This window comes from Brevibacterium ravenspurgense (assembly GCF_001584615.1).
GTDB lineage: Bacteria > Actinomycetota > Actinomycetes > Actinomycetales > Brevibacteriaceae > Brevibacterium > Brevibacterium ravenspurgense.
This window is the reverse complement of record NZ_LQQC01000011.1, coordinates 1-57,671: the sequence shown is the minus strand read 5'-3', so window position 1 is coordinate 57,671 and position 57,671 is coordinate 1. Positions and strand designations below refer to the sequence as shown.

Annotated in this window: 42 protein-coding genes and 4 tRNA genes (1 of these 46 running past the window's edge); 26 read left to right on the top strand and 20 right to left on the bottom strand. The window is 62.1% G+C overall.

Annotated elements, in window-relative coordinates; genetic code table 11:
- On the top strand, positions 1 to 279 hold the end of the coding sequence (gene serS / locus Bravens_RS08660; RefSeq protein ID WP_062022469.1) for a serine--tRNA ligase. 1,008 nt of this gene lie to the left of the window's left edge; the window shows 279 of its 1,287 coding nt (coding positions 1,009–1,287); its start codon lies off the left edge, out of view; the stop codon is at positions 277 to 279.
- Between the two features lie 37 nt (positions 280 to 316).
- Positions 317 to 1,150: an HAD family hydrolase gene (locus tag Bravens_RS08655; protein WP_062022466.1), complete on the top strand. Its 834-nt coding sequence runs from the start codon at positions 317 to 319 to the stop codon at positions 1,148 to 1,150.
- Here Bravens_RS08655 and Bravens_RS08650 read toward each other — a convergent pair.
- The 5 genes from Bravens_RS08650 to ilvA form a co-directional block, all read right to left on the bottom strand.
- Positions 1,133 to 2,014, bottom strand: coding sequence for an HAD family hydrolase (locus Bravens_RS08650; protein WP_062022464.1), 882 nt, complete (start codon positions 2,012 to 2,014; stop codon positions 1,133 to 1,135). The two genes, Bravens_RS08655 and Bravens_RS08650, sit on opposite strands and share 18 nt — an antisense overlap.
- A complete protein-coding gene (locus tag Bravens_RS08645; RefSeq protein ID WP_062022461.1) occupies positions 2,011 to 2,583 on the bottom strand; it encodes a hypothetical protein in 573 nt (190 codons plus the stop codon). Before Bravens_RS08645 ends, Bravens_RS08650 begins: the two co-directional genes overlap by 4 nt.
- A 10-nt stretch (positions 2,584 to 2,593) precedes the next feature.
- Positions 2,594 to 3,124: a proteasome activator gene (locus Bravens_RS08640; protein WP_062022458.1), complete on the bottom strand. Its 531-nt coding sequence runs from the start codon at positions 3,122 to 3,124 to the stop codon at positions 2,594 to 2,596.
- Positions 3,117 to 4,265, bottom strand: coding sequence for an NAD(P)H-quinone oxidoreductase (locus Bravens_RS08635; RefSeq protein WP_157452738.1), 1,149 nt, complete (start codon positions 4,263 to 4,265; stop codon positions 3,117 to 3,119). The genes Bravens_RS08640 and Bravens_RS08635 overlap by 8 nt, the downstream gene beginning before the upstream one ends.
- Before the next feature lie 190 nt (positions 4,266 to 4,455).
- Positions 4,456 to 5,715: a threonine ammonia-lyase IlvA gene (ilvA, locus tag Bravens_RS08630; RefSeq protein ID WP_167346407.1), complete on the bottom strand. Its 1,260-nt coding sequence runs from the start codon at positions 5,713 to 5,715 to the stop codon at positions 4,456 to 4,458.
- 144 nt (positions 5,716 to 5,859) lie between these two features.
- Here ilvA and Bravens_RS08625 point away from each other — a divergent pair, with 144 nt between their 5' ends.
- The 3 genes from Bravens_RS08625 (at position 5,860) to Bravens_RS08615 (ending at position 9,912) form a co-directional block, all read left to right on the top strand.
- Positions 5,860 to 8,106: a maltokinase N-terminal cap-like domain-containing protein gene (locus Bravens_RS08625; RefSeq protein ID WP_062022455.1), complete on the top strand. Its 2,247-nt coding sequence runs from the start codon at positions 5,860 to 5,862 to the stop codon at positions 8,104 to 8,106.
- 178 nt (positions 8,107 to 8,284) lie between these two features.
- On the top strand, positions 8,285 to 9,685 hold the full coding sequence (locus Bravens_RS08620; protein WP_157452737.1) for a hypothetical protein: 1,401 nt from the start codon (positions 8,285 to 8,287) through the stop codon (positions 9,683 to 9,685).
- Positions 9,686 to 9,825: 140 nt separating this feature from the next.
- Positions 9,826 to 9,912 (top strand) — tRNA-Ser (locus Bravens_RS08615).
- A 248-nt stretch (positions 9,913 to 10,160) separates the two neighbouring features.
- On the opposite strand, the gene Bravens_RS08610 is transcribed toward Bravens_RS08615, so the two are convergent.
- The 5 genes from Bravens_RS08610 to Bravens_RS08590 form a co-directional block, all read right to left on the bottom strand.
- A complete protein-coding gene (locus tag Bravens_RS08610; RefSeq protein ID WP_062022450.1) occupies positions 10,161 to 10,796 on the bottom strand; it encodes a TetR/AcrR family transcriptional regulator in 636 nt (211 codons plus the stop codon).
- Positions 10,786 to 12,480 (bottom strand): AMP-binding protein, encoded by a 1,695-nt coding sequence (locus Bravens_RS08605; RefSeq protein ID WP_062022446.1) that lies wholly within the window; start codon positions 12,478 to 12,480, stop codon positions 10,786 to 10,788. Before Bravens_RS08605 ends, Bravens_RS08610 begins: the two co-directional genes overlap by 11 nt.
- A gap of 46 nt (positions 12,481 to 12,526) precedes the next feature.
- On the bottom strand, positions 12,527 to 13,288 hold the full coding sequence (locus Bravens_RS08600) for an SDR family NAD(P)-dependent oxidoreductase (protein WP_062022444.1): 762 nt from the start codon (positions 13,286 to 13,288) through the stop codon (positions 12,527 to 12,529).
- 65 nt (positions 13,289 to 13,353) lie between these two features.
- Positions 13,354 to 14,499, bottom strand: coding sequence for an acyl-CoA dehydrogenase family protein (locus tag Bravens_RS08595; protein ID WP_062022441.1), 1,146 nt, complete (start codon positions 14,497 to 14,499; stop codon positions 13,354 to 13,356).
- 21 nt (positions 14,500 to 14,520) lie between these two features.
- Positions 14,521 to 15,351 (bottom strand): enoyl-CoA hydratase-related protein, encoded by an 831-nt coding sequence (locus Bravens_RS08590; protein ID WP_062022438.1) that lies wholly within the window; start codon positions 15,349 to 15,351, stop codon positions 14,521 to 14,523.
- A 580-nt stretch (positions 15,352 to 15,931) separates the two neighbouring features.
- On the opposite strand from Bravens_RS08590, the gene Bravens_RS08585 reads away from it, so the two are divergent.
- The 8 genes from Bravens_RS08585 (at position 15,932) to Bravens_RS08550 (ending at position 27,546) form a co-directional block, all read left to right on the top strand.
- Entirely contained in the window at positions 15,932 to 16,474 is a 543-nt protein-coding gene (locus Bravens_RS08585; protein ID WP_062022435.1) for a hypothetical protein, read from the top strand.
- Positions 16,475 to 16,571: 97 nt separating this feature from the next.
- Complete coding sequence (locus Bravens_RS08580; RefSeq protein WP_062022433.1) at positions 16,572 to 17,435, top strand: MBL fold metallo-hydrolase; 864 nt, start codon at positions 16,572 to 16,574, stop codon at positions 17,433 to 17,435.
- A 40-nt stretch (positions 17,436 to 17,475) separates the two neighbouring features.
- Positions 17,476 to 18,612 (top strand): C45 family autoproteolytic acyltransferase/hydrolase, encoded by a 1,137-nt coding sequence (locus tag Bravens_RS08575; protein ID WP_062022430.1) that lies wholly within the window; start codon positions 17,476 to 17,478, stop codon positions 18,610 to 18,612.
- A gap of 269 nt (positions 18,613 to 18,881) precedes the next feature.
- Positions 18,882 to 21,725 carry an MMPL family transporter gene (locus Bravens_RS08570; RefSeq protein WP_062022427.1) on the top strand — a complete coding sequence of 948 codons (2,844 nt, stop codon included), beginning with the start codon at positions 18,882 to 18,884 and terminating at the stop codon, positions 21,723 to 21,725.
- A complete protein-coding gene (locus Bravens_RS08565; RefSeq protein WP_062022424.1) occupies positions 21,718 to 24,189 on the top strand; it encodes a YhgE/Pip domain-containing protein in 2,472 nt (823 codons plus the stop codon). Before Bravens_RS08570 ends, Bravens_RS08565 begins: the two co-directional genes overlap by 8 nt.
- A gap of 788 nt (positions 24,190 to 24,977) precedes the next feature.
- Positions 24,978 to 25,709 (top strand): ATP-binding cassette domain-containing protein, encoded by a 732-nt coding sequence (locus Bravens_RS08560; protein WP_082791102.1) that lies wholly within the window; start codon positions 24,978 to 24,980, stop codon positions 25,707 to 25,709.
- Between the two features lie 59 nt (positions 25,710 to 25,768).
- Positions 25,769 to 26,968, top strand: a complete 1,200-nt coding sequence (locus Bravens_RS08555) for a hypothetical protein (RefSeq protein ID WP_157452735.1) — start codon at positions 25,769 to 25,771, stop codon at positions 26,966 to 26,968.
- Positions 26,965 to 27,546 carry a hypothetical protein gene (locus Bravens_RS08550; RefSeq protein WP_062022414.1) on the top strand — a complete coding sequence of 194 codons (582 nt, stop codon included), beginning with the start codon at positions 26,965 to 26,967 and terminating at the stop codon, positions 27,544 to 27,546. The genes Bravens_RS08555 and Bravens_RS08550 overlap by 4 nt, the downstream gene beginning before the upstream one ends.
- Here the strand turns inward: Bravens_RS08550 and Bravens_RS08545 are convergent.
- A complete protein-coding gene (locus tag Bravens_RS08545; protein WP_082791106.1) occupies positions 27,530 to 29,575 on the bottom strand; it encodes an FAD/NAD(P)-binding protein in 2,046 nt (681 codons plus the stop codon). The genes Bravens_RS08550 and Bravens_RS08545 overlap by 17 nt on opposite strands.
- Positions 29,568 to 31,568 carry an LCP family protein gene (locus Bravens_RS08540; RefSeq protein WP_062022409.1) on the bottom strand — a complete coding sequence of 667 codons (2,001 nt, stop codon included), beginning with the start codon at positions 31,566 to 31,568 and terminating at the stop codon, positions 29,568 to 29,570. The genes Bravens_RS08545 and Bravens_RS08540 overlap by 8 nt, the downstream gene beginning before the upstream one ends.
- A gap of 204 nt (positions 31,569 to 31,772) precedes the next feature.
- Here Bravens_RS08540 and Bravens_RS08535 point away from each other — a divergent pair.
- Both Bravens_RS08535 and Bravens_RS08530 read left to right on the top strand, forming a co-directional pair.
- A tRNA-Ser gene (locus Bravens_RS08535) sits at positions 31,773 to 31,864 on the top strand.
- A gap of 133 nt (positions 31,865 to 31,997) precedes the next feature.
- Positions 31,998 to 33,059, top strand: coding sequence for an alpha/beta hydrolase fold domain-containing protein (locus Bravens_RS08530; RefSeq protein ID WP_062022406.1), 1,062 nt, complete (start codon positions 31,998 to 32,000; stop codon positions 33,057 to 33,059).
- A 78-nt stretch (positions 33,060 to 33,137) separates the two neighbouring features.
- On the opposite strand, the gene Bravens_RS08525 is transcribed toward Bravens_RS08530, so the two are convergent.
- Together Bravens_RS08525 and Bravens_RS08520 are read right to left on the bottom strand one after the other, a co-directional pair.
- Positions 33,138 to 34,244, bottom strand: a complete 1,107-nt coding sequence (locus Bravens_RS08525; RefSeq protein ID WP_062022403.1) for a baeRF3 domain-containing protein — start codon at positions 34,242 to 34,244, stop codon at positions 33,138 to 33,140.
- A gap of 251 nt (positions 34,245 to 34,495) precedes the next feature.
- Entirely contained in the window at positions 34,496 to 36,328 is a 1,833-nt protein-coding gene (locus Bravens_RS08520; protein WP_062022400.1) for a phosphoenolpyruvate carboxykinase (GTP), read from the bottom strand.
- Between the two features lie 268 nt (positions 36,329 to 36,596).
- On the opposite strand from Bravens_RS08520, the gene Bravens_RS08515 reads away from it, so the two are divergent.
- A tRNA-Arg gene (locus Bravens_RS08515) sits at positions 36,597 to 36,669 on the top strand.
- Between the two features lie 406 nt (positions 36,670 to 37,075).
- On the opposite strand, the gene Bravens_RS08510 is transcribed toward Bravens_RS08515, so the two are convergent.
- The gene (locus Bravens_RS08510; protein ID WP_062022398.1) at positions 37,076 to 40,141 is read right to left on the bottom strand and encodes an ExeM/NucH family extracellular endonuclease; all 3,066 of its coding nucleotides are present in this window, start codon (positions 40,139 to 40,141) and stop codon (positions 37,076 to 37,078) included.
- A 146-nt stretch (positions 40,142 to 40,287) separates the two neighbouring features.
- On the opposite strand from Bravens_RS08510, the gene Bravens_RS08505 reads away from it, so the two are divergent.
- Entirely contained in the window at positions 40,288 to 40,896 is a 609-nt protein-coding gene (locus Bravens_RS08505) for a nicotinamidase (RefSeq protein WP_062022487.1), read from the top strand.
- A gap of 123 nt (positions 40,897 to 41,019) precedes the next feature.
- Positions 41,020 to 43,056 carry an acetoacetate--CoA ligase gene (locus Bravens_RS08500; RefSeq protein ID WP_062022395.1) on the top strand — a complete coding sequence of 679 codons (2,037 nt, stop codon included), beginning with the start codon at positions 41,020 to 41,022 and terminating at the stop codon, positions 43,054 to 43,056.
- Positions 43,057 to 43,191: 135 nt separating this feature from the next.
- On the opposite strand, the gene Bravens_RS08495 is transcribed toward Bravens_RS08500, so the two are convergent.
- Positions 43,192 to 44,640 carry a hypothetical protein gene (locus tag Bravens_RS08495; RefSeq protein ID WP_157452734.1) on the bottom strand — a complete coding sequence of 483 codons (1,449 nt, stop codon included), beginning with the start codon at positions 44,638 to 44,640 and terminating at the stop codon, positions 43,192 to 43,194.
- Positions 44,641 to 44,838: 198 nt separating this feature from the next.
- On the opposite strand from Bravens_RS08495, the gene Bravens_RS08490 reads away from it, so the two are divergent.
- From Bravens_RS08490 to Bravens_RS08480, 3 genes are all read left to right on the top strand, one after another.
- The gene (locus tag Bravens_RS08490) at positions 44,839 to 46,326 is read left to right on the top strand and encodes a malate:quinone oxidoreductase (RefSeq protein ID WP_062022390.1); all 1,488 of its coding nucleotides are present in this window, start codon (positions 44,839 to 44,841) and stop codon (positions 46,324 to 46,326) included.
- Positions 46,327 to 46,663: 337 nt separating this feature from the next.
- Positions 46,664 to 47,836 carry a PrsW family intramembrane metalloprotease gene (locus tag Bravens_RS08485; protein WP_061941107.1) on the top strand — a complete coding sequence of 391 codons (1,173 nt, stop codon included), beginning with the start codon at positions 46,664 to 46,666 and terminating at the stop codon, positions 47,834 to 47,836.
- Positions 47,836 to 49,020, top strand: coding sequence for a MarP family serine protease (locus Bravens_RS08480; RefSeq protein ID WP_062022387.1), 1,185 nt, complete (start codon positions 47,836 to 47,838; stop codon positions 49,018 to 49,020). The genes Bravens_RS08485 and Bravens_RS08480 overlap by 1 nt, the downstream gene beginning before the upstream one ends.
- Before the next feature lie 22 nt (positions 49,021 to 49,042).
- On the opposite strand, the gene Bravens_RS08475 is transcribed toward Bravens_RS08480, so the two are convergent.
- From Bravens_RS08475 to upp, 3 genes are all read right to left on the bottom strand, one after another.
- A complete protein-coding gene (locus tag Bravens_RS08475; RefSeq protein WP_062022384.1) occupies positions 49,043 to 49,966 on the bottom strand; it encodes an endonuclease/exonuclease/phosphatase family protein in 924 nt (307 codons plus the stop codon).
- A gap of 124 nt (positions 49,967 to 50,090) precedes the next feature.
- Positions 50,091 to 50,858 (bottom strand): winged helix-turn-helix domain-containing protein, encoded by a 768-nt coding sequence (locus Bravens_RS08470; RefSeq protein WP_062022381.1) that lies wholly within the window; start codon positions 50,856 to 50,858, stop codon positions 50,091 to 50,093.
- 328 nt (positions 50,859 to 51,186) lie between these two features.
- Entirely contained in the window at positions 51,187 to 51,822 is a 636-nt protein-coding gene (gene upp / locus Bravens_RS08465; protein WP_062022379.1) for a uracil phosphoribosyltransferase, read from the bottom strand.
- Between the two features lie 200 nt (positions 51,823 to 52,022).
- On the opposite strand from upp, the gene Bravens_RS08460 reads away from it, so the two are divergent.
- From Bravens_RS08460 to tgt, 5 genes are all read left to right on the top strand, one after another.
- The gene (locus Bravens_RS08460; RefSeq protein ID WP_082791099.1) at positions 52,023 to 52,502 is read left to right on the top strand and encodes a nucleoside deaminase; all 480 of its coding nucleotides are present in this window, start codon (positions 52,023 to 52,025) and stop codon (positions 52,500 to 52,502) included.
- Positions 52,503 to 52,558: 56 nt separating this feature from the next.
- A tRNA-Ser gene (locus tag Bravens_RS08455) sits at positions 52,559 to 52,649 on the top strand.
- 205 nt (positions 52,650 to 52,854) lie between these two features.
- Positions 52,855 to 53,928, top strand: a complete 1,074-nt coding sequence (gene hisC / locus Bravens_RS08450; RefSeq protein WP_062022376.1) for a histidinol-phosphate transaminase — start codon at positions 52,855 to 52,857, stop codon at positions 53,926 to 53,928.
- Positions 53,929 to 53,938: 10 nt separating this feature from the next.
- Entirely contained in the window at positions 53,939 to 55,351 is a 1,413-nt protein-coding gene (locus Bravens_RS08445) for an FAD-binding oxidoreductase (RefSeq protein ID WP_062022373.1), read from the top strand.
- A 3-nt stretch (positions 55,352 to 55,354) separates the two neighbouring features.
- Positions 55,355 to 56,731: a tRNA guanosine(34) transglycosylase Tgt gene (gene tgt, locus Bravens_RS08440; protein WP_082791098.1), complete on the top strand. Its 1,377-nt coding sequence runs from the start codon at positions 55,355 to 55,357 to the stop codon at positions 56,729 to 56,731.
- Here tgt and Bravens_RS10465 read toward each other — a convergent pair.
- Positions 56,728 to 57,622 (bottom strand): IS5 family transposase gene (locus tag Bravens_RS10465; protein ID WP_157452733.1). Its coding sequence is split into 2 segments (ribosomal slippage): positions 56,728 to 57,270 and positions 57,272 to 57,622, totalling 894 coding nucleotides; the frame shifts between segments, so codons are not numbered across the junction. The genes tgt and Bravens_RS10465 overlap by 4 nt on opposite strands.
- Positions 57,623 to 57,671 lie beyond the last annotated feature (49 nt).

Genomic DNA, 57,671 nt, shown 5'->3' with positions numbered 1-57,671 from the left:
ACGGAAGCCTGGGTGCCCACCCAGAACACCTACCGCGAACTGACCTCCACCTCGAACTGCACCACATTCCAGTCCCGCCGGCTGAACATCCGCACCCGCGGTGAAGACGGCAAGACCGAAGCGGTCGCCACCCTCAACGGAACCGTGGCGAACACCCGCTGGATCGTGGCGATTCTGGAAAACCACCAGCAGGCAGACGGGTCGGTCAACGTTCCCGCCGCACTGCAGCCCTACCTGGGCGGCATCAAGGCGTGGGGGCCGGAAGGGCCGCGGCACTGACACACCGACCACAGCCGGATGACTCACAGGAGAGATCGTGACCGAGTACATCGTCGCCCTTGACCTCGATGGAACAGTAGTCGACTACGAGAACCGACTGTCGGATTACACCCGAGCAGTCATCCGTGCGGTGGCCAGGCGCGGTCACCACGTGGTCATCGCCACCGGCCGCACCGTCGACGGGGCACTCGATGTCGCCAACCGGCTGGGCCTCACCCACGGCTACGTGGTCGCCTCAAACGGGGCGGTCATTGTGGAACTCGATGCTGAATCCGACCGAGGATGGGACGTCTACCACGTCGAATGCTTCGACCCCGGCCCGGCGCTTGAGCGGATGTCCTCGGTGCTTCCCGAAGCCCTCTACATGGTCGAAGACACCGACCTGGTGCGCTGGTCCTCCGGGCAGTTCCCCGACGGCGACCTTGCAGTAGGCAGCGACCTGCGTGTGACAAGCTTCGAGGACCTCAAAACAAAAACGGCTACGCGAATCGTCATGCGCGAAATGACGATCGACAATGCCGCATTCGAAAAGTCTGTCCAGAACATCGGCCTGCACGGGGTCACCTATTCGGTCGGCTGGTCGAACTGGTTGGACATTCAGCCCGACGGGGTTTCCAAGGCCAGCGCCATTCAGCGCGTGGGCGTGAACCTCGGCGTTGAACAGAAGCACACGATCGGTGCCGGCGACGGTTCAAACGACGTCGAAATGCTTCAGTGGGTCGACACCGCGATTGTCATGGGTCAGTCGAAAGAGAAGCTGGGCGCCTACGCCGACATCATCGCCGCCCCGGTTGAAGAAGACGGTCTGGCCGAACAGCTGGTGAACTTCTTCGACCTGACGAAGGACGAAATCTCAGCCGAGTTCCGCTGAGCGGGCGCGGGCAATCGCCTCGAGAACAGGGGCGATGCCGCCGTCAGCCAGCGACGGGGCGCGGAATGCTGCGGCCTGCAGTGCCTGCTGGTGGCCGTCGGCTATTGCAAAGCCCGCACCGGCCCACGTGAGCATTTCGATGTCATTGGGCATGTCTCCGAACGCCGCGACTTCGGGGGAGCCGATTCCACGATCAGCGGCAAAGACTTCGAGAGTGTGCGCTTTTGTGATGCCGGGGGCCGCCAGTTCAATCAGACCCGATGACGGGTTGGAATGCGTGGGGTGGAAAATCCCGCTGGTCAGCGGGCTGACAGCGTTCAGAAGAGCCTCGGAATCATAGGAACCGGGAATCCGCACAAGAACTTTGAGCACCGTGCCGAGCGTGCTTTCTTCGCCATAGGCGATTTCGGGAGCCTCTAGGCGAGCCCGCACAGCAGCTGATTCGGACAGTTCGGTTGCTGAATCATGGACGAAGCCCGGCGACGTGAACGACCCGTCCGGAGTTTCATAGGCCAGCACTGCCTGCGGAAGAACAGAGTGCAGGCGTTCGCGGAAATCAACCAACTGGCCGGGATCAATGCCGTAGGCAGCCGCCAGCTGTCCACTCTGCATGTCGAGTACAGCAGATCCGTTGGCGCAGATGGCCCACTGAAGCTGCGGCAGCTGCGCCGCTACCGGGTCCATCCAGCGCAGGGGTCTGCCGGTGACGGGAACAACGTGTGCGCCTGTTTCGCGAACCGCATCGATGGCCTCAAGGACGCGGGTGGTGATGGGCGTACCGGTTTCCAACAGAGTGCCGTCGACATCCGTGGCGATCAGACGGATACCGGCCAAAGCGCGTTCGTCTGGCAGGTGCATGCTCATGGTGTTTCCCTTCCCGCGGTGCCCCGTACCCCTGTGCGTGTCTGGGCTTCGGCGATCAGAGCTTCGGCGTCATCGACGAACCGAGCAGCCGATGCGGCAGCGGCATCCGCTGGTCCGGCTGCGGGCTCTGGTGCTTGTGGCCCACTCTGGCCAGCGTTATCTGCTTGCCGTACAGCGACGCGTACATGAGCCGCCGCCTGCGCTGCTTCGGATACTTTTCCCGCTGCGCGGCTGAGCAGTTCGGGAAGGTCACCCACCTGCTGGCGAACATCGGCGGGGAGAACAAGCCCTTCCAGCGGCCACCTGCTGTGGGCGTATTCGGCAATGTGGGCGGCACGCTGGTCGAGTTCAGACAGTCGGTGGGTCAGTTCGACCACCGCCGTGACCGCCGGGACGCTGACGGATTCCTTCTGGGCCTGCACGGCGGTTGCGTACAGCCTGTCGACCGCGCGGCCGAAACGGTCGCGGTGCTGACGCCACAGGCCTGTTCCCAGGCGGGCATCCAGTGAATCGGCCCGCTGGTCGCCACCGTCTGACGGGCGTGACCGCAGCCAAGAAAACAGTCCCACTGCTGTCCTATTACAGGTAGTTGCCCGGCCCCGCCGGTGTGTGTCCGGGCTTCCTGACAGCCTGAGCCGCGGGGGCGGGCTGCTGACCCTCGCCGCTCATGGCCTGGCGGGCCATGATGGCGGTTTGGATGCTCTGCACCAGACCGTCAATCCACCCCGAAGCGTGCGAAATGGCGATGAGCAGTTCGCCGCGCGACGGTGTGACCGGCAGAGCGGCAGCCCCGCGATCGTATTCTTCGAGCAGTTCGTCGCTGAGAACCTCTGCGAGGTCTTCGCGTACGCCCTTGTGGATGCGGCTGAGTCTCTTGCGTCCGGCGGCATCGAGATCGTCAGTGCCGCGCAGGTCTTCCAACAGCCGGTTCAGCGTGTTGCCGATGCGCAGAACCCGGGACGGGTCGGTGACATCCGGGCTTTCCTCATCACCTTCCGCGCTGTTTTCTTCGCCGCTTTCAGTGATGGAATCCGTATCTGCATCAGCAGTCGGCTGCTGTTCTTCTTCGGATTCGATGAGGGTTTCAGCTGTGTTGTTCGCGTCAGTCATGTGCACCTACCTTGAGGATTACCTTGCCGATGGCTTCGCCGTCTTCCAAAAGACGGTGGGCTTCGGCGACGTCGTCAATGGGAAGTTCCCGGTACACCACCGGGGCGATGCGGCCGCTTGCCACGTGCGGCCAGAAGTCCTGCAGAAGGCCCGCAACGACGGCTGCTTTCTGTTCTTCCGAACGGGCGCGCAGGGTCGTGGCGATGACCGTCTGCCTGCGCACCATGAGCCGGCCCAAGTTGAGTTCGGCCTTCGCACCGCCCTGCAGGCTGATGACCACCAGCCGGCCGTCGCGCGTGAGTGCTTCCGTGTTCTTTTCGAGGTAGGCCGCACCCATGATGTCGAGGATGACGTCAGCGCCAGGCCTGCGGCTGTCGTCGCGTGGAAGCCCGAAGAAATTGGGGGAGTCGGGCTGCTGGGCATCCCCCGTAATCTGCTTGATGCGGTCAACGAAGTCTTCTTCGCGGTAGTTGATGACGGCATCTGCACCCAGTTTGCGGCAGAACTCGGCTTTGCGCTGGCTGCCGACCGTGACGGCTGTTTTTGCTCCGTGGGCTTTGGCCATTTGGATGGCCGCGGTGCCAATACCGGAACCACCGCCGTGGATGAGCACCCATTCGCCAGGCTGCAGGCGCGCTGTGGTGAACAGGTTGGAGTACACGGTGGCCATGACTTCCGGCAGCGCTGCTGCTTCAGCGAACGTCATGGGGCGATCGGCACCGCTGTTTGGGTCGGTGACAGTGGGGATGGGCATCAGCTGGCCGACGGGAACGGGCACGTATTCGGCGTAGCCTCCGCCGGTGAGCAGAGCCGCCACGCGATCGCCTGCCTGCACTCCCGCCGCGCTGTGTGCCGCGCCATCTGCCGCGGCGCTGGTTCCCGCAGGCTCAGCACTTTCTGCCTGGTTGACGGAGACAACGGTGCCGGCGACTTCCAGGCCGGGGATCTGCGTGGCACCCGCGGGAGGACGGTAGTTTCCTTCGCGCTGCACGATGTCGGCCCGATTGACCCCGGCCGCGGCCACTCGCACAAGAGCGTGCCCGGGCGGACATTCCGGAACGTCGACGGCCTTTACCCACAGGGCATCGCGCCCACCGGGCTCTGGGATTGTCACCGCGCGCATCGTCGTCACTTCAGCCATGTGGCAAGCCTATCTGTCGGCACTGACACAAGCTTGAGTCCGGCACCCCGGAGGTGACGAGTCCGGCACCTCGGCGGAACAGTGTCCGGCACCTCGTCCGCGTGGGGCGGCCAGCAAACCGGAAACACAGCAAGCCCCGGTCCGGCAGCAGACCAGACCGGGGCGTTGCCGCAATCAGACGAGTGCGAACTCAGACGAACATGTGGAACAGAGGCGAGTCCTCGCCGACCTTTTCGATTTCGAGAGGCGATTCGTCCATCCGCTGCAGCAGACCGGGCAGATCAGCCGCATTGCCCAGCGTGATGCCGACAAAAGCGGGACCGGTTTCGCGCCCGGAGCGCTTCATGTACTCAAACAGGGCGACATCGTCATCCGGGCCCAGCACCTCGTCGAGGAACCGGCGAAGAGCCCCCGGCTCCTGCGGGAAGTTCACAATGAAGTAGTGCTTGAGCCCCTCCCACACGAGCGAGCGCTCAAGGATTTCCGAGTAGCGGGAAATATCGTTGTTGCCGCCGGTGAGAACACACACGACAGACGAACCCGCGGGAACTTCGAGCGGGGCGAAAGACCCTTCCGGACCGACAGAGGCCGAGGCGATGGCACCGGCGGGCTCGGCGATGATGCCGTCCACCTGGTACAAATCGAGCATTTCCTTCGCGATCCGGCCCTCCGGAACCGGGTGCAGCTCAAGGTCCATGCCGGAGATCATCTGGTACGTGACATCACCGGCGCGGCGCACCGCGGCACCGTCAGCAAAGGAGTCGATTTCGGGAAGTTCGACCGGCTTTCCGGCGGAACATGCGGCGATCATGGAAGCAGCGCCCGCCGGCTCCATGCCGATGACCTTGGTGTTGGGCATGGCTTCGCGTGCGTATTCGGCAATGCCTGCCAGAACTCCGCCGCCGCCGATCGGCACGACGATGTAATCGGGGTCGTAGCCCAGCTGATCGCGGATCTCAACACCGATCGTGCCCTGCCCGGCAATTGTGCGCGGGTGGTCAAACGCCGACACCATGAGAGCGCCGGTCCGTTCGGCGTAGCGCTTGGCCAGTGCCGAAGAGTCGTCGTAGGTGGAACCTTCAATTTGGACGGTCACGCGCTCGCCGCCGAAATGGCGGATGCGCTGGATCTTCTGCTGCGGGGTGGTGCGCGGAACGATGATCCGCCCGTCAATGCCCAGATCGTTGCACGCCTGGGCGAAGCCCTGCGCGTGGTTGCCAGCCGATGCGGCGACAACACCGCGGGCCCGTTCTTCTGGGGTCAGCTGAAGCATGAAGTTGAACGCGCCGCGCACCTTGTAGGAGCGGACAGCCTGCAGGTCTTCGCGCTTGAGGTAGACGGTGGCTCCCGTCGCGGCCGACAGCCGCTCGGAAATGTGCAGGGGCGTCGAAACCACTTTCGGCTGAATTCGCGAGGCGGCCTCACGGATTTCAGCAGCTGTTGGGGGCACCTGGGGTTTCTTGCCGTCTATTAACACGTTTTCATTCTCGACCTTTAGCTGACGGGACGGCAACTTCCCGCGTCATATCACTGAAATATGGGGGTTGGCCGATACAGTGGGAGGGTCAGTCCATCCTGGTGAGGAGAACATACAGTGGCGATCAGCAGCGAGCTTGAGCACCTGCTTTCGGAATGGCTGCCCCGGCAGTCGTGGTTTCCGAGGCAGCAGGGGGTTCTCGGCCGCGTGCTCGCATCCTCCCCGGATGTCACCCCGATGTCTTCGGTCGAGGTGTTCCACCTGGACCTGCCCAGCGGCGGTCAGGTGTACGGCTATGAATCGGTCATCGCCGTCGGCAGCACCACACCGGGTGGTGCGGAGCAGGTGTTCCGCCTCAACATCCCTCTGACGTACAGGACCGAAGAAGAGCTCAGCCTGCGCTCGCACCTCATCGGCCGCATTGACGATCTGACGCTGGGCCGGGTCTGGGTGTACGACGCCGCGGCGGACCCCGCCTATGTCCTCACGATGGTCGGGGCGATTGCCGCCGGCCGCAGCTTCCCCGGCAACCAGGTCAACGCACACCGCGTGAGCCCCCAGGCTGTTGATGTCGACGATCTGAGCTCATCGGTCGCTGTGGCCGATGCTCTCAGTTCGGCCCAGGTTACGGTTTCGGACCGCGCTAACGTCACGAACGTCGTCATTGACCGCGGCCTGAGCCGTTCAGTGCTCACGGTCTTCCGCGTGCTCAACGCGGCCACTGCCGCCGCGCTGCACATGCCGGTGGCGCTCACAAAGGCCGATTCTGCCGCTGTTCCGCACGTTGCCGGCTGGATGTCCGGTCGCTGGTTTGACGGCTACGGCCTGGAGACGTGCGAACTTCCCACCCTCATGCTGACCGGCGGTGAAGCTGAAGCTGACACCGCGTGGGCGCAGGCCGTCTGGTCGGCACTCGAAGTCGATTCCGGTTCGACCGCCAGCTTCGTCGACACCGCAGGGGCGATCGGTTCGCGCATCGGCGAACTGCACGGCGACCTCGCCGGCATCTTCGGCATTGTGGAATCCGCTGATGCCACAAGCGCGTGGATCAAGAAGTGGCAGGAGCGCATTGACTGGGCGTTTGAACGTTCACCGCTGACGCTCGAACCGCTGCGCGGCGACCTCAAACGGCACCGCGAATGGCTTGCCGGCCTCGAATCCGTGGGCGGTCTGCAGCGTATTCACGGCGACCTTACCCTGGGCAATGTCATCATGGCTCCCACCGCTGGCCCCCGGGTGCGCAACTTCGCAGAGGGCAGCGACGGACAGACCGCCGAACCGAAGCCCCCGGCCTTCGATCTGGTCGCGCTGCTGCGCTCCCTGGACTACGCCGCTGGCTACGCGCGGCTCAAGCGCACGGGAGCTCTCGAAGCTGACGAGGCGCCGCTCATCTCCGGTCTGTCACCTGACCAGCTGCGTGAAGTCACGGACTCGCCTGAGTTCGAATGGTCGAACCGGGCGCAGAACTCGCTTCTGACCGGATACTCCCGCGGTGTGGAAGGCGCTGTCACCCTGGACGACCCGATTCTGCGCGCAGTGCTCATCGACCGACTGCTGGTCGAAGTGGTCACGGAGCTGCGCAACCGACCGGCATGGCTCACCGTGCCGCTTGCCGCACTGACACTGGCGCTGCGCGGACGTCCGCCGAAGGCCACTCCGCGCGGTACGGCAGCACACCGCAGCGGTCCGATCGAACCGACGAAGGTCACAAAGACCCCGCGCGCTGAGGCTCCGGAAGAAAAACAGGCTTCGGAAGAAGCACAGGCCCCGGTTGGCAAGAAGGCTGCCAAGAAGCACGAAGGCGGAAGGGCTTTCGGTCTAGACGGCACTGCCGCTCCCGTGAAGAAGACGCAGCCTGCCGCAGATGTCGCTGGCCGCGCGGATGTTGCGGACGCCGGATCTGAGGGTGACGCTGCACAGGCATCGGCCTGGGCAGTTCCCGGTGACAAGGTCAGCGCTGAAGACTTTGCACAGCGGGCCGAACTGCAGATCCCACAGCCGGACGAACCGAAGAAGAAGCCCAAGAAGGCCAAGAAGGCCACAAAAGCCCAGGAGAAGGCTGAGGAAAAAGCTGCCGACAAGGCTGAGCCGCAGGCTCAGCCCGAGCCCAGCGAGCCTGACAGCAAGTCGGACGCGCAGGCCGATGTACTGGCCGACAGCCCCTCGGAACAGAAGGCGGATAAGCCGAGCGGCACCTCGTCAGATTCTGCAGAAGCCGAACCCCAGCCCGCACCCGCGGGCGGAGGCCTGGGCGGGCTGGTCATCGGCGACTACACCCTCCACGAAGAAGACGGCGACTACGGCGACGAAACCGAAGAAGAAGAACAGCCGCCCGCACAGCCGAAATCAGCGCGCAACAACTGACAGTGCCGCGCGGTCCTCACGCAGGTGTGGCCCAAAAGCAGTGCGGTGAACGGAAGCGCTCAAAGGCGCTTCGATAGACTTGGGTGTTGGCGGGGTTTGCTCCCGCTTGACTCAGCGCACGCAGCCAAGGAAGCAGACACCGGTGCCGGAAACCCACGACACAAGCGATAGTCCCCGCATGGAAAGTGCTGAACCGACCCACAGGGGATCGCGCAAGCCGATCCTTACGATCATCGCAGTCGCCGCGGCACTGCTCATAGCCGCCGTCGGTATTCGCGCGTGTGAAGACGACGCCGCACCATCCCAGGAACAGCAGACCGAAGCTGATTTCCTCAAACCCGAACAGACAGCACGGGTCGTCAAAGCCCTGCAGGATGAAGGCGCGGACGTCTACCAGCTGATCATCACCAAAAAACATGCCACCGCGCAGGTCTTCGAAGAAGACGGCAAACTCACCAGTCTGATGTTCAGCGAAACCGGCGAACCCGAAAAGAAGCCGGGAGGCAGCGCCCCGGCCGACGCCGCACGTGTTCCCGCTGCTGATATCAGCGCTGACGCCTTTACGGCCGCCGCCGACAAGACCCTGAACGTCATCGACCAGGCAGATCGAATCCGAGCGCTGTCGATCGAACAGGACTACGGACACTTCAACGGCCGCGACGCCGGACCGTCAGCCACGCTGCGAGTGGCAACCTCCGGCAAAGGATTCGGTGAAGGCTCGGGAACCGTCGTGTGGAGCCTCGATGCTGAGCGCATCCTCGGTGTGCCCAGTGCTGACGGGGCCGAGCCGAAAATCGCCCAGACAGACGAAGCCGAAAAGCTGCTGAACACCATGCCGGCCGTCCAAGCAATGGCCGAAGAATCCGGAACTCAGCTGGTCACAGCGCTCGAATACTACGAAGTGAAAGAAGTCTTCAGCGTTGAGTTCGCCGGGAACGAAACGAGCGCTGTTGTGCTCACTCAGGACGACCAGATGGTCCAACTGGACTTCGCCACGGGCGCACCCACGGCAAGCAGCTACACCCACTCGGGGCTCAAACCGCTCGGCGACTGGAAGAAGTTGGCAGATATCGAGCCCAGCAGTCGGCTGATGGAAGCCGTGGAAGACCTCGAAATTCCAACCGCCTCCGCTGGGGCTCCGAAGGGTGCGGGAGCTGCGCTGTTCAATGCCGACAAGCGAACACCAGCACCGGAAGCTGAACCGAGCAGCGAAGCCGAGGGGACCGAGGAGGCGAGTAGTACCTCGGAAGCGGCAGAGGAAGCGGCTGACGAGGGAGCCAGCGAGGCAGCCGGGCAGCCGGATGGTGACGAATCGGAAGGTGCGGGAGCCGAACAGACTCCCGGCGCCTCGGAATCCGCAGACCCCAGTGAGGAGCCGACAGAGCAGCAGACCGCAGATCCCGTCGACATGACCGAACTGCCCCTGCTCCTGGTGCGCCACGTTGAGGAACACGGCGATGTTGTGTTCGTCGATTCGAAAGCCGGCAATGCTGAGCGGCCCAGCAAATGGGCGCTGACCGACGGCAAGCCTCTGGACGAGGACCTGCAGAAGGCATACTGGACTCGCGTCAGCCAGTAGGGTTGTCAGCGGCGCGTGACTGTTGGTTGTTGGAGCTGAAGCTTGGCAAGCGGCGGCTGGCGGTTAACAGTTGGCGAGGGGCGGCACCTCGCGAGCGTTTCACCTTCGTGTGGCACAATGGTGTGGCGCTGTGCGCATCAGGTGAGTTGACAGAGCGGCCGAATGTGACGGTCTTGAAAACCGTTGAGTCCTCACGGGCTCCGTGGGTTCAAATCCCACACTCACCGCCGGACACCCCGGCAGTTCCTAGAACTGCCGGGGTTTTCTGTTGGGGTAGGCGGTGCCGGGTGTGGCGCACGGAAACACCCGTTAGCCGGATTCTGCGGCTTAGCCGCAAGGAAACACCCGTTAGCCGGGATCTGCGCTTTAGCCGCCACTGCTAAGGGGAGTTTTTGTTGCTAAAGCGTGGCTGGACCTAGGGGAGAGGCGCCGAGGTGCCGGGCGGGGTCCGGCTGGTGACGAGAGACTCGGAAGCTCACCCTTTGTCGGATGCCTCGGTGTTGCTCAATACAACGGTGCGAATCTGCTGAGAGATATACGCATCAAGATCGACTCCGATTCGCTGGAAGTACCAATGCTTGAGCGCCCACATGTGTGCGATCACCATGAGGTCGTGACCAAGCGTCTGGGCATCCACATTGCGAAGTTTCCCGGCGTCGATGGCAGCAGCGGCGACATCCACGAGAGGCTGCAGAGTTTCGAGCTCCTGAGCCTGAATCGACTGCAGCCCCTCCTTCGACAGCGATTTAGATACTTGATAGGTGAGAACGACCGCATGTCGCTGTTCGTCAACGATGCGACAGAACTCGGAAAACGCGGCAATCACCTTGTCCACATGGTCCGTCGCCTCGGCGATGGCAGCAGGAATTCGCAGACGGAACTCCTCGAGGACGCGGGTGATCGCGGCAAGCACGATCTGCTCCTTGTCTGAAAAATATTTGTACAACAGCCCAACACTGACTCCGGCAGACTTCGCGATCGCCTGCATGGACACCGAGTGGGTGCCCTTCTTCTGCATCAGGCGAACGGCAGCTTCGACGATCTGCCGCTCACGGAATTCTGCGCGAGCGCCTTTGACGATCGCATTGATGTCCTCGGAATCAGCTGTCATTCTTGGTGGCGACTTCCTCTCTGAGCTTGAACTTCTGAATCTTACCGCTGGGTGTGCGGGGCAGCTCGTCGAGAATCTCCAATGCCTCCGGCCAGTAGTTCTTTGCGACTCCCTTATCTGCAAAGTGCTGGCGAAGATCATCCATTGAGAGAGTGTGACCGTCCACCAAATTGACAACGGCGCAGGCAATCTCCTGCAGCCGCGGATGCGGCATCGCGACTACGGCGGCCTGCGCCACTGCCGGATGTTCGTATAGGACATTTTCAATGTAGGCAACCGGGATATTCTCGCCACCTCGGATGATGATGTCTTTCGACCGTCCGGCGATCCGAATGAAGCCCTCGTCGTCCATTTCAGCGAGGTCGCCAGTGTCGAGCCATTCGCCGTCGAAGCTCTCCGCGGTCTTCTTGGGCTCATCGAGATATCCGACAAACAGGAAAGGTCCGGTGACTTGGACTCGTCCTTCCTCTCCGGGGCCGACTGGCTCTCCAAGGGGATCGACAATGCGGACTTTCATAGCGCCTAGAGCGCGTCCGTCTGTGCCTGTGATTTTTTCTTCGGAATCTCCGGGAGCGGTCATCGTCACCAGGCCGCACTCTGTTTGCCCCCAGCCGCCGAAAACGCTGAGGCTCGGCAGCAGAGTGCGCGCTTCTTCCACCATTACGCGTGGAATCGGAGCGCCCATACAGCAGAAATGCTTGAGGGAGGAAAGGTCGTATTCTGTCGACTTCGCAGCTTCGAGCAGATCGTGGAGGAACGGTGTCGCGCTTGAGGTGTGCTGAATTCCATGCTCAGCGACTAGCCGGACGAATTCTTCGCCGTTCCACGTGTCCTGGAAAATACCCGAACCGCCGACAAGCAGGGGGAGGCACACGCCGTACATGTATCCGGTGAGGTGACCGAAAGTCGAGGCCATGTGGACGACCGAACCCTGCTTCAAACCCAAATGGTCGGGCCACGGGAGAGCCGCGGCAAGGACATTGTTGTGCGTGTGCATGACGCCTTTGGGATTGCCCGTCGTCCCTGACGTGAAGAGGATAAGACCAACATCACTGGGGTCGGGTCGACGTTCATTCCAATCGAAGACTTCGTCCGTTGAGCCGGTTGGCGGTCGCGTATTCGATGGCACCTCTTGGACTCCGCGATCGAGGAAGTCTGTCCATTTCTCAAATCCGTTCCTGGTGTCGAACTGCGTTTCCCCAGGTGTGTCCAGCACGATTGTGTGCTTCAGGTCCGGCAGGTTTGGCCGCAGGCGATCGACCATGTTCGCGTAGTCAAATTTCCGAAACAGGTTTGGGATGAATAGGACGGACACTTTGGCTTTTTTGGCCATGTATCCAATCTCCCGATCCCGGTAGATCGGTATAAGTCCATTGGTGATAGCGCCGACTTTGATAGCGGCGAGGTGGATGACCAGCCATTCGTACCAGTTCGGCAGTTGGATGCCTATGACGTCGCCAGTCTCCACTCCGAGATCTACGAGCGCCCGTGCGCACTTTTCGACGTCCTCGCTGAGCTCGGCGTACGTATGTGCGCCATAGGGATCTTGGGCGGCAATCGCCTGTGGCTGCTTTTCCTTCCAGCGCTCGAGATGGTCGAGCAGGGTCTGATTTTTCCAGACGCCCGTGGCAAGGTACTTCTCGATGATGCTGTCGGTGAGGGTGGTATCAAACAGGGTGGACATTGCAGAGCTCCTTTGCTCTTGTGCCGTACCTATGGGGTTTTGATGCTTAGGCCATGGTCAGTCCGCCGGAGACGGACAGTGTCTGGCCGGTGATGTAGGCAGAATCGGGTCGGGCGAAGAAAGCGACTGCATTTGCCAGGTCCTCAGGTTGGGCAAGTCGGCGCATGGGGATTGACTTCTCCAACGCGGCGCGCAGCTTCGGGTTGTCTTCAGAGATCGCGGCGAACAAAGGAGTGTCAGCAGGGCCGGGGCAGACGCAGTTTGCAGTAATTCCGTATCGTGCCGTTTCGCGAGCAAAAGTTTTGGTGAATGAGATGACGCCGCCCTTCGCAGCTGAGTACACGGCTTCTCCGCTTGATCCGACGCGACCAGCATCTGAGCCTATGTTTATCACTGCGCCTGACTCGGATTCGATCATGTGGGCCGCGGCCGACTGGGTGCAGTTGAGAGTCCCGAGCAGATTGATCGCGATTACCCGCTGCCAGGTATCAGCCGCGGAGTTCATAAAAGGTTCAACCTTGTCCCAGCCGGCATTGTTGACGAGGACGTCGATTTTGCCGAAGCGTGTGATCACTTGGTCGACCATGGCGTCCACCGCACCGCGATCGGTGACATCGACTGCCACCCCGATCGAGTTGTTTCCAAGTGAACTGGCTGTCTCAGCGGCTTTCTCAGCGTCAAGATCGGCCACGATGACAGTGGCGCCATCGGCGGCCAGGCGATTCGCGATGCCCTTGCCAATCCCGGAGGCAGCTCCGGTGACGATGGTGATGCGGTTGTTCAGTGGTGGGGCAGCCGGGGTAGACATGCTGTCGTCCTTTCTGTCGCAGAATGTACTAAGTCGTTTGTGGTTTATTGCGGAACCAAGAGGGATTAGGGGGCAAACTCGCGGCCGGCAGAGCTGCGGGCGATGATGAGCTTCATAATCTGAGCTGTGCCATCGCCGATCTGCATGCCGAGCAGGTCCCGCAGTCGCTTCTCGATGTCGAGTTCCTTTTTGTAGCCGTTCTGGCCATGGAGGAGCAGGCATTGGTGGACGGCGTGGTACGTCTCGAGAGGTGCCCACCATTTGCACATGGCAGCTTGCGAAGTATGAGGCAGCCCCTCGTCGCCGAGTCGAAGGGTTTCAAGGCAGAGCAGTCGTGCCGCTGTGATCTTTGTTTCCGCCTCTGCGAGGGGGAATGACACTCCCTGGAATTTTGAAAGGGGCTGGTCGAAAGCCTGGCGATTCTTTACATATGCCCATGTATCGTCAACGGCGCGCGAAGCAGTCCCGATGCACTGCAGGCCGATCAGGGCACGAGAGAAATCGAACCCCTGCATGACCTGTGTGAATGCTTGGTCTTGCTCACCGAGCAGATGGTCGGCTGGGACGCGGACATTGGAGAACTCAACGATTCCGCGAGCCACAGCGTCTTGGCCCATATCGCTGATGTGGTGTTTCGTCACTCCATGCGCATTGAGGTCGACCAGGAAAGCGGAAATCCCTCTGCCCCTCCCGGCAGCAGGGTCTGTACGAGCGAAGATCACCGTCGCAGTTGAAGTCAGCGCAAGTGACATCGATTTCGTGCCGTTGATGATCCAGTCGTCGCCATCCCGCCGCGCTGTAGATGAGGGGTTGCCGGCGTCAGAGCCGGCCGAAGGCTCGGAGAGTCCGATCGCAACGGTTGCTTCTCCGGAGGTAATCAGGCCACAGTAGTGGGAAGCCACGTCAGAATTCGCATTGCGCGCAATGACTTGGCCGACGAGGGAGCCGACAACCTGGATGTAGGCGACGGTTAGGTCGCCCCGCGCGATAGCCTCGGTTACGAGTCCAGTGGTCACTTTTGTAAGGTCGGCTCCGCCAAGACGGAGAGGAAGCTCGGGCGCGATGAGACCAGCGCGGCCCATCTCGCGGGTAATATCAGCGCCGATTCGCCCGGCCGCTTCGCGTTCGCGGGACTCACTGACGAGTCGCTCTTCGAAGGCGGACGCTTTTTCCACTAGACAATCGGCGTCAAAGGCCTGAACCATGTCCATTTCCCTCCCTCTGCAAATCCGTCAGTAGGCGCCGTCGAAGCGACTGAAGTCTGGGGTGCGCTTTTCCGCGAATGCAGCGGCGCCCTCGTGAGACTCCGGTGAGTGGGCGTAGAGGTCGAGCGCGCTCATTGCAAGGTTTGTAAAGCCTGTCTGCATCTCGGTATCAGCGTTGAACGACTGCTTGAGGAAGCGCAGTGCAGTCGGTGCTTTCAAACCAAGATCGCGTGCGCGTTCCTTGGCTCGGGGTAGGAGCTCGCCTGCTTCAACGACTTCGTTGACCAGTCCCCAGGACTCAGCTTTCTTCGCATCGACGAGTTCGCAGAAGTACCACATTTCGCGGGCGCGCTTCTCGCCGATAACTCGAGCGAGGAAAGCTGAGCCATATCCGGCGTCGAAGGAACCGACTTTGGGGCCGGCCTGTCCAAAGCGAGCGTGGGGCGCGGCGATTGTGATGTCGCAGAGCGTAGAGAGGACGTTGCCTCCGCCGACCGCAACCCCATTGACCGCCGAGATGACGGGTTTAGGGACGGAGCGCATGACTTTGTGGAGCTCGGAAATGCGAAACATGCCGTAGCGGCTTGGGCCGTAGTCTCCGGTCTGTGCTTTCTGCTTGACATCGCCTCCGGCGCAAAACGCCTTCTCTCCCGCCCCGGTCAAGATGATCGACCGAACTCGGTTGTCACCCCACGCAAGGGTGAAGGCTTCGATCAGTTCGTCAACGGTAATTGAGCGGAACGAGTTGAAGGACTCGGGCCGGTTGATTGTGATGACCGCGTACGTTTCCTCAACTTCGTACAGGATGTCTTCGAATTCAGAGGGAGCGGACTGTGGCGTTGAGTTGACGGCAGACATCTTGCCTCCTTCGTGAGTGAATATCGATTCATTAATAGTGAACATTAGTTCACGCTGCGGGTCAAGGGGTCGATCGAGGACAGGGCATCACAGGCCTGTCGCCCACACCCGTCAGCCGGATTCTGCGGCTTAGCAGCCAGGAAACACCCGTTAGCCGGATTTTGCGCCTTAGCAACCACTGCTAAGGGGAGTTTTTGTTGCTAAAGCGTGGCTGGGTGTAGGAAGAGGCACCGAGGTGCCTGGGTGGGAGCTCACGAGGTGGAGTGCGCTGCCGAGGTGCCAGGCAGGGTCCGGCTGGTGGGGGCCTAGTCGGGCTGTTTTTAGGACCTCTATAGGACAGGGACGACAAGCACGAGGTGCCTGCCCGGTTTTTCCTGTTTCGGACGGTCGGGAAACGGCCAAGGAACAGTGAGATTCCTTTGACTCGCAGTCTGTTGAACGACGGCGGCTGCTGTGGAAACGTGAATGACAGCCCCGAAGATTCGCTTCTTCGACTTCCCCGGCACCGGCCTGCAGACCGCTGCAGACGACGCGAGCAGGGGCTGAAAAATGAAGCAATCCACAACAGGAGCGAAAGTCCGTGAAGACGCTTACCCGTATTTCTACGACCACCGCAATCGCCGCCGGAATCGCCGCCGTCGGAGTCCTGGCTTCAGGCCCTGCCATGGCAACTGAAGGCACTAAGCCGGCAGTCTCCGCCCAGGCGCAGGAAGCTGCACAGCAGCAGCTGAACCCCGCACAGATCGAAAACGTCAAGACGATCATCCAGGTCGGCAAGGACAACAACATTCCCCGCCAGGGAATCAAGATCGCGCTCATGACCGCTCAGCAGGAATCGACCCTGCTCAACCTCGACCACGGCGACCGTGACTCGCTGGGCCTGTTCCAGCAGCGTCCCTCTGCCGGATGGGGAAGCCCTGAACAGATCCAGGACCCCGTTTTCGCCGCCAAGTCGTTCTACGGAGTGAACCCAGAAGTGTCGCCCAACGGCCTGCTTCAGATTCAGGGCTGGGAAAACATGGCACCCGGTGACGCCGCACAGGCAGTTCAGGTTTCCGCGTTCCCCGACGCCTACGCGAAATGGGACGGCATGGCAGAAGACCTCCTCAACCAGTACTACTGATAAACCCAGCACAGCCGACTGATTCGGGCCGGTGGGCACACGCGCCGCAAGTGCGCTGGCCCACCGGCCCGATCTCGTCCTTGGCACAATGAGAGCCATGAGCGAGGCAGCTGAAATCATCGAAGGCACGTGGGCGATTCCGGTGCCCACCCCCTTCGGCGGGCACACCAATGCCTATCTGCTGGCAGAAGACACCGGCTTCAGCCTCATCGACACAGGGTGGGGGAGTCGCGAAGGCCTCGACGCTCTCATGGCGGGCATCGAGCAGGCCGGCTTCACCCCCGACGACCTCAACGGGGCGGCTGTCACGCACCACCACTACGGCCACGCGGGCCTTCTGCAGGCGCTCAACCAGCCGAACATCTGGTGCGGCATCCACGGCCACGAACTCAAAACACTCAAAGACATCCGCGACGGCAAAGCCCCCACCGCCGGCTTCGAAGTCGCCGTACCCCGTGTTCCCGCCGGCACGGTGCTCCTGGCTGATGGCGCTCGCCTCCCGCTGTCCGGCCGCACCGTGCGGGCCGTGTGGACTCCAGGCCACACCTTCGGACACACGGTGTTCGTCGAAGACCACCCCGCCGGCACCCTCCTGTACTCCGGTGACCACGTGCCGCCGGAAGAAATCTCGCCCGCAGGCCGCCTGGGCTTGGACGTCAGCTATCTGTCCCGCGCTGTCAATGCCTACACCGAATCCCTCACAAAACTGGAAAATCTGCCGGCCGACACCCTCGTTCTGCCGGGCGAAGGTCAACCATTCCGTGGTCTGCACCAGCGGATCCAGCAGATCAATCGGGCTCGCGCCGAACGCACGGCAGCGGTCGCACTTGAAGCAGAAGGTGCTCAACAAAACCAACCACCTGGATCCTTTGCGCGCTTCGCCGCACTCATGGACACTGCGGCCCACATGCACGCGGCGGGAATCCCGGTGAGCGGACTGCCGAGCTGGCACAGCCGATAGGCTTCGCATACAGCAGATTCTCCAGCAGCGAGGAGTCCACATGCCGGTTCCGCACGAAGTCCGCTCCGAATCGATCGTGGTCAGCGGCCCAACACCGCAGATGCGCGGAATGGCCCGCGCCACGCAGACCGCGCAGCGCATTCGCTCAGCGCACAGAAGCTACACACACCTATTCGAATCCCTCGGCATTGAGGACCGCGCGGTCAAGGCCGCAGCAAAAGACTCCCTTGCGGCTCTGCGCGACTGGGATCCCGAACAGCACCAGGAAATCACCGGCGTTGCCATGGGTGCGGGCCTTACTCCCGCTGATCTCATGGTCATCATCGCCCGCACGGAGATCCTGGCGCTTGCCGACCGTTCGGTCCTCCCCACCCAGCAGGAGGGACCGCGGGAGGCGGGCTCCACCTCGCCGGCTTCGGAATGCTCGACCATCACCTTCGCCGCGGACCCAGCGGATGCCGGTGCGCCGTGTGTGGGGGTGCAGACGTGGGACTGGTACCCGGAATTCGCGGACCTGTGGCACCTGCACTCGGTGTCCGCACTGCCGGGCGGCTACGGATACGCGGGCGTGGCCGAGTACGGCATGACCGGCAAGATTGGGGTCAATTCGGCTGGTCTGGGATGTTTCCTCAACATCCTGTTCGCTTCTGACGATGCGCCTGGTGGGGTTCCTGTTCACTCTGTTCTCGCGCGGGTCTTGGGGACTGCAGGAAATGTCGACGAGGCGGTGCAGCTGATTGAAGAGGCGCCGCTGACGTCGAGCTCAGTCATCACGCTGGTCGACCCTGAGAGAACAGCCATGGTCGAAATCAGCGCGGGCAAGACACGTGTGCTGGACGGACAGGGCTACGCGGTGCACACCAACCACTTCCTGGACGGCGACTTTGCACAGACAGGTCTTCTCAGCCCGCCGAATTCCAACACCTTTGAGCGGCTGGAGTTCCTGCAAGACGCCGTGGCTTCGGCCGGGGTACCGCAGCGTGCGGAAGACCTTGTGCCGATGCTGTGCTCCGACCCGGCGGTCGGCGGTGTTGCCAAACTGCCCAAGTCCGGCGGTGTTCTCGATTCGGCCACACTGGCCAGCATTCGCATTGACCCCGCACAGCGGCGGATCGCGGTCAGCCCAGGCATCCCGCAGTACGTGAAAATGCGCACAGTCGTCATGCGCGCCTCCTGACTCGGCTGCGCTTCACAGCGGCTGTTGGCTGGAATTCTTTCCGCCGGTGCGGTGTTATCTTAAGGCCTTGTCAGCGTGTTCTCGGGCGTCAGCCGACTTCACTGAGCCGTTTCGGCAGCTGCTCATTTGACGGGTGCAGACGAAGCGTTCGGGCCCACGCGCCATACTTGACTTAACGTTTTCTGGGCGTCGGTGGAACGCTCAGTTGTTAACATCGCTGAATACGTTTATTACTGGCCAGTAACTTCACGATTGTTCGGAGCTCCTGAATGTCGTCATTCCTATATGAACTCGGTGCGGCAGCCTACCGTCGGCGGAAGACAACCGTTGCCGTGTGGTTCGCAATACTCGCCCTGCTGGGCGGGTTCGTCGCGCTGTTCGCAGACGACTTCTCCGACGAATTTGAGCTTCCCGGCGCGCAGTCCCAGGAAGCTCTTGACAATTTGGAGCTCACATTCCCGCAGGTCAGCGGCGGCCGGGGCCAGCTGACGATCGTCGCTCCCGATGGTGCTGACCTCAATGACGAGGAATACAAGAAGCCCATCGAGGAAGCGGCTGACAAGCTCGAAGACTACGACCACGTTGACGGGGCGATGAGTCCCTACGACGACATGATCGACGGTTCCATCAGCGATAAGGGCAATGCCGCGCTTCTCAACGTGCAGTACGACGACGCAGAGGCCAATCTGCCCGACTCGGTCAAAACAGACCTTGAAAAAGCAGCTGAAGAGCTGCAAGCCGAACTGCCCGAAGACACCGAAGTCGTTGCCGGCGGTGAGATCTTCAAGGTCACCGGCATTGAGATCTCGTGGGTTGAGGGCATCGGCGTTGTCATCGCCTTCGTCGTGCTGTTTGTGACCTTCGGGTCTTTCATCGCAGCCGGAATCCCGCTGGTCACCGCAATTGTCGGTGTGGCCATCGGTCTGCTGCTTGTGGTGCTGACAACCGCTTTCGCCACTGTGAACTCCACCGCACCAATGCTTGCGCTCATGCTGGGCTTGGCCGTCGGCATTGACTACGCGCTGTTCATCATTTCGCGTGCCCGCCAGATCAGCCGCGACGACGGCCTCGACGCTCACGAATCCGCGGCGCGGGCCACCGCGACCGCTGGTTCCGCTGTTGTGTTCGCCGGTATGACGGTCATCATCGCGCTTGTCGGCCTGTCGATTGCAGGCATCCCCTTCCTGTCGGTCATGGGCTTCGGCGCAGCTGCAACCGTCGCGGTCGCCGTGCTTGTGGCTTTGACGCTCGTTCCGGCGATCATGGGATTCTTCGGCGAAAAGATGATGCCGAAGAAGAAAAAGAAGGCCGCATCGGCAGAAGCAGCCAAACCCGAAAAGCCCAAGAAAGAACGCCCCGCAACGCGCATCTTCCGCACGTGGGAGCACATTGTCACGAAGGTGCCCGCCCTTACCGTCATCATCGTGGTCGTGGGCCTGGGCCTGTTCGCCATCCCCGCGTCCAAACTCCAGCTGGCACTGCCGAACAACGGCGGCGAACCGGAAGGCACCCCGCCGCGGATTGCCTACGACCTCACCGAGGAGCACTTCGGCCCCGGTGCGAACGGCCCGCTGATCGTCACCGCGGACATCATCACCAGCGATGACCCGCTGCAGGACGTCGACGACATCAAGGCGGACCTCGAAAAGGTCGACGGCGTTAAGCAGATCGCCATGGCAACCCCGAACGAAAACGCCGACACCGCGATGATCCAGGTGATCCCGGAGTACGGTCCGGACGACCCGCGCACAGAAGAGGTCGTCGAAAAGATCCGCGACATGCACGACTACTTCAAGGACACGTACGGCTTTGACACCGCGGTCACCGGTTCGACCGCTGTCGCCATTGACGTGTCGAGCCAGCTGGGCAAGGCTCTGGTGCCGTTCGGCATCTTCGTTGTGGGCCTGTCGATCGTTCTGCTCATGATGGTCTTCCGCTCCGTGGCGGTTCCGATCAAGGCGGCCCTGGGCTTCCTTCTTTCGGTCGTCACCGCCTTCGGCGTGGTGTCGCTCGTCTTCGTCCAGGGCCACGGTGCTGAAGCGATCGGCATCGAACAGGTCGGCCCGGTCATTTCGTTCCTGCCGATCATCCTCATGGGCATCCTGTTCGGCCTTGCTATGGACTACGAGGTGTTCCTCGTGTCCGGTATGCGCGAGGCCTACGCCCACGGGGCGCCTGCTCGCGACGCAATCGAGAAGGGCTTCCTGGCCTCAGCCGGAGTCGTCACGGCCGCGGCCCTCATCATGTTCGCCGTGTTCGCAGCCTTCGTGCCCGCCGGCGAACCGATCATCAAATCGATCGCTTTGGGCCTGGCGGTGGGCATCACCGTCGACGCCTTCCTCATCCGCATGACCCTCGGCCCGGCCGTCATGGCCATGTTGGGTGAAAAATCGTGGTGGCTGCCGAAGAAGCTCGATGCGATCCTGCCGCACTTCGACGTTGAGGGCGAAGGCCTCGCCCACCTGGTTGAGCAGCGCGACTGGCCGCAGAAGGACTCGCCGTACCTGCTTTACGGTGAGGGCATCGGCATCAACGGTCCACGCGATACGGGTCGCTCAGCTCGCGGTGATGTCGGCGATGCGGAAGGCAAGCTGGTCTCCGGAGTCGACGTTGCGCTCAAGCCCGGCGAGGTGTTTGCCGTCACCGGGCCAGGATCATCGGCACTTGTCACAGCTCTGTCGGGCCGCATGGCGGTCTCCGAGGGTGAACTCAAGATTCTCGACTGGGTCATGCCAGAACAGGGCGTGCACGCTCGGCGGGCGCTTCCGCTGATTGTCATGAGCCCGCGCGACGATTCGACAGCACCGTCGCACCGCTCGCTCTACCGCATGATCCAGAACCCGCCCAAGCTGGTCGTCGTCGACCACGCGGACCAGCCGCAGGACGCGCAGAGCGCGGCTTTGCTCAAGCGGCTCATCGACTCGGCACTCCAGCGCGGCTCTGCGGTTGTCCTCGGTCTTGTCACTGCGGACTCCGACTGGATGCTGCCGAAGAACTCCGAATACACACTTCTTGACCTCCATCGCAGCTCCGACCATTCGCCTTTGGCGGAAGCACATGCTGATGCGCACCAAGAGTCTGTCCACCTGACAGGGGAAACACACCATGTTTAAGTTTGAACGGGCCGCTGCCGGTCAGCGGGTGACATGGTGGACCATCATCGGTCTGCTTCTCATCCCACTGCTCGTAGCCGGCGGCTATGTGGTGACTGCCCACGGGGCAGAAGAGAAAGTCCACAGCATCCCGGGAGCCATCGTCAACAACGACGACGGCACCGAGATCGACGGCAAGACCGTGCCGTTGGGCCGTCAGCTGGCCGCAGCGCTCATCTCGCCGGATGACGAAGACCAGGACAACCTCGACTGGCAGCTGTCTGACGATGAGGACGCAGCCGAGGGGCTGCGCAACGGCAAGTACGCCACGGTTGTGACGATCCCGAAGAACTTCTCCGAGCGCGTCATGTCGATCTCCGAAGACGACGGCAAGAACGCCGAACACGCCACAATCGACATTCAGCAGTCCAAAGTGAAGCCCGTGCCGGACGTGATCATCGCCAAGGCGATCACGCAGGCAGCCACCCAGAGCTTCAACAAGGACTTCGCCAAGCAGTACCTTGACAACATCTACCTGGGCTTCAACGAAATCTCCGGGCAGATGAAGGAAGCCGCTGACGGCGCCGGGAAACTCGACGACGGCGCCGGCGAACTGGTAGACGGAACCACGCAGCTCGACAGCGGTGTGCAGGAGCTCAACAAGGGTGCGCGCACCCTGTCGACCAAGGGCAAAGAGCTGCGCAGAGGAGCTGACCAGCTGGCCAGCGGTGCAAGCGAACTTTCCTCCGGCCTCAACACCATGAAGGACCAGACGAAGTCACTTCCCTCGCAGACGAAGAAACTGTACGAGGGCGCTGACCAGCTGCATGGCGGCATCGTCGAGTACACCGGTGAGATCGACAAGGTCGTCACTGCACTCGACGACTTCGACGCTGACAAACTCAAAAAGGCAGTTGACGCTGCCGACGAGCTCGACACCTCCATGAACACCATCGCCACCGGTGTGGAAGACATGCAGAAGGACGTCGACAAGCAGCTCGCTGCAGCCAAGAAGCTTATGAACTCCGACGGCACCTCGAAGGCCACGAGCCTCGATGATCTCCAGGCCGTGGGTCTGATGTCGGCGAAGGAAGTCGCGCGAGTCCGTGCAGCACTGTGCCCTGAACCGGGCTCGAAGATCAGCCAGCAGAGCGCCCAAAAGTTCCAGAAGGACCTGCAGAAGGCACTTGCCGATGCGGGAGTCGACCCTGAAATCCAGAAGACGCTCACTGATCCAGAGTTCCAGAAGGCACTCGGCAGTGCGGTGTCGCAGACAGCCTGCAGTGCGGCCGAAAGGGCGTTCGCAGTGGGACTGTCCACCGCCTCGGTGGGTGTGCTCCAGAAGGTCAGCGACGGCCTGCACGCGAAGGGCGATTCCGGTCTCACCCTGCCGCAGGGGCTGCGGAAGCTGGCAGATGGAACGAGTGAACTCAACTCCGGCATCCATGACAACCTCGGTGACATCGAGAAGAACGTCAACGGCCTCAAGGAGGGGCAGCAGAAGGTTCTCAAGGCCGGCAAGCAGCTGCGTGACGGATCGAGCCAACTGGCCGGCGGAACCAAGAAGCTCCACAAGGGCACCGGCAAGCTGACCGCGGGAATCGGTCAGGCGGCTGACGGTTCGAACGAACTGGCCGCCGGCGTTTCGAAGTACCGCGCAGGCGTCGGCAAGTACACCGACGGGGTTGATCAGCTGGCCGCCGGCACCAAGAAGCTGTCGGACAACACCCCGCAGCTGGTCGACGGCACGAAGAAGCTCAAGGACGGAACAGGCGAGTTCTACGACAAGCTCGAAGAGGGCAAGGACGAAGTCCCGACCTACGACGAATCGCACCGTTCACAGCTGTCGGACGTCGTGGCAGCATCTGTTCCGGGTGAATCGGCGAAGTTGAGTTCCCTGGCCCAGAACAGCGTCATCGGCGTGCTGTTCGCGCTGCTGCTGTGGATTGGTTCGCTGCTGACCTACACGGTGCTGCGCGCAGTACCGGCCTCAGCCGTAACGTCGGGCAACCCATCGTGGAAGGTGGGGCTGAAATCGCTGGCACCGGGCTTGGCGATCGCGGTCATCCACGCCTTCGTCATGACGGTCCTGTTCCAGTTCATCTGGGGCCTGGGCGCCGGAGCTTTCGCAGGAATGTTCCTCCTGGCGCTGCTGGCAGGCATCACGTTCACGGTGATCAACTTTGCCCTCGTGGCACTGATGGGAGGGTTCGGCCGGATCTTGGCGGCGGCGATGATGGTCGGCGTTCTGTCGGTCAACCTCATCAGCACCGCGCCGACGGGACTTGTGTCGCTCATGAGCATGCTGCCGCTGGCCCCAGCGGTGAACGGCTTCACCGCTTTGGCTTCCGGCACGCCGGGTGCCGGTGCGGCGGTCGGCCAGCTGATTGTGTGGCTCGTTGTGGGCGCAGCTGCGGCCTTGGCGGCAATCGCCAGCAAACGCACCGTCAAGGTGCCGCGCAGGCCCGCATACCGGTACGTGTGATCAGCTGAAGGCAAAGGACGAGGCGGAAGCTCAGGTGAGCTTCCGCCTCGTCCTTGTGTTGCCTTCCGTGTAGACCAGAGCAGCTCTTGACGTTAACTGTTTTGCGTGTACGATCATGTGAAATTCAGCACTTCTGTCAAATCAGCCTACGCAGATCTCCAATGGAGGAGGCCGCGCGATAGAAGCGCACTGAGTAGAAAGGCTGGGCATGAAGGCATTGCGCCAGGTAGTTGTCTGTGTAGTTACAGTGGGAATTCTTCTGTTTGGTGTTACTCCAGAGGTTCTTGCCGCGAGTAAAACAACTTCAGCTGTGAAAGTTATTAAATTTAAAAACCTCGCGTATAGTCACAGTGGCCAAAAAGCTACTGCCAAAGGAAACTTCAGCGTTAGTCAGAGATCCGGCACAAGGTACAAATTCACCGGGACTGTGAAAAAAAGTGTCAAGGGCGGGAATCCAGCGTACTGGAGAGTTCAAACTCAAACTAGTTCGGGGACGTGCCTCAACGCGTCCGGGGAATATATGAGCACCTCGTGTCATAACGAATGGCACAATTACAAGCGGATTCGGGGTAAAGATTCGACAGCTTCGAGGGAAGTCAGCAGTACGGGCGACGTGCCGGCGCAGGCAAACTCGAGAAGTGTTACTGCTGGGTTGACTGTTTGTCTTAATAAACGCTTTCGAGTTGACCCCTGTCAGGTGGTTCGCTACGCGAAGAACAGGATTCAATATAGGGGTTGAAAACGACTGATTGCGTTTCGCCCTATTGAATTGTTAGGCATAATAAAATATGTGTAAAACACTTGACGTGCGTGGTCTCTTATTTCGCTATTCCACGCGTGGTGAAGAGATTGGTCCCTTCACGTTTTCAGCGGACTGCGGACAGATCTGGGCCGTGCTCGGAAACAACGGTGCGGGGAAGTCTACGCTTTTTTCCCTGCTTGCAGATTCGCGCAGGCCCGGTGGCGGTACCGTTCGCGTGTCCGGTTCCGTTGAGTACGTTGAACAGTCCATGGCCATACCGGGGCATGTCACCGTTCAGCAGACGATGGACTACCTCGCGTTGCTGAGGAAACTGCCTAAAGATGACCAAAGTGCGGCTATTAGTCGCGCGCTAGAAGCCGTGGACCTGGATGATCTTCGCAACCAGCAGGTGCGATCCCTTTCCGGTGGGCAGCAACGGCGACTCGTCGTTGGCCAAGCACTCATGACCCGGCCCGACCTGCTGCTTCTAGACGAACCGACGTCAGGCTTGGACATCGATCAGAGAGCAAAGGTGCGGGCTGCCGTAGCGCGTGTTTCTGCAGACAGAACTGTCATGATTTCTTCACACATCATCGAGGACATCGCCGGCCTCGCGACTCACGTTCTTCACGTCCGAAACGGGCAACAGCTTTTCGCTGGCTACACAGACGAGTATTTCCGGGCCGTAGAAGACACGTTTCCCATAGGAGCCACCCACAGCGATCCAACTGTGTGGACTACCGCTTTTCGAGCCTGGAACGGGGGAGGTGAGCCGTGAAAGTTGTTTTGCTGGCCTGGACTCCGGTTGTCGGGTTCTCCGCAATGCTCGTTGCGCAGTTGGCGAACATGACCATCGGTGCACAGAACTGGGTGGGGGAACCGCTGCTGAGTGCAGAGTGGGTTGCCACCGCGCTGTACCTGGTGGGTCCTTTGCTTGCGGCGGTCGCCGCTTTTGATGGGGCTCGGCTGTTCCCCATTGGCAGCGCAACCGTGTGGAATCAAACCGGAATCCGGCAGCGGTTAACTGTCCGACTGTGGGTTGCCGGAACGGCCTGTGCGTTCCTTCCGACCGCTGCTGTTGCTTGTTACACGGCTCTGCGTGCGCGCCCAACTTTTGTCGAGGCTCAAGTGTCTGCTGCGCTTGTGCTTTTCGGTAGTCTTGCTTCCGTTGCCATTCTGATTGGGATCGGACTGATTCTCGGGCGCACGCTGGGAAGACTATACGGTGTGCTCCTTGCTGCGGCCGTGGCATTTGCTCTACAGATGATTTCGGCTAATGAATCAGCATCCGTCATGCAATTCGGTGGAACAGTGGGCTCGATGCTCGGCTTGCGTCTGACCTGGTTGGCGGCAACGTCAGTTGCGGTAGGGTCGTTCACTGCGGTTCTGGTGCTTTACGCCGGCCTGTGCACGGGCGCCAATTCGCGCTATACCAGTTGGAGTCCGCTCAACGGGATTATCGTGACCGCAGTTGTCTTCCTCCTTTTGGGGGCAGTGCCGATGGCCGGAATTGGGCGGTACACGGCTGTGAAGAACCTGGACGACGAGTATGGATGCTCACCGCCGATGGCGTCCGCTGACTTTGCAGAAGGCACTCTCTGCATATACAACGAACACGACCGGCTGACGGACCGCATTGATGAAGTGTGGACCTCACTCGCCATCACTGCGATCGAATCGGGGTCGACTCTGTTCCCAGAGAATCTGCGCGAGCTTCCTCCGGCCTCCGATGTGGACAACTTCAACTTCGATACCAGCGGGAAAACGGCGTATTTCACGCTTGTTTCATCTGAAATGTCCAGAAACGGTGAAGCCTTGGATGAAGATTGGCTGATCAATGAAGTTGTGCAGGTGCCATGGTGCTCGGCTCTGTGGACTCATGCGGGGGCAGAGCCGAGATTTCACGACACAGCCGAAACAGCACGCTATGCTTTGACCAACCTTCTGCAGGCGAAGTCTGAATCGGACAAGAAGGAAGCAGCTCGCGCATACGATGTGGCGTGGAAGAAGCTCAGTGCTTGCGAAGGCGCTCGGTGATGAACGGGCTTTTGCTCTGGCTCAGAATTCATGTCCGGGGCGGACTGCTCGTTTTGCTGGTCCTGGCGGTTGTGGCCGAGCTGACTGTCGGCAGATATGCAGTGCAAATCGCGTGGGCTCCCCTCCAGACAGTGCACGTAGGGTTGTTCTTGCCCGTTCTCACGTGTGGGATTGCCGTACTGTTTCTGCACAGTGGGTTTTCCGATTTCGAATCCACGTACCGTCATGCATGGTGGCGGATGCGGTCGGCGTGGGCGGGCGTGGTTTTTGCGGTGGCGGCCCTTCCGGGGTTCTGGGCAGTTGATGCGCTCCCAACAGAGACCAGCATTCGAAACCGGTTGATCTGCTTGACGATTGCGACTGCGGGTTCGTTGGTCATAGTCCCCGCAATTGCAGCAATGCTGCCGTTCGTGGGAATTGCATTGTCTATGCTGGCCGCCGGGGCTGAAGAGGTCCGCTTGTGGAATCTGCTTGACCCATCTACCAGCTGGCTTCAGTGGACTCTGACGGTGGTCTTCGCCGCATGCGGGATCCTGGTTTACGGCTTCGCCTATCCAAAGCTCAAGCTGCGTCGATGATGGCCTGGGCGATCGTGTTGGCATCGATGAGGCTCTGGGCCTTTGCATTGGGGTTGGCGGCGATTGCCAAGCCCAGCTGCACGGCGGAGAGCTGAATGGAGAACGCGAAGCGGCGCGGATGAACCGTGCCGTCTGCGGTGACAGTGCGGTACGCGGGACCGTCAACGTCCAGCCCCGTCAGGGGCATGTCAACGCCCGCCGGGGTGGTGATGACGGCCGGCCGCACCTGGCCGCGGTCCAGCATTGAGTTCATGAGCTCGTCATCGGCAAAGCGGACGTTGTTGCCGGGGGTTGAGGCATCCACCAGGGCGGTTGCTCGGATCGGCCTGTCCACGGTGGGACTGGTGGCCACAAAATGGCCGCGCCCGGGACCACTGACGGTTTTGATCTGCACGTCGGGGCCGATGAAGTCGACAAGACCAGCCTCAGTCAGCGCAATGAGCTCGGCAAAGCGCTGCGGCGGCGGGCCGTCGCAGATGCCGGACACAAAGCCCTCAAACCACCCGCGAACTTCCGATGTGAAGCTCACCGGATCCAGCAGACCGTCGACTACGACAGTCTTCAGCAGGTTCCGCGCAGCCCACAGGGCGGCGAAAACAGCCTTGCCGGGAGATCCCTCAGGGCCGGCCTGTGCCGCAGTGAGGTCACGGCGAAGGAACTGCAGCATCCATTCGCGCAGATCAGTATCAGGGTCGGCGAATTCGACGTCTTCCATGGGGCGCAGCAGCCGGTGCAGATCAAGTGCAAAGCGGGGATCGGCAAGCACCCGCCGTTCGACAGAAATCCAGTTGGGGGAGGCCTGTGTCAGATGACCGGCAGGGGAAGCGCCAGCAGGCCGCTGACGGCTGTCAGGCGTGTGCTGGCTGCGATGCGGGCCGACGATTGGTGTAGCCGACGGTGCTGCTGCAGCGGACGCCGCTGCGGATGCGGCCTTGCCGCCTTTTTCACTGCGGCCCGCGCGCACGCCGATGTGTTCGGTGACGGCGTGGGTCAGCGCGTCGTGCATGTGAAGCGGATCGGCGCTGAAAGCCTCGGGGTGAACACGGTAGAGCGTGCGATACCAGGCTGAGCGGATGTCTGCGAGGATCAGCGGCCACAGGTGGTCGTTGAAGCTCAGCTTCTGGCCCTCAGCCGCTTGCGCTTGAACCAGAGCCTGAATGTTCTCCGGAGTGAAATAGCGCAGCTCCCATTCAGAAAGCGGGTGCGCCTCGGTAATCGGTTTGCACCGGTAGGGGAAGCCTCGGCGCGAAGACGGCACGAGGATCGGCTCGAGCCCGCTGGGATGGTACTTGAGGGTGCCGTCCTCGTTCTGTGTGAACGTGCCGCCGCGGCCGGTGGTAAGCAGATCCTGCAGGTCGAAATAGTTCAGGCCGAACCCCCGGAAGATCACCGGCTCGCCAGGCTTGAGGTGGTTGAGGGGCGTTTCGGCCGGCAGGCACGGCGGCAGGTACTCAACACCCGGTTCTCGGCTGAGCTCAGCGTAGGAGCGGCGCTCACCCGTCAGACGCGCCTCAATGTGGCCCAAGCACAGCACGGTGAAGTCAACCGCCAGACGGGTGCCGTCGGACAGGCGCAGAACCTGCTGGCCGTCCGTGCCGTCCGGTTCGGCGATGTCCGTGACGCGCGCCTGATGCTCTATGACGTCCGCGGTCTGTGACTCTTCCGCCCGCGCGACGATCCGCTGGTAGGAATCGCGCAGATACCGGCCGTACTCAACACGGCTGGGGAAATACGAGCCCGGATTGCGCGGATCAGACGACCACTCGGCCATCGACGGCCCCTGGTCTGGATTCGGCACACCGCACGATTCATCCGCAAACACCGTCTGCTCGGCAGCCGTTGTGTTCATCAACAGCGACGGACTCTGATCCGTCCGCCACACCCGACCCGCACCCGGCGGGAACGGATCGATCACATGAATGCGCAGCCCGGGCGGCACCTCGTCAGTCCCAGCAGACGACAGCGCAACCAGGCGCTCCAGAACAGTCAGGCCCCGCGGGCCCATGCCGATGATCGCAATATCAGCCATCGGCACCGGTCCCAGCGTTTGCACCTCCGCGCAGCTTGTCATTGTGCGGGTAGCCCGGCCAGGGATCGCCCGGCTTGTAACCGTGCGGGTAGCACTTGCCGTCATCGTCCTCCATGCCGATGCCGGGTTCTGTGGTCTCGGCTTCCTCCTGCGGTTCCTCTGATGGCGAGGCGGAGTCTTCGGGCGTGGATGCGTTGGACTTGCCGGGCTTCTTCTTGCCGTCGTCCGAGGTGGTGTTCTTCTTCACCCATTTGCGCAGGTCGTCATAGTCCGGGTGGAGGGTGTTGACGACATCGTTGGTGATCTGGGCAGATTTCACTTCGGTGCCGCGCATGACCATGGCGAGATCGGCGAATGCGCTGAGGTCCGACAGCGGAATGTCGGTGCGGATGTTGTCAGATGCACTCGCAGCCAGCTGGGGGTACTTGATCGCCATTTCCTGCGGGCTGAGCTGGTCAAGAGCGGCCTTGAGGAAACGCTGCTGACGGCACATGCGGTCGTAGTTGTCCGCCCCGTCACGGCTGCGGGTGTACCAGAGCGCTTTCTTGCCTTCGAGGCGCTGCGGGCCCGGGTCGATCCAGTCGAAGATCTGGTTTTTCCCACCGGTGTTCTGGTTGGTGCCGCCGCCCATCGGGATGGGGCGCTCAACATCGAGTTCAACTCCGCCCATCGTGGTGATGAGGTCGGTGAAGCCCTGCATGTTGACGGCAGTCCAGTAGTCGAGCTTCAGTCCCAGGGAGGCCTCGACCGCCTGGATGGTGGCGAACATGCCCGGTTCGAGGCCGTGGGGGTCGCCGACGGATTCCGGCGAGTTTTCAGCCCAGTCCCACACCGCGTTGATGAGGTCCTCCGTGGGATCGCCGGTGGGGCGGAAACCGTTGGGGAAGGTTTCGGCGAGCTTCGAGTCTTCGGGGAATTCAGGGAAGGCCAGGTTGCGCGGGACTGAAATCAGGGTTGTCTGCCCATTGCGCGTGTCGATGCTGGCGACAAGCATGGTGTCAGGGCGGACACCCTCACGGGTGTCGGAACTGTCCTGGCCGATGAGGAAGACGTTGATGCGCTCCTGGTCAGCCCAGAGGTCTTCGCGTTTGAGCACCTTGGCGCCGTTTTCGCCGAATACCTTCGACAGGGTGGTGGCGGTGACATTGGCGTATGCGGCTCCGACGCTCAGTGGAATGCCGACGATCGCAATGAGGCTGGCCACAAGCACCCAGCTGAGCACCTTCTGTGCCTTCGGCAGGCGGAAGCCGCGCTTGGACACCGCGAAGGACCGCAGAATCACAAGGACCCAGATGACGAGTCCTATAAGGAGGACAACCGATGCGAAGCGCAGGATCTTCGGGCTGGACACCACGCGGCTGGCAAAGGCCGTCGGACCGTAGATGAGTGCGGTGATGATGATGGCCGCAATGCCCAGCACGAAGCCGCACAGCAGAATCCATCCGGCGATCGATCTGCGGTTGCGGCGGAGGATTGCCAGACCCGGCAGCATTGTTCCCAGCGTCGTCCACGTGACGATCGACGGGAAGCCTTCACCGCTGCGTTCACCATGACGCGGCTGGGCGTCGTCGTTTTCGTCAAAGTCGCGGTGCGCGGTTCGAGGTGGGGCCGCGGTCGAGGAGGCTGCTGCTGGGGTTCCCGAGGCGGTGGGCGCGTCAGCCGGTGCGGTTTCTTCTGCTTGTGCTGCGCGCTGCTGCTCTTCGCGTTCACGCTGTTCGCGAAGTTCACGGCGTGACGGAAGGGGGTCGCTCAGATTGCGCGTGTTGTGGTGTTCAGAGGCCGGTGTGGGGCGGACAGTTTCCGGAGTAGCCGGTTCTTCGCTCTGGGATCCGGTGGGTTTGTCGCCGCGGAAGTTGGGGCGAGAGGATGCGCGAAGAACCCTGCGCGAAGGGAGATTGTCCCAGCGTCCATGCTGGGTGGTGCCCGCACCGTCCGGCTTGTCTGTGCCGCCAGCGGAGCCAGAGTCGCCTGGGGTGTCGTGAGAATCGGTCACCGTGTCGTCTCCTCTATTCATCAGCCGTGCCGCTCACAGAAGCGGCGCGGTGAGTATATGTTCCTCGGCTGAACAGCAAGTGTACCGAGCCGACCGCCCACACAGGTCACATGCGACGCTCAGGCGAGCTCCGCCTCGGCAGCGGTGCTTAAAGGAGGGGTGTTTTTGCTCCCGCGGCGCTTGGACTGTAACCTGTATCTGCCTGGAGTTGTGGCTGAGCGGTCGAAAGCGTCACCCTGCTAAGGTGAAGTCCTCGCGTTTGGGGACCGAGGGTTCAAATCCCTCCAACTCCGCCAAGCAGTGAAAGACCCCCGAGAACCTCGAGTTCTCGGGGGTCTTTTCCATTGTGGGCGGGGTCTTCGGACTCTGCTGTGTGCCGTTCCTCTTCGTTCTGTACGACCTCTATAGGACAGGTGAGACGATTGCCCCATGGCTGACGAACAGACCTTTGAGTCCATCCCCGCGCACATTCGCCGCGCCATGACGCCCGAACAGGCCGCCGTGGTCCGACACCAGCTTGCACGCACACCCCTTGGCTCTGACGGTGCCGGCGCTGACCCGGTCGAAGCAATGCGCGCCGACTACAACGACGAACGCGCATTCTGGAACGAAGGCGGCCCGCAGATGGTCCGCACCGACAACATGACGCTGCCCCTGGCCGGGGCCTCGGTCCCCGTGCGCATTCACCGTCCCGTGGATGCCGAAACCCTGCCGGCGATCATCTTCGTTCACGGCGGCGGGTTCAGCGTGGGCAACCTTGACACCCACGACCGGATTCAGCGCGTACTGGCGGCCGAATCCGGGGCGGCGGTCATTGCAGTGGACTACTCGCTGACCCCAGAAGCAGTGTTCCCGCAGGCGCTGCACGAAGTTGCAGGTGCCGCCGCCTATTTCGCAGCCCGCGGCGCCGAACACGGCATCGATCCCAAACGCCTTGCCTTCGCCGGGGACTCCGCCGGTGCGATCCTGTCGCTGACAGCCACTTTGCTTCTGCGCGATGAACCTGGCGTTGCGGTCGAAGCGGCAGGCCTCAGCGACGACCCGAGTGTCGGGGACCCCGCAGGGGACAGTGCTTTCGAATCGATTCGCTCACTCCTGCTGTACTACGGCACCTACGGGCTGAGGGACTCCGCCACCATGCGCCTGTACGGCGGCTGGTGGGACGGCCTGAGCCGAAACGATCTCGACGACATGCTCGAAGCCCACTACCGCGGCGCCCAGCACGAAGCCAGCCCCTACGTTGACCCGCTGACGGCCGACTACTCGAAACCCGTGCCGCCCATGTTCATCGTCGGGGCCGAACTCGACCCCCTGGCCGATGACTCGCGAGCCCTGGACAAGGTGCTGGGAACATTCGGCCGCGAAAGGGAGCTCCACTTAGAGGAAGGTGCACTGCACTCCTTCCTCCACTACGGCAGGATGATGGAAGCTACGCGCGATGTGCTGACGTGGGGAGCCGAATATGCGGCCGCCCGCTTCGACGATGTCTGATCGGCCCCTCCCCAAAACACGAGGTGGAGCTGCAGAAATCTGCAGCTCCACCTCGTGCGTTAGGGCCAGGTGAGCAGGTCAGTAGCGGAAAGTGGCAACAGCTTCCGACGATTCCGGGAACTCGGCAACCGTGCGGACCGTGCCCTTGTTGGCAACAGTTGCGAGGATCGCCTGGCTTGCCGGCCCGTAGGCGTTCGTCGCGGCCAAACGCTGAATGTCGCGCGGGGTGAACAGCGTGTCGACCCGACCTTCGGCGGCGGCCTGCACAATCTCACCCAGGTCGTACGAGCCCTTGCCCGACGCAATGAGCGAACGAGCGTGCTCGACAACCGTGGCCTCGTCAGCCTGCATCTTGTCGTTGAGCACCTCCCAGGCCTTCGAACGAAGTTGCTCCGGCTTCGTCTGCTCTGGGTTGCCCGCGATGACCACGTCCTGGATGTTCGGATAGGGGCACAGACTCTTGAACGGGCTCAAGTACTCCTGCACTGAAGCCAGAACCAGCGGCTGTGAACGGGCAGTGCCCAGTTCAGCCGCAACACCTTCGCCCACACGGCGAAGGAAGTTCTCCCGCAGGTGATCCTCAGTGTCACCGCCGCCGCCAGTACCGTAGAAGCCCGTGCGCTCGCCGCCGGCGGACCGGTACTGGAGGTTATGCTCCGGAAGCTCTGTGACGGTGGCATCGAAGTTCTCTGGGATTGCGCCCAGAGGCAGCTGTTCGATGTGATTGCGGCTGGCATCGAACAGGCGGACCGAGTTCTTGGCCAACGCCAGAACGTAGACGCGGCCGTCCTGTTCGAGCATCGGCGCGAGCGGAACCACATTGAAGTGGTCATCAACCGTGCGCAGAGCCGGAACCTCAAGCGGAATGCGGAACACGCGGTAGAAGCCGTCGGCAGCGAAAACCGCCAGGCCGCGGCTCATGTGCAACCAGAAATCAGGATCATCGAGGGCCTTCTGGACGGGTTCAACAATCGCTGCAGCTTCGCTCGCGCTGAGACCCGCACTTTCAAGGTCCGCCTTCGCGCCGCTGAGCTGATCGCGCATGAGGCCGGCCGCAACCTTGTCCTGGCCGCCGGAGACCTTCGTGGGAATGTAGATGGAGACTTTGCTGCCCGCAGCCTGATCGCCGTTGATCAGAGCGTTGAAGTCGAGCTGGTCGATGGTGCCTTGAGGGTTGTCAGTCATTGAAGATTCCTCTCCGCAGTTGGGTGACACCGAAGTGTCATCTCTTCCCACCACGGTAGCGGCCGGTGCGCAGAGTGAAAAGGGGAATTTCACTACGAGGAAAGGGGCGGTCCACCAGAAGAAACAGAACGAGCGCCCGACCTCGGTTCTGGCTCGTGAACCTGAGGCCGGACGCTCGCCGGTCTGTTAAGTCAGCCGATGCTTCCTATGCGGCTGGCATTAGGTGCGGGTGGCGCTGGGCGCGGCTTGGGTCAGGCGAGACCCAGGCGCTGGCGCAGCTTGTCGACTTCGCCGCGCAGCTCAGCCGGGACGTGGTCGCCCAGCTCGGTGTACCACTCTTCGATCGACTTGAGCTCTTCAGCCCACTCTTCGGGCTTAATGGCCAGGGCCTTCTGCAGCTGTTCCGGAGTGACATCGAGTCCGTCAACGTCAAGGGCGCCTTCGGCGGGAGCCTTGCCCAGCGGGGTGTCAACAGCTTCGGCGGTGCCGGCAACACGTTCGAACACCCACTTGAGAACACGCGAGTTCTCAGAGAAACCGGGCCACAGGAACGAATTGTCGTCGTCACGGCGGAACCAGTTGACGTAGAAGATCTTCGGCAGCTTGGCGCCTTCGGTCTTGCCGATGTTCAGCCAGTGCTGGAAGTAGTCACCGACGTTGTAGCCGATGAACGGACGCATGGCCATGGGGTCGCGGCGGACAACGCCGACCTTGCCTTCAGCGGCGGCGGTCTGTTCGGAGGACAGGACCGAGCCCATGAACACACCGTGCTGCCAGTCGTGCGTTTCGGTCACCAGCGGCATCGTGGTCTTGCGACGACCGCCGAACAGGATTGCCGAAATCGGGACGCCGTTGGGGTCCTGCCATTCCGGAGCTGCGGTGGGCACGTTGGCAATCGGGGTGCAGAAGCGCGAGTTCGGGTGGGCTGCCGGGGTCGAGGACTCCGGAGTCCAGTCGTTGCCCTTCCAGTCGGTCAGGTGGGCCGGGGCTTCGTCGGTCTTGCCTTCCCACCACACGGTGTTGTCATCGGTGAGGGCAACGTTGGTGAAGATGTTGCCGCCAGCGTCGATTGCTTCCATTGCGGTCGGGTTGGTCGAGTAGCCGGTGCCGGGAGCAACGCCGAACAGGCCGTATTCGGGGTTGACCGCGTAGAGCTGACCGTCGTCGCCGAAGCGCATCCAGGCGATGTCATCGCCGAGGGTCTCAGCCTTCCAACCGGGGACGGTCGGCGTGATCATTGCGAGGTTCGTCTTACCGCAGGCCGACGGGAATGCGGCCGCGATGTACTTGGATTCGCCTTCGGGGTTGGTCAGCTTGATGATGAGCATGTGCTCGGCCAGCCAGCCTTCGTCGCGGGCAATGGCCGAAGCAATGCGCAGCGAGTAGCACTTCTTGCCCAGCAGAGCGTTGCCGCCGTAGCCGGATCCGTAGGACCAGATGGAGCGGTCTTCTGGGAAGTGGGTGATGTACTTGGTCTCGCTGCACGGCCAAGCGACGTCTTCTTCGCCCGGTTCGAGCGGGGCACCCACCGAGTGCATGCATTCGACGAACTTGCCGTCGTTCTTGTCGATGGCCTCAAGGACTTCGTTTGAGACGCGGGCCATGATCTGCATGGACAGAACAACGTAGGGCGAGTCGGTGATCTCGATGCCGAACTGCGGGTGCTTGGCGTCAATGTGTCCCATTGCGAAGGGGATGACGTACATGGTGCGACCGCGCATAGCGCCGGTGAACAGCTCGTTGAGCGTGGCGCGCATTTCCTGCGGGTCCATCCAGTTGTTCAGCGGGCCGGCGTCTTCTTCTTTTTCAGAGTTGATGAAGGTGCGCGATTCAACGCGTGCGACGTCGGCGGGGTCGGACTTCGCGTAGTACGAGTTGGCCGGTTCAGACAGTTTGACGAGAGTGCCGGCTTCGACCAGCTGGTCGGTGATTGCCTGACGCTGTTCTTCGTCTCCGGTGATCCACTCAATGCGGTCCGGGGTGGTGAGCTCGGCAGCGCGCTTGACGAATTCGAGGATCTTCTCGTTCTTCGTGGGTGCGCCTGCGAGCAGGTCTTCGACTGAGCCACGGTCGATGACGGTCATGCTTAACTCCAAGCTTTCGGTGTTCTTGAGACAAGCCCACCGTAGGAACGCAGAATGTACGCTGGAGAGGAAAACGGGCCACTGAACATGTGTGTTGGCTCACAAGATGGTTCCGTGTGGCGTGATTCTGAAATTCTTGTGGCTGTTGCTTGCATAGACATGACGTGTTTTTGCAAGGGCGGTTTTTATGGTTGTGGGCAGCCTCACGCTGCGTGCTTTTGGGTTTCCCGCAAACACTGTGTATAGTTGTTCAGGTCCGCACGGATGTGCGCCACTAGCTCAACGGATAGAGCATCTGACTACGGATCAGAAGGTTGGGGGTTCGAATCCCTCGTGGCGCGCAAATGAAAATCTCGGGACATCGTTAACTCGATGTCCCGAGATTTTTTTGTGTGTGGGGCGGCTGGTGTGTCGGGTCATCGTTCCCTATGTGGGCTGGCAGGCTGTGGCGGCTTGGCAGGGAAAATACCCCTTAGCCGGAATCCACGCTTTAGCCGTAAGGAGACTCCCTTTAGCAACAGAAACTCCCGTTAGCAGTTGTTGCTAAGGCGCAGAATCCGGCTAAAGGGTGTGCGTCTGTCCAAATCTGGGTGTGGCCATGCCGAGCTGCAGCTCCCTTTTCGGATTGGGCTGTACTTCGTCGTGGAACAGGAGACTCCGGAGACGACGCAGGGGTGGTTCTCCGTTCCTTGGAGAACCACCCCTGCGTTGTTTGCTGAGCCGCAGTTGTCAGCTCAGCTCTTCAATTCAGCGGCGAGCGTGTGCACGCTTGCGGCTTGCAAACACTGCTGCAGCTCCAGCCGCCAGCAGTGCTAGGCCCGCGCCGAGCGCAGTGAGTTCTGCACCTGTGCGCGGCAGGCCCTTTCCGCTGCCCGAGGCCGAAGTGCCGCCGGAGCCACTCGCTGTGGATCCGTGGGAGTCCGAACCGCCGGAGCCCGGCTGGCGTTCGCTGTCATCCGAACCCTCGTTGCCAGCGGCTGCGTCGTCCGATGCGTCTTCGCCAGATTCCTTACCCGACTCCCGGCCTTCGCTGTCGCCAGGCTGTTCTTCTGGTTCCTGGCCTTCGTCATCGCCGGGTGCCGGGTCTTCGTTGTCACCGGGCTGTTCGCCCGGCTGCTGGCCGTCGCCTTCGCCTGGCTGCTGGCCGTCGTTGTCACCGGGCTGGTCGCCGGGTTCCTGACCTTCGTTGTCGCCGGGTGCCGGGTCTTCGTTGTCACCGGGTTCTTCTGGTTCCTGGCCATCGCCATCGCCCGGCTGCTGGTCGTCGCCATCGCCCGGTTCCTGGCCTTCGTTGTCACCGGGTTCTTCTGCCGGCGCACCTGTGCTGATGCCCACGATGCTCGGATTGTGGTCAGACGAACGGAACTCGTCGGGCTGGTAGAAGTTGGTCACGTTGTAGTTGTGGCGGCTGTACTCGAGCGCAACCGATTCAACCGAGTTGATCTCCCATGTGGCAGCGCCGGTCACAGCACCCGCCGCAGCGGTCGGAGCAGCCGAGCGTGCCTGTGCCTTCGGACCCATCGCTTCTTCCGAGGCGAGCACGTGGTCGAGGCTTCCGGTCAGCCCACCGAACAGGTAGGTGGGTGCCGCATCGAAGTGCTCACCGACGTTGGTGTACCCGGCTTCGTAGAAGACCTGCATGGGGTCTTCCTTCGTGTACGAGTTCAGGTCGCCCAGAATGAACACGCGCTTGGTGCCCATGGCTTCCTTCTGCTTTTCAGCAAAAGCCTTGACCGCCTTGGCCTGCTTAACGCGGTCAGCGTTCGAGTTGCCCTGGCCATCACCTGAGTCTTCATTGCCCGGGCCCTTGCCGGAGCCCTTGGACTTGAAGTGGTTCATAACGGCAATGAACTCGGAAGCCTCGGGGTTGTCCACGCCAACGGCCTGGAACTTCTGCGCCAGGGGCGCGCGAGCGTTGTGGAACGCCGGGTCATCGAGGATGACTGAATCGCCCACAGGCTTCGCTTCAGCCTTCTGGTAGATGTAAGCGGTGCGGATGACGTCGTCACCGGTCTCCGGGATCGCCTTCGGGGAGGGGACAAAAGCCCAACGCTCCTCGCCTGCCGCCTTGTTCAGTGCCTCAACCAGATTTTCCAGAGCCCAGTCGCGGTCCTTGCCGAACTTGTCGGAGCTTTCAATCTCTTCCAATGCGACAACTGAAGCGTCGAGCTTGTTGATGGCCGCGACGATCTTTGCCTGCTGACGCTTGAAGTTCTCTTCGTTGTACGCGCCACGCGGCGTGCAGTAGTTCGATCCGACTGGGTTGCCCTCACGGTCGGTGTAGGCCTTGCACCCTTTTTCTGTGTCGCCGGTGGTGGGGAAGTAGTTGAGCACGTTGAAGCTGGCCAGCGTCATGTCACCGCCGACACCCGGTACGTCTGCGCGGGTGTTTTCAAACTCAGCGGGGGTCAGCTCATTGTTGTCCGGTAGGAACCCCGTGGGCTGCAGGCGGTACTTGTCGTGGCCATAGCCGACAACGGTGGGCTTGGTGAACGTGACCTTGGCACCCACGCGCACCGGCTTGTCGTTGCTCAGGTACGGCAGCGGGGTGTCCTTCGCAGTCTTGAAGAAGTCCGCGGTGCCGCCGTCATCGAGGACATAGGCCTTTTTCTTGTTTTCGGCGTCGACCTTCTTGGCTTCTTCTGATCCAGGGCGCGCCACATCCGTGGGCTGGCGCAGGGTTTCAGTTCCGTTGGCCAGGCCGACTTCACCGTAGGTGTTGGTCGAGTAGTTGTCGGTGACCGTGATGTCGCCGGTGGGCTGAACAAGCATGCCTTCGAGGGCCTCACGCTTGGCAGGGTCTTCCGGGAATGCGCCTTCGTACGGCTTCGGGGCCACCGCTGCTTCGTCGAGCTTCTTCAGTCCCCCACCGTCAACGCTGATCTGGGTCTGTCCGTAGTACTCGCTGACACTGCCGGTCACTTCGACGTTGTCACCGGTCTTGACCTGCTTCACGGTGTCCTTCGAGTAGACGAAGATGCCGTGCGAGCCCTCTGCGAAGTCGTGGTTGTCTCCGCCGGTGCTTTCGGTCTGAATGTAGTAGCCGTTCAGCCCGCCGGTCGGGTAAGCGGCCGTCACAACACCGGTGGTGGTGACGGTCTTGCCCTTATACGGGCTTTCGTCACCGGTGCCCTGGATGGTGTTGATCGGCAGGAGGTTGGCCGGGTTTTCCGGGTCCGAAGGGTCTGTTGGGCCAGGTGTGCCGGGCTCATCTGGGTTGGGGTTGTCAGGTGCGTCGCACGTGCTGGGGTCGGGCGCCGTTCCGGGGGTGGGCTTACCGGACTCCCACTCTGAGCAGTTGAGCTGGATCGACTGGTCCTTGCCGGAAGCCTTTGCTCCAGTGGGCTCTGCCTGCTGGCCGCGCACCGAGGCAGGCAGCTTGTCGCTGTTGGACGCCGTGACGCCCTTTCCGCCGACAACACCGCCGATCTGCTTGAAGTCGACGAGGTTTCCATCGGCGCTGACCACGAAAACGGAAGCTCCGTAGGAACCATCAGCGGCGGCGCCGCTTTTGACAGAGTTCGTCAGCGGAAGTTCGACAACGTGAACACCGGATTCACCGACAACCGTGCCCTGGGGCAGGGTGACGACCGATTCGTCGCTGTTGAGAGCGCCACCTCGAGTGACAGAACCGACGATCCAGCCGGACAGATCCGTACCAGCGGGGGCGACGATCTCAACGAAGTCGGCATCGTTCGACGGATAGGAGATTTCAGAGATATGAGCATCGGCGGGAGCGGCCCAAACGGGAACTGCGGAGCCGAATGCGAGACCGACGGCGGCAGTGCCGGCGAGCAGAGCATGGCGCTTCATATGAGTCCTAATGAGAGGTGTGAGCACACGAAAGTGCAGACTGACCCAACAAGGCTAAAAGACTCAGCATTCTCTTAGGCAACGAGAAAGTGAACTCTGCCAAGGAACGCAGAAGAGACCTGAACCACATTCCGTAGACTGTGGTCATGACAACTGCACTCATCATCGTTGATGTTCAGAATGACTTCTGTGAAGGCGGTTCTCTCGGTGTTGACGGGGGACTGGCAGCAGCCGAAGCGATTGCCGACTACGTGGAAGAGGGGCCTGACGACTTCGTTGTGACCACGCAGGATTGGCACATCGATCCCGGCACGCACTTTTCTTCCGAACCGAACTTCACAACCACCTGGCCCGTGCACTGTGCGGCAGACACCGAGGGTGCGCAGTTCACACCGGCCCTCAAACCGGTGCTGGAGGCAGTTGATGCCCAGTTCCTCAAGGGGCAGTACTCAGATGGCTACTCCGGTTTTGACGGTGTAGAGGCAGACGGCGAATCAGAACTTGCCGAATGGCTGCGGGAACGCGGTGTGACACACGTGAGCGTCTGCGGCATCGCCACCGACTACTGCGTGCGCGCAACAGCACTGAGCGCATTGGACGAAGGCTTCGAAGTTCGAGTGCTCGAAGACCTGTGCGCGGGTGTTGCTGCAGATACCAGCCGCAAAGCGCTCGCAGAACTCGCCGACAACGGCGTCACGGTTCAGCGCACCGACGGAAAGGCCGCCGCCTACGACATCGGGGACACCGAGGACTGAGACTCACCAGATCTGGGCGCTTCGTTCTGGGCTGGTCAGCCCGACCGGCCCAAAACGAGGCGCACAGAAACATTTCGCACACCGCAGCACACAGCGCAATGAAGCGCGGCAGAAAGGACATCTATGGCACTTGCGGAGAACTTTGAACAGGCGGAACCCGGTGACGTTCTGTGGACGCCCTCACCGGAGCGGATTGCCGCATCGAAAATACGGGAGTTCCAGGAGTGGCTGGCTGAAACACGGAGTGTGCCGGTGGGTGACTTCGCTTCGCTGCACGCCTGGTCGGTCGAGAACCTGGGCGACTTCTGGGACGCGGTGTGGGAGTTCTTCGACATCATCGGCGATCGCGCAGACGGTCCGGCGGTCACCGGCACCATGCCAGATGCCCGTTGGTACGCGGGCTCCCAGATCAACTACGCCGAAAACATGCTGCGCCGGGCTGACAGCGCACCGGATGACGAGGCGCTCATCGGCTTGGACGAAGATCTGAACCGGCGAGCTCTGACCTGGGCGGAGCTCGCGGGGCAGGTCGGTGCGCTCGCCGAGTGGCTGCGGTCATCAGGGGTGGGTGAAGGCGATGTTGTCTGTGCCGTGCTGCCGAACATCCCCCAGACGGTTGTCGGCCTGCTGGCCAGTGCATCCGTGGGAGCTATTTGGTCGGTTGTCGGGGCGGAGTTCGGTTCTGCGGGCGTGCTGGACCGCTTCCAGCAGCTTGAACCGAAGGTGCTGCTGACCGTTGACGGCTACAAGTTCAACGGCAAGCAGATTGATCTGCGTGCATCTGCGGCGTCGCTAGTGGAGCAGATGCCCAGCATCAAGGCGCACGTACTGGTCGACAATCTGGGTGACCGCCTGCCCGAAGCTGACGCTGCCGAGGTGGGTGTGCCGAGCGCTGTCTTCTCTGACATTGCTGCTCAGCCGCAGAAACCGGAATTCACTCGCGTGGAGTTCTCGCACCCCCTGTGGGTTGTTTTTTCGTCCGGCACGACGGGCAAGCCGAAGGGCATTGTGCACGGTCACGGCGGCATTGTTCTAGAAGCGGCGAAGAGTGTTCTGCACAGCGAACTTGAGCCGGGGTACGTGACCTACACGGCTGTCTCGCCCACGTGGATCATGTGGAACATCCTGGTCAACGGCCTTGGTGCCGGCGCGGCGATCGTCGTCTACGACGGTTCCCCGGTGGCCGGTTCGGCTTCGCGCCACTTTGAGATCGTCAGCCGGGAAAAGGCGAACCATTTCGCGACCGGTGCCGCGGTTCTGCAGATGATGGAGAAGGCCGGCGCGAAGCCGCGCGCCGAATACGATCTGTCATCCCTGCGGACAATCCTGTCGACCGGTTCACCGCTGCCGGGTTCAACGTGGAAGTGGGCGTACGAGTTCGTGGCCCCCAACATCCGTGTGGGCTCGGATTCCGGTGGAACCGATATCTGCACCGCGTTCATCGGTTCGAACCCGCTGGACCCAGTTGTGTTGGGTCAGCTGCAGGGACCGTACCTGGGCGTTGCCGCCGATGCTTTTGACGCCCACGGAAATTCTGTTGTGGATGAGCTCGCCGAGTTCGTGGTGACCGAGTCGATGCCGTCAATGCCGGTGAAGTTCTGGAACGACCCTGACGGCAGCCGGTACAGGGACGCCTATTTCGATGTGTACCCCGGCGTGTGGCGCCACGGCGACTGGGTGACGCGCTCCGCCGATGATCGCTGGGTCATCCACGGTCGTTCGGATTCGACCATCAACCGCGGCGGCATCCGCATGGGCTCTTCGGACATCACGAATGCAGTCAACCGGGTTGAGGGTGTGCAGGCGTCCATGGTGATCGGCGCCGAGCTCGGCGATGGTGACTACTACCTCCCGCTGTTCGTTGTGACCTCACCGGGAACGGAACTTGATGAGCAGCTGCGCTCCCAGATTGTGCAGACGATCCGCTCCGAGGTGTCTCCGCGGCACGTACCGGACGAGATCATCGCCGCCCCCGGTGTTCCCATGACCCGCACGGGCAAACTTCTCGAGGTGCCGCTCAAGAAGGTTTTCCAGGGCCAGTCGCCAGATGTTGTCAACCGGTCTGCTGCCGCTGACAACGAGATCCTCGACTGGTATTTGGACTTTGCCAGCCGCTTTGCGCAGAGCGAGGCTGACCAAGAGACAGACAGCAAGGACTGATATTGGGCATTTGAGGTTCGGCACCGGATCTTCGGTACTGGTCTTAGGCCCCCGGGGGTGGACAGCTGGTGCTGTCCACCCCCTCGTGCTGCCAGTGCAGATTCAGTGTGCGTTCTGCTTTAACGCGCTGTGCAATCAGCTTCGCTTCCGGGTGAAGCCCACCGCTGCCGCGCCGATTCCCAGCAGGACCAGCCCCATTCCGGCGCCAACCCGCCAGTCCGCACCCGTGCGGGGCAGCGTTTCGGCTTGCTTCGGCTCCTGTGGTGTGGGGGTTTCTTCGCCTCCGGCTTCCGGCGTGGACTCGGGCTTCGGTTCCGGCTGTTCCGTTGGGGCCGAGGAAGTTTCTTTCGGCGTTGGGGATTCTTCCGGTGTGGGTGTGTCAGACGGTGTCGGCTCTTCAGACGGCGTGGGCTCTTTCGGCGGGGGAGTCGGTTCCGGCGGTTCTTCCCAGTAGACGGTTTCTTCCGGGATGCCCCAGTCGGACACCCAGCCGTCTGACCTTTCGCTTTCAAGGATTTCGACGGTCCACGTGGTCCAGCCGGGTTTGCCCTCCACGGCTTCGGTTGTCAGCTGAGCCTTTCCGTCGCCGTCAATGCGTGCCGTGAGTTCTTGTTCGTCGACCAGTGTTCCCTGTGGTTCCGCACTCTGCACGGGCTCGGAGTCCGAATGGTAGGCCCGCGCGATCACGGACAGTGTTGAGTTCGGCGGGGCGCCGGTGATGTTGACGGTGTCTGTGATGCTCCCGTCAGAGGAAACCTCGGCAGTTGTTTCGGCAGTCGGTGCAAAGGGCAGCTGCGTGTTCGCGGTTGCCTTAGCGGTGACTTTCGCGGGAATACCCGTGGTGACGTTCTGAACTCGCTTGCCGTCAGTGGGCTTGTACACCAGAACATCTGTGCTCGGCAGCCCCGCGGCTGTGGCTTCGACAGACACCAGCGCGCCGGGTGGTGCAGAGACAGATACTTCCGTGCCGGCCGGCACCTGCGTGCGGAGATCTTCGCTGCCGCCGGTCATGACAACATCCACCGGCCAGTCCAGTTCCTTCCCCGCAGCCGAGGTCAGTGTCGGAGTGGCGAATACCTTCCCGTCGCGGTGTTTAAGCGCAAGGGTCAGAGTGTACGGGCCTGCGAAGTCTTTGGCGTCCTTGCGCATCTGGGTGAACATGTCCGCGGCTTTTGCGAATTTCTTGCCGAGCTCTTTCGGCGTGCGCACCTTCATGGTGTGTCGGTGGGGCAGTGCCTTGTCGAGTTTGACGAACGCCGACAGAGCCGCCTGCCGGCTGCTGTCCTTCGAGTCCGCGTATTCCGCCAGCAGCCAGGCTGTCTGCGGTGTGCGCACCGATGTTGGCTCAGCCCCCTTGAAGTGCTGTGGCCTGGGTGAGGGAAGCCCCGCATCGAGACAGTAGGACGGTTTGCCGTCGATCGTGAGATAGGCGCCGTAGAAGGTCTTGTGCACCCCTTCTTTGTGCCACAGGCCGGGGCCGTAGAAGTCGTCGTCGGCGGCCGCTGGTCCTGAAACCGCGAACGCCATGATGGCGGTCAGAATGATGAGTGCGCTTGTCTTCAGCGCTGTCAATAGATTTTTCATAGCCACATCAGACACGCGCCGCCGTCGGCTTCTCTACGCCTGAGACAGGCTGTGGACATCGTCGATTTCATCCACAGGCTCAAGCACACAAGTCGGCGGGGTGTTTTCAAGGGCTCGGCCTGCGGTGACCCTGGGAGGCACCGCCGTGTGCACAGGAGTAGAGTTTGAGTGGAGTATCTACTACACAGCCGAACGGGGATGCTGACTTTGAGTATCAAAGAAAACGCTGACGTCGTCCTGATCGGCGGGGGCATCATGAGCGCAACGCTCGGCACCCTGCTGCACGAACTTCAGCCCGACTGGACAATCCGCGTCTACGAGCGCACCGACTATGTCGCACGCGAAAGCTCTGACGCCTGGAACAACGCGGGCACCGGCCACGCGGCCCTGTGCGAGCTCAACTACTCGCCGGCCGACAAGAACGGCAACATCGACATCGCCAAGGCCGTCAACATCAACGAACAGTTCCAGGTCTCCCGCCAGTTCTGGAGCTACCTCGTTGACGAAGGCATCGTCGGCGAACCCGGCACCTTCATCAACCAGGTTCCGCACGTGTCCTACGGCCGCGGAGAATCCGGCCGCGACTACATTCGCGCTCGCCGCGAAGCCATGGTTAAGAACCCCCTGTTCAAGGACATGGAGTTCACCGACGACCCCGCCACGCAGGCTGAGTGGCTGCCCCTCATGTTCGAAAACCGCGGCCCGGGACAGGTCAACGGCCTGTCGCGCGTGACCAGCGGAACCGACGTCGACTTCGGTTCGCTCACCCGCCAGATGCTGGCCAACCTCGCCGACAACGGCGTTGAGGTCCGCACCGGCCACGAAGTCACGGACCTCAACCGCAGCGGAAACGGCTGGCGCGTGTCGGTGAAGAACACCGCGGCCGCCGAATCCTTCGACGTTGATGCCAAGTTCGTGTTCATCGGCGCCGGCGGCCACGCGCTCCCGCTGCTGCAGAAGACCGGCATTCCGGAAGCCAACGGCTACGGCGGATTCCCCATTTCGGGTCTGTTCCTGCGCAGCTCGAACCCCGAACTGGTGGCACGCCACCACGCCAAGGTGTACGGCCAGGCCGCAACCGGTGCTCCGCCGATGTCGGTCCCGCACCTGGACACCCGCGTCATTTCCGGCAAGGAATACCTGATGTTCGGTCCCTACGCCGGATTCTCGCCGAAGTTCCTCAAGACCGGTTCGTTCCTTGACCTTCCGCGCTCGGTTCGCCCGGGCAACCTCCCGGTCATGCTCAACGTGGCCAAGGACAACTTCGACCTCGTGACCTACCTCATGAGCCAGCTGGCTTCCACGAAGAAGGACCGCTTCGAGGCTCTGGGCGAATTCACTCCAGAAGTCGACCCCAGCCAGTGGGAGCTCATCCACGCCGGTCAGCGCGTCCAGGTCATGAAGAAGGACGCCAACGGCAAGGGCATGCTGGGCTTCGGCACCGAAACCGTTGCGTCGGCTGACGGTTCCGTTGCAGCTCTGCTGGGTGCTTCGCCCGGTGCATCGACCGCCCCATCGATCATGCTCAAGCTGTTCGAACGCTGCTTCCCGCGTCAGTTCGAAGGCTGGAAGCCCAAGCTCGAAAAGATGGTCCCGTCCTTCGGCCGCACGCTGCACGAAGACGAAACGCTGCTCGACGAACTCACCGAGTACACCAACCGGACCCTGCAGATCAACGTCGACTGACATCGACAGAGCTCAAGTCCGCACTGACTGAAGCCCTGCACGCTGAAGCCCCCCCCCGCAGCCACTGCGGGGGGCTTCAGCGTTTTCCAGCATCAGTCTGCGGGGCTTCACAGCTGAGATAAGCCATAGTGTCACCGGGGTGTGGAATCATGTATGCGATACGCAACGGAAGCTCACACGAACGGCGACTATGACGCAGCACCCACACAGCAGCTACAGTCAGCAATACCCGCACGGCGGTCCTTCGCGCCCAGCCTGGTACGCGCCATCAACCGGGCCAATCCAACAGGCCCCATCCGGGCAGCTCACCGGCGCCTCGAGAATTGCCTACCCAACCGTGTCGCGCCCAGACGGCTCGACCGGAGAGCTCGTCCGAATCATCCTCGCGTCCATTGCCATCGGGCTGTTGGGCTTCGGGCTCCTGCTCATCATCCTGTTTCAGTCGCTGACGTTCAATGGCTTGGGCATTCTCATCGTCCTGCTGTCGCTGGTGCCCATGGCGTTCATCTTCCTGGTAGTCCTGTGGTTCAACCGGTGGAAGAAGCGCAACCCCGTGTGGCTGGTTCTGCCGCTGCTGTGGGGTGCAGTCATGGCGATCGTCTTCACCATTGTGGTGCAGACCTTGGGATTCTTGGGTTCGACCCTGGTCATCGGCTTCGACAGCTCACAGAGTCTTTTTGACCTCCTGTACCCAGTGCTCGGAGCCCCGCCCATCGAAGAAGGCGCCAAGGGCATTTTCCTCGCGGTGTTCGCCCTGGCCGCACGCCGACACTTCACGGGTCCTCTCGACGGCTTCATCTACGGTTCGCTGGTCGGTGCGGGCTTCGCGTTCACCGAAAATCTGCAGTACCTGTCGGGGTCCTTTGACGAAGGACAGTTTGTGGGTCTGGCCATCACCTTCGTGCTGCGCGGCATCGTGTCGCCGCTGAGCCACTCGCTGTTCACAGCCGTGGCCGGTGTTGTCATCGGCTTTGCCGCAGCTCGCTGGCAGTGGTGGGCTGCGATTCTGGCGTGGCCGCTGGGATGGTCCGTGGGAACCTTCCTGCACGCCCTCTGGAACTTCATGGCCGGAGCTGTGGGTGGATTGGGCATCCTCGGCCTGCTCATCATCGTCGGACTGGCCTTGGTATACGCCGTCATCTGGTACAGCCTCGCTTTTGTCCTGCGGTGGCTCGAAGTGCGCAAGGACCGCGCCATGCTCGATGAATACAGGCAGGCGGGCTGGCTGACACCGGCCGAGGTCGACACGTTCGGCACGTGGCGAGGCCGCAGTCAGGGCAAGCGGTGGGCGGCCGGCTATCACGGGGGTGCCGACACCTTCAAGAAGATGGTCCGCACGACTATCAATCTGGCCAACGCCCGCCAGCGCATCAACGTCCACGCTGGCGGTGAGGTTGAACGCGAACGTGAAAAGAAGCTGCTCACGGACTTCGCCACACAGCGCACACAGCTGATGAACAGCGTCAACAGTGCGCACAGCTACCAGGCGCACTATCCCGGCGCATACTGATGATCGACCTGGTGCTGGGGATCATCGCCCTGTCGTCTCTGGCGATGGGGTGGATCCGCGGTCTCAGCCCCACTGTTGGGGCGCTCATCGGGTTTGCGCTCGGACTGCTTATCGGCAGGGGAGTGCTCGCCGGCATGAAACTGGCCGGGGCGAACGAGCTTCTCGATGTGATCGGACCGACCGGCGCTTTTGCCGTTCCCTTTGTGCTGGGTCTTATCGGGGCAGCGATCGGAGCTTCGTGGGGGCGGGTGCTGCGCGATCGCATCCGTTCGGCCGCTGGCAGGCTCGTTGACGCCATCGGCGGCGCCATCAGTGGTGTTGTGGTCTTCTGCCTGCTGGTGTGGGTCAGTGCCGGGTGGGTGCGCACAACATCGCTCATCGAACCTAACCAGTGGGCCGCCGATTCGGTGATTGTGCGCGCCCTCGACGGGGCTGCACCCGTACCGTCCTCACAGGCACTCGGTGCCTTGGGCGAAGCGCTGCGCTTCAACGGCTTCCCGGATGTTTTCAGCGGACAGAAAGAGCAGATCCGCGAAGTCGACGCACCGAACCCGGAAATGGTGGCCGTCGGCAAAGAAGCGGCCCAGTCGGTTGTGAAGATCACCGCCCAGGCACCCGCGTGCAACTCCGCATCGGAGGGCACTGGTTGGGTGTACTCCGACCGCTATGTGGCTACGAACGCCCACGTTATTGCGGGAGCTCAGCAGATTTCCGTGCAGGTTGCCGGCAAGGGGCAGGCCCTGCCGGCGCAGGTGGTGGGCTTCAACCCCACGATCGACGTTGCCGTCCTCTATGTCCCCAGCTTGAAAGCCCCGGCTATGCAGCGCGGCGAGGACTTGGCTGTGGGAGCTGACTCCGTTGTCGTGGGCTTCCCGGAACACGGGCCATACACGATTTCACCGTCGAGGGTCCGCGAAAGGGTCGTGGCCGAAGGCAAAGACATCTACGGCGAAAAGAAAGCCATCCGCAAGGTGTATTCGCTGCGCGCTGATGTGCGACCAGGAAACTCGGGAGGCCCTCTGATCGCGGCAAACGGCCGAGTATCGGGCATGGTCTTTGCGAAGTCGCAGAACGACGATGCGACTGGCTATGCGCTCACGCTCAAGGAGATCATGCCGACGCTGAAAGCAGCAGAGGGTACGCGGGGGCTGGTGCCCACCGGCAAGTGCACCGCGAAGAACTGAAACTCCCGCGGCAACACCGAAGCTACTGCGTCAGGTTCAGCCCAGCAATGATCGCGCGGTGGTCTGAGGTTCCGCGGTCCATGACGGTGTCGTAGACGGGATCGAGTCCGCGGACCATGATGTGGTCCAGCCGCACCGCGGGGAACTGTGCCGGCCACGTGAAGCCGAAGCCGCCGCCGACGGCCTTGCGGCTGTCGACCAGTTGTTCATCGAGGTCTTTGAAGTAGCGGTCAGTCTGCACCGCGTTGAAGTCGCCGGCCACAATCAGGTGTTCGGCGTCTTCCTGTTTCACGGCCGAGGAAAGCTTCTGCAGCGCTGAATTGCGCAGAGTCTCAACACCGGGGCGAACGGACGGCACGTGCACCGCGTACAGCTTCACATCGCCGTGATCGCTTTTCACAGTGGTTTCAAATGCCCGCGGCCACTGCAGACCCAGGTCGATGTTCTGCTTCTGCGTCAGCGGCCAGCGTGACCACACGCCGACCGTGTCGGCAACCTGCGTGTGTGCAAACGACTTGTCGAGTTCTTTTTTGATGATCTTGCCCGACAGGGATTCGATCTCCTGGATGACGACAACATCCGGTTTCTGATCGATGATGGCCCGTGCCGTCGCAGTCGGCTGCGGCAGGCGCGCACCCACATTGTGTGTGGCCACGATGAGGTCGGCGTCACGGTCATCAGATGCCGGCTTGAGGTAGGGCCCAAACATCACACCCCACACCAGGGCGGGAATGAGCACGCCGATGATCGACAGCGGCGACAGTCGGATGAGCGCCAAGAGCAGCAGCAGGACGAGCAGCACCCACGTCCAGGGCAGGGCCGATTCGACGATGAGGGCAAGCCCGTTGGTCGTCGGGATGAGTTCGTGGATGATCAGAAGCGCGGCCAAAAGCGCGCCGAGGAGGGCTACGACAACGCCCTTGGCTGGGTTCTTCGTACGAGACATGAGGGTTTCAGTCTACGAACCGAACCTGACTGCTTTCTGGGCCAGTCCTCAGTGTGGGCTCATATATATCAGCTCAGCACAGCCCGAAACTCATCATCCGGGCGAGGCGCGCACGCCCACGTGATCAGCGCAGAGCTGATGCGCTCCACACCTCGACATCCGGGTGCGAATCGAAGCGGTAGCCCTGTCCGCGGATGGTGCGCACAACAGAGGAATAGGAGCCCAGACGCTTGCGCAGGCGTCGCACGTGAACATCGACGGTGCGTTCGTCAGGGCGGTCAGCGTCATCGCCCCACACCTTGTCAACGAGTTCAGCGCGTGACAGCGTGCAACCTTCGCTGCTGACGAGTGTGGCCAGCAAGTCGAATTCCTTGACCGTCACTGTCTCTAGACGGCCGTCGATGTGCACTTCGCGGCGCGGGAGGTCGACCTTGAGGCCAGCCTTGGGCTTCTGAGCTTCTGCCGGCTGGGGCGGCTGGATGCGGCTGGGAATACGCGAGCGGACGGGACCGTGGGAACGGGCGGCGGCACCGCGGGCAGCCGGCGATCCGGTGGCGACAGCGCGCACGGCGTCGAGGTCGCGTTCCGGACCGGACGGTGCCAGCGCGATGATCGCCTGGGTTTCCGACGACGGGGCGAGTTCCTGCGTGTAGTCGCGCAGCGATTCGGCGATTTCGGTGAGGTTGGTGCCGGAAGCTGCGGCTTCTTCTTCGCTCAGGCCGATGTAGAGGATGATTCCGCGGGCCGAACCGGGCTGTGCCTGGACTCCTGCGGGGCCGTAGGTGCGAGGGGCGGACTGCGGGTCTACCGGGGTCAAGCGGGCTCCTCGCCTGCGGGTTGCTGCTGCGCTGCGGGGGTGGACGTTCTGGGGTGCAGATGCGTACTGCGTCATGGGATTCTCTTCTCTTGCGATGGGAACATGCGGATGCTGCTGAAGAACTCGTTCGCGACCGTGTCAGCAGGTGAGGTCGCGAACGCAGAGCATCGGCATTCGCTGTTGGAAGAACATGACGTCATTATTTGTCACGCCGCGAACGAAAACCAAGCGGATTTCCACTTTTGAGACGTTTATGACGACATATGACGTAATAAAGAGTCGTTCGGTGACGCTGAAAGCGCTTTGACGGGCTTCCCGGTGGGCCAAGATGACAAAAGAAGAACAGCACGAGGTGCCAGGCGCCTCGTGCTGTTCTGTTCCGGCCCCGCTGGGGACCGGGGGGTCAGGCGGTGCCGTACATCCGGTCACCGGCGTCCCCGAGCCCGGGGACGATGTAGTTGTTTTCATTGAGGCCTTCATCGAGTGCTGCTGTGAACACGTCGATGTCGGCGCGGTCGCCGAAGCGCTCGGTGATGTAGTTGACACCTTCCGGAGCGGCCACCAGGCAGACGGTGGAGATGTGCGAAACGCCGCGCTCCAACAGGAAGTCAATGGCCATTTCCAGGGTGTGTCCGGTGGCCAGCATGGGGTCGATGACGAAAACCTGGCGGTCTTCGAGGTCGTTCGGCAGCCGCTGAGCGTAGGTCTCGACTTCGAGGGTGTCGTCGTCGCGGACCATGCCGAGGAAGCCGACTTCGGCGGTCGGCAGCATGCGGGTCATGCCTTCGAGCATGCCCAGGCCGGCGCGCAGAATCGGCACAACCAGTGGTCGCGGCTGGGCGATCTGGGTGCCGGTGGTTGCGCACACGGGGGTGTTGATCTGCTTGGGCTGAACGCGGACGTTGCGCGTGGCTTCGTAGGCAAGCAGTGTGACGAGTTCGTCGGTCAGCTGGCGGAAGCGAGCTGAGTCAGTGCGCTCGTCACGCAGAACGGTGAGCTTGTGGGCAATGAGCGGGTGGTCCGCCACGTGGAGCTTCATGGTTTAAGCCTATCGTTCGCGGCGGCTGTCGTCCTGCTTTGTTCGTGCGGTGCTTTGTGTGTGATGTGCGGGCAGAGACAATAGGCGCATGGCTTGTATCTGTGAGCTGAACATTCGCCGGGCTGCACGCTGCCGGGGGAGGCTCACCGCGGTTGATGTCTGCAGTGCGGATGATGTTTGCAGGGGAGCGGTGAGCTGACGTGGCGCTTGCAGTCCGCGAACAGCACGCGCAGTGGATGGGCAAAGCGCTGGATCAGGCGCACCGCTGCCCGGAATCCGATGTGCCGATCGGTGCTGTTGTCATCCTCGACGGGCAGGTGGTCGGGGCTGCCTGCAACCGGCGCGAAGCCGATGCTGACCCCACGGCGCACGCCGAAGTCCTCGCCCTGCGCCAGGCTGGGCAGGCCCTTGGCACATGGCGGCTGGACGGGGCGGTCCTCGTCGTCACAGTTGAACCGTGCGCCATGTGCGCCGGCGCAGCGATGAACGCCCGCGTGGGCACAATCGTCTTTGGCGCGCACGAACCCAAGACCGGCGCCGTGGGATCCGTGTGGGACCTTCCGCGGGACCGTGCTGCCCATCCGATTCCGCAGGTGTACCCCGGTGTGCGAGCTGACGAGTGCCGGGCTGTGCTGGATGATTTTTTCGCCGATCTGCGGCTGCCGGGCAGCGAAGAGTGAGCAGAATGACAGTCCCCAGTTTGTGCCGCGGCCGCTGAGGCCTTAGAGTTGTCCGCGGTAGCGTGTCCGAGCGGCCGAAGGTGCAACACTCGAAATGTTGTGTAGGGCAACCCCCTACCGTGGGTTCAAATCCCACCGCTACCGCCAGATGAAGCTCCGAGGTTTTCGCCTCGGAGCTTTTTCATGTTCTGAGGACGCAGGCATGTTCCCGGGGGCACAGGGGCTAAGGGCCGAGGTGCCGGGAGCAGTCGAGGTGCCGCGCGGGTTCTACGGTTCGGCTCGGGTGGTCTGGGGCCGGACTGCGGCCCGAGGTGCCGCCCGAGTGAGCCTGGGGCGGCGGTACGATGAGCCCATGACTTTTCAGTACCGCCTGCGCCCTGCCGTGCGTGATGCCGCGGCATATGTTCCCGGCAAACCCGCTGCTCCGATCGAAGGCATGACCGCCTACAAGCTGTCGGCCAATGAGCACCACATGGAACCGCTTCCGCAGGTGCGCGAAGCCATTGCGAAGGCATCTGAAAATCCCAATATCTACCCCGACCCGGGTGTTTTCGAACTGACTGAGGCGATGGCCGACTTCCTGGGTGTGGCACCTGAGAACGTCGTGTTCGGTGCCGGCGGTTCAGAAATCCTGTCGGCCGCCTTCGCCATTACGGCAGGCCCCGGCGCGAACATCGTCTACCCGTGGCCGTCCTTTGAGATGTACCGCCAGGTGGGTGTCATGAGCGGAGCGGAGAACCGCCAGATCCCGCTGACCGCCCACGGTCGCCACGACTTTGACGCGCTGCTGGACGCAATTGACGACGACACGACGCTGGTCGTGCTGTGCAGCCCGAACAACCCCACGGGCCCCGCAATTCGCGAGGCCGAGTTCCGCTCCTTCATGGACCGTGTGCCTTCGGATCTTCTGGTGGTCCTCGATCAGGCCTACCTGGAGTTCATCACCTCGGAAGACGCGGTTGACGCCGTTGCGGCACTGGCTGACTACCCGAACCTCATCATCATGCGCACGTTCTCCAAGGCCCATGGCCTTGCCGGCCTGCGCGTGGGCTACGGAATTGCCCACCCGGATGTCATCCTCGAAATGCGCAAGTCGATCGCGCCGTTCTCGGTGCAGAGCATCGGCCAGGCAGCCGCGCTCGCCTCGCTGAGGGCATCTGCCGAAGTCGATGTGCGGGCAAAGGAAGTTGCCGCAGCTCGCGACAAACTGACAGAAGAGCTGCGCGCACTTGGCATCGACGTGCCGACGTCCGACGCCAACTACGTGTGGCTGCCGCTGGGCGACCGTTCCGCAGAGTTTGAAAAGGTGTGCATGGCCAACGGCCTGGCAGTGCGCAACCTGCACACCGGCATTCGTGTGAGCATCGGCCCGGACGAAGCCATGGAACGCTTCATCGCCGTCACCCGCGAGTTCCTGGGCAAGTGACCGGTCGATCATGAGCATTGCCGATATTGCCGGCCTGAAAGAAGCACTGGGGCGCGCGTTTACGGACGACCCCGATGTTCTGCAGACCTACAGCTTCGACCACGCGCAGTTCAGCACCGCGGGCAAACCCCTGGCGCTCGTGCGCGCGCAGACAGTTGAGGACGTGCAGACCACCGTCCGCTTCGCCCACGAACACGGCGTGCCGATCGTTCCACAGGGCGCACGGACCGGACTGGCCGGAGCGGCCAACGCGATTGACGGCGGCATCCTGCTCAGCCTCGAGCGGATGAACCGTGTGCTGGATGTCAACACCGTCGAACAGACCTGCACCGTCGAACCCGGCATCATCAACGGCGACCTCAAGAGGCACCTCGACAGCTTTGACATGTCCTATCCGCCCGACCCCGGGTCGGTGGCGATCTCGTCGATCGGTGGGAATGTGTCGACCAACGCCGGCGGTATGTGCTGCGTGAAATACGGCGTGACCGCCGACTACGTGCGCAGCCTCAAAGTGGTGCTGCCCGACGGCACGCTCACCACCGTTGGCCGACCCACCAAGAAGGGTGTGGCCGGATACAACCTGCACTCGCTCATCATCGGCGCCGAAGGCACCCTCGGGGTGGTTGTCGAGGTGACGCTCGAGTTGGTGCCGAAACTTCCGCCGCCGCTGACCGCGGTGGCGATCTTCCCGGATTCCGTCAGCGCGGCAGGCGCCGTCACGGACTACATGGGCACTGGCGGGCGGCCGTCGTTCATGGAGTACATGGACCGGCAGGTGATCGAGTTCGTCAACGCCTACGGCGACTTCGGTCTGCCGGATGGTGCCGGGGCGATTCTGCTGGTGCAGGCTGACGGTGACGGTTCGACGGAATCGGCCGCCGCGGAACTCGAACGGTTCACGGCTGTTGCAAAGGCCGTCGGCGCTGACGACGTCTTCTTTTCAGACGACCCGGCAGACTCCGAGCTGCTGGTTGCTGCGCGCCGCGCTGTTTCTCCCGCAACCCAGAAGTTCACCCACGCACTGGGCGGTGGCGAACTCGTCGACGACATCTGCGTGCCGCGAGCCCGGCTGCGCGATATCTTCGCTCGCTTGGACGAGATCGCGGAACAATACCCGCAGCTCACCTTTTCCTGCTGTGCTCACGCCGGTGACGGCAACCTTCACCCGACCGTCACGTTCAACGCGCTCGACGACGAACAGGTGCGCCTGGCTGAAGAGGCCTTCGGCGAAATCATGCGGGCCGGCATGGAATGCGGCGGCACTATCACGGGCGAACACGGAGTGGGTTCACTCAAAGCCCCCTGGCTGCGCCACGAACTCGACGAGGGCAGCCGCGCAATGCACATGGCCATCAAGAAGGCCATTGACCCGAAGAACATCATGAACCCCGGCAAGATGCTTCAGTTCCTCGGCGAAGCCTGAGCCATGCACACGGACAGCGCCCCAGGTGGGGACAGCACTGCGCGCGACGGCACCTCCGCCAGCCCGGACCGTGCGGAGGTGAGCTTCGGCTTCACAATCGAGTCCCGCCTCGACCCCGGATCACGAACCCGCAGCCCCTACTCCCTGGGGCAGGGGAGCGTGCACGGCCGTACCGGAGTAATCCGCACACCGCACGGGGATATTCAGACTCCCGCGTTCATTCCGGTGGGCACAAAGGCCACCGTGAAGGCCGTACGCCCCGAAGAGATGCGCGAACTCGGAGCGCAGGCCCTGTTGGCCAACGCCTACCACCTGTACCTGCAGCCAGGTGCTGACCTGGTCGACGAAGCCGGTGGGCTGGCCGCGTTCATGAACTGGCACGGGCCAACCTTCACCGATTCCGGCGGTTTTCAGGTGATGAGCCTGGGTTCGGGGTTCAAAAAGGTCATTTCGATGGAGGCGGCCGCTGACAAGGCCGGGTTCGATGACGATGCGACGGCGGCGGGAAAAGAGCGGCTGAGCTTTGTCGACGATGACGGGGTGAACTTCAAATCCCACCTGGACGGTTCTCTGCACCGCTTCACTCCCGAAATCTCGATGCGGGTCCAGCATCAGCTGGGGGCGGACATCATGTTTGCCTTTGACGAACTGACGACTCTCATGAACTCCCGCGCCTACCAGGAAGAGTCCCTAGAGCGGACACGCCTGTGGGCCATCCGCTGCATCGAAGAGCACAAGAAGCTCACTGCTGAGCGCAGTGCGCCAGGTTTTGCCGGTCTGCCGGGCGGCAAGCCCTATCAGGCGCTTTTCGGCGTCATCCAGGGAGCACAGTACGAAGACCTGCGGCGCAAAGCCTGCCGCGACCTGGGCGCCATGGACTTCGACGGCTACGGAATCGGCGGGGCGCTGGAAAAGGAAAGCCTCGGCACGATCGTCGGCTGGTGCAATGACGAACTGCCCGAAGACCGTCCCCGGCACCTGCTGGGGATCTCCGAACCGAACGACATGTTCACCGCGGTGCGGGCAGGTGCTGACACGTTCGACTGCGTGCAGCCGTCGCGCGTAGCCCGCAACGGAGCCGTGTACACCGCCTACGGCCGCTACAACGTCAACAACGCTGCCTCAGAGCGCAACTGGGATCCGATCGAGCCCGGCTGTGAGTGCTACACCTGCCAGAACTATTCACGCGCCTACCTGCGTCACCTGTTCAAGGCCAAGGAGATGCTGTTCTCCACCCTGTGCACCATCCACAACGAGCACTACACGGTGCGGCTGGTAGAGAAAATGCGCGAAGCAATCGCCGATGGCACCTTCGACGAATACGAAGAGGAAACGCTCGGCCGCTTCTACGGCTCCGGCCCCGCTGGGCAGCGCGGCTAGGGCGTGTCTGATAAATGTCGGGTCCATGCGATCACGGTGTGCAGGACGACGGCAGCCCGGTAGACCACTGCGTGCTTGTCATAGCGGGTAGCCAGCCCGCGCCATTGCTTGATGTGGTTGTAGCGACGCTCGATCACGTTGCGGTTCTTGTAGTCGAGGACATCGAGACCAACAGGACGGCCACCGCGCGAGCCCCGACGTTTCCAATGCTTTTTCTGATCGTCGGGCTCCGGAATGACCGCTTTGATCGCGCGAGACCGCAGATGGCCTCGGATCGCGCGTGAAGAGTACGCTTTGTCCGCCCGCACGGCGTCCGGGCAAGTGCGTGGTCGCCCGACGTCACGACCGACCCGAAGGTGCTGCAGAAGAGGCAGGAACATCGAGGAGTCGCCGGCTTGCCCCGGGCTCAGCAGGGTGACCAGAGGCAGTCCGTGACCGTCGACGAGTTGGTGGATCTTCGTGGACAGGCCCCCTCGTGAGCGGCCGATGCTGTGATCAGGCGGCTCGATGGTCAGATTCTTGTAATTCGATGTAGCCCCCTGTGAGGCGTGTGGCGTTCGTCGCGTGCTGATGGGCACGCGCGATGGTCGAGTCTACGGAGACGGACCAGTCGATGAGTCCTTCCTTGTCTGCAGCGGCGGTGAGGGTGTTGAGGATGGTGTCCCAGGTTCCCTCGGAGGCCATCCTGCGGTGCCAGGTCCAGACCGTCTGCCAGGGTCCATACACCTCGGGTAGATCGCGCCAGGCGATGCCGCACCGGTAGCGGTAGATGATCGCTTCGACCATCCGGCGGGCGTCGGAGAAGGGTCTGCCTCTGCGCCCGGTGGGACGGGGGAGCATGTCCTGAATCAAGGACCACTGAGCGTCGGAGAGCATCTGGAAGCGTGACATGGGTCAAGACTCCCAGCGAAGATGCCGAATCTTTGTCAGACACGCCCTA

Excerpts from the sequence above, each read along its gene's own strand:
- Bravens_RS08635 (WP_157452738.1), bottom strand. The coding sequence starts at position 4,265 with ATGGCTGAAGTGACGACGATGCGCGCGGTGACAATCCCAGAGCCCGGT.
- Bravens_RS08480 (WP_062022387.1), top strand. The coding sequence starts at position 47,836 with ATGATCGACCTGGTGCTGGGGATCATCGCCCTGTCGTCTCTGGCGATG.
- Bravens_RS08570 (WP_062022427.1), top strand. The coding sequence starts at position 18,882 with ATGTCGTCATTCCTATATGAACTCGGTGCGGCAGCCTACCGTCGGCGG.
- Bravens_RS08505 (WP_062022487.1), top strand. The coding sequence starts at position 40,288 with ATGACAACTGCACTCATCATCGTTGATGTTCAGAATGACTTCTGTGAA.
- Bravens_RS08490 (WP_062022390.1), top strand. The coding sequence starts at position 44,839 with ATGCTGACTTTGAGTATCAAAGAAAACGCTGACGTCGTCCTGATCGGC.
- Bravens_RS08650 (WP_062022464.1), bottom strand. The coding sequence starts at position 2,014 with ATGAGCATGCACCTGCCAGACGAACGCGCTTTGGCCGGTATCCGTCTG.
- Bravens_RS08445 (WP_062022373.1), top strand. The coding sequence starts at position 53,939 with ATGAGCATTGCCGATATTGCCGGCCTGAAAGAAGCACTGGGGCGCGCG.
- Bravens_RS08470 (WP_062022381.1), bottom strand. The coding sequence starts at position 50,858 with ATGACGCAGTACGCATCTGCACCCCAGAACGTCCACCCCCGCAGCGCA.
- Bravens_RS08560 (WP_082791102.1), top strand. The coding sequence starts at position 24,978 with ATGTGTAAAACACTTGACGTGCGTGGTCTCTTATTTCGCTATTCCACG.
- Bravens_RS08580 (WP_062022433.1), top strand. The coding sequence starts at position 16,572 with ATGAGCGAGGCAGCTGAAATCATCGAAGGCACGTGGGCGATTCCGGTG.
- Bravens_RS08605 (WP_062022446.1), bottom strand. The coding sequence starts at position 12,480 with ATGTCCACCCTGTTTGATACCACCCTCACCGACAGCATCATCGAGAAG.
- Bravens_RS08600 (WP_062022444.1), bottom strand. The coding sequence starts at position 13,288 with ATGTCTACCCCGGCTGCCCCACCACTGAACAACCGCATCACCATCGTC.
- Bravens_RS08495 (WP_157452734.1), bottom strand. The coding sequence starts at position 44,640 with ATGAAAAATCTATTGACAGCGCTGAAGACAAGCGCACTCATCATTCTG.
- Bravens_RS08520 (WP_062022400.1), bottom strand. The coding sequence starts at position 36,328 with ATGACCGTCATCGACCGTGGCTCAGTCGAAGACCTGCTCGCAGGCGCA.
- hisC (WP_062022376.1), top strand. The coding sequence starts at position 52,855 with ATGACTTTTCAGTACCGCCTGCGCCCTGCCGTGCGTGATGCCGCGGCA.
- Bravens_RS08640 (WP_062022458.1), bottom strand. The coding sequence starts at position 3,124 with ATGACTGACGCGAACAACACAGCTGAAACCCTCATCGAATCCGAAGAA.
- Bravens_RS08475 (WP_062022384.1), bottom strand. The coding sequence starts at position 49,966 with ATGTCTCGTACGAAGAACCCAGCCAAGGGCGTTGTCGTAGCCCTCCTC.
- Bravens_RS08575 (WP_062022430.1), top strand. The coding sequence starts at position 17,476 with ATGCCGGTTCCGCACGAAGTCCGCTCCGAATCGATCGTGGTCAGCGGC.
- Bravens_RS08530 (WP_062022406.1), top strand. The coding sequence starts at position 31,998 with ATGGCTGACGAACAGACCTTTGAGTCCATCCCCGCGCACATTCGCCGC.
- Bravens_RS08510 (WP_062022398.1), bottom strand. The coding sequence starts at position 40,141 with ATGAAGCGCCATGCTCTGCTCGCCGGCACTGCCGCCGTCGGTCTCGCA.
- Bravens_RS08610 (WP_062022450.1), bottom strand. The coding sequence starts at position 10,796 with ATGACAGCTGATTCCGAGGACATCAATGCGATCGTCAAAGGCGCTCGC.
- Bravens_RS08525 (WP_062022403.1), bottom strand. The coding sequence starts at position 34,244 with ATGACTGACAACCCTCAAGGCACCATCGACCAGCTCGACTTCAACGCT.
- Bravens_RS08565 (WP_062022424.1), top strand. The coding sequence starts at position 21,718 with ATGTTTAAGTTTGAACGGGCCGCTGCCGGTCAGCGGGTGACATGGTGG.
- Bravens_RS08595 (WP_062022441.1), bottom strand. The coding sequence starts at position 14,499 with ATGGACATGGTTCAGGCCTTTGACGCCGATTGTCTAGTGGAAAAAGCG.
- tgt (WP_082791098.1), top strand. The coding sequence starts at position 55,355 with ATGCACACGGACAGCGCCCCAGGTGGGGACAGCACTGCGCGCGACGGC.
- Bravens_RS08620 (WP_157452737.1), top strand. The coding sequence starts at position 8,285 with ATGGAAAGTGCTGAACCGACCCACAGGGGATCGCGCAAGCCGATCCTT.
- Bravens_RS08590 (WP_062022438.1), bottom strand. The coding sequence starts at position 15,351 with ATGTCTGCCGTCAACTCAACGCCACAGTCCGCTCCCTCTGAATTCGAA.
- Bravens_RS08500 (WP_062022395.1), top strand. The coding sequence starts at position 41,020 with ATGGCACTTGCGGAGAACTTTGAACAGGCGGAACCCGGTGACGTTCTG.
- upp (WP_062022379.1), bottom strand. The coding sequence starts at position 51,822 with ATGAAGCTCCACGTGGCGGACCACCCGCTCATTGCCCACAAGCTCACC.
- Bravens_RS08545 (WP_082791106.1), bottom strand. The coding sequence starts at position 29,575 with ATGGCTGATATTGCGATCATCGGCATGGGCCCGCGGGGCCTGACTGTT.